The 55458-nt window shown below is 70.2% G+C and carries 55 protein-coding genes (2 of these 55 cut by a window edge); 28 read left to right on the top strand and 27 right to left on the bottom strand.

Features of this window, described 5'->3' with window-relative positions; all coding sequences use genetic code 11:
- Window positions 1–97: the 5' end (the start) of a hypothetical protein gene (locus ACFQ0P_RS04765; protein WP_204980882.1), read on the bottom strand. Its footprint begins 254 nt before the window's first position; the window shows 97 of its 351 coding nt (coding positions 1–97); it begins with the start codon at window positions 95–97; its stop codon lies off the left edge, out of view.
- Between the two features lie 128 nt (window positions 98–225).
- A complete protein-coding gene (locus tag ACFQ0P_RS04760; RefSeq protein WP_204980880.1) occupies window positions 226–534 on the bottom strand; it encodes a hypothetical protein in 309 nt (102 codons plus the stop codon).
- 173 nt (window positions 535–707) lie between these two features.
- On the opposite strand from ACFQ0P_RS04760, the gene ACFQ0P_RS04755 reads away from it, so the two are divergent.
- From ACFQ0P_RS04755 to mmsB, 3 genes are all read left to right on the top strand, one after another.
- Window positions 708–1040: a YciI family protein gene (locus tag ACFQ0P_RS04755; RefSeq protein ID WP_204980878.1), complete on the top strand. Its 333-nt coding sequence runs from the start codon at window positions 708–710 to the stop codon at window positions 1038–1040.
- Between the two features lie 152 nt (window positions 1041–1192).
- Window positions 1193–2356 (top strand): acyl-CoA dehydrogenase family protein, encoded by a 1164-nt coding sequence (locus ACFQ0P_RS04750; RefSeq protein WP_204980876.1) that lies wholly within the window; start codon window positions 1193–1195, stop codon window positions 2354–2356.
- A gap of 1 nt (window position 2357) precedes the next feature.
- Window positions 2358–3260, top strand: a complete 903-nt coding sequence (gene mmsB, locus ACFQ0P_RS04745) for a 3-hydroxyisobutyrate dehydrogenase (protein WP_204980874.1) — start codon at window positions 2358–2360, stop codon at window positions 3258–3260.
- Between the two features lie 21 nt (window positions 3261–3281).
- On the opposite strand, the gene ACFQ0P_RS04740 is transcribed toward mmsB, so the two are convergent.
- The 6 genes from ACFQ0P_RS04740 to ACFQ0P_RS04715 form a co-directional block, all read right to left on the bottom strand.
- On the bottom strand, window positions 3282–4154 hold the full coding sequence (locus tag ACFQ0P_RS04740) for a hypothetical protein (RefSeq protein ID WP_204980872.1): 873 nt from the start codon (window positions 4152–4154) through the stop codon (window positions 3282–3284).
- Between the two features lie 20 nt (window positions 4155–4174).
- Window positions 4175–4717 carry a hypothetical protein gene (locus tag ACFQ0P_RS04735; RefSeq protein ID WP_204980870.1) on the bottom strand — a complete coding sequence of 181 codons (543 nt, stop codon included), beginning with the start codon at window positions 4715–4717 and terminating at the stop codon, window positions 4175–4177.
- Window positions 4714–5313 carry a hypothetical protein gene (locus ACFQ0P_RS04730; protein ID WP_204980868.1) on the bottom strand — a complete coding sequence of 200 codons (600 nt, stop codon included), beginning with the start codon at window positions 5311–5313 and terminating at the stop codon, window positions 4714–4716. Before ACFQ0P_RS04730 ends, ACFQ0P_RS04735 begins: the two co-directional genes overlap by 4 nt.
- A gap of 10 nt (window positions 5314–5323) precedes the next feature.
- On the bottom strand, window positions 5324–6688 hold the full coding sequence (locus ACFQ0P_RS04725; protein ID WP_204980866.1) for a hypothetical protein: 1365 nt from the start codon (window positions 6686–6688) through the stop codon (window positions 5324–5326).
- A 12-nt stretch (window positions 6689–6700) separates the two neighbouring features.
- On the bottom strand, window positions 6701–7027 hold the full coding sequence (locus ACFQ0P_RS04720; RefSeq protein ID WP_204980864.1) for a hypothetical protein: 327 nt from the start codon (window positions 7025–7027) through the stop codon (window positions 6701–6703).
- Window positions 7028–7088: 61 nt separating this feature from the next.
- Window positions 7089–7376: a WXG100 family type VII secretion target gene (locus ACFQ0P_RS04715; protein ID WP_204980862.1), complete on the bottom strand. Its 288-nt coding sequence runs from the start codon at window positions 7374–7376 to the stop codon at window positions 7089–7091.
- 176 nt (window positions 7377–7552) lie between these two features.
- Between ACFQ0P_RS04715 and ACFQ0P_RS04710 the strand changes: the two genes are divergently transcribed.
- Window positions 7553–8329, top strand: a complete 777-nt coding sequence (locus ACFQ0P_RS04710; RefSeq protein WP_204980861.1) for an enoyl-CoA hydratase — start codon at window positions 7553–7555, stop codon at window positions 8327–8329.
- A gap of 17 nt (window positions 8330–8346) precedes the next feature.
- On the opposite strand, the gene ACFQ0P_RS04705 is transcribed toward ACFQ0P_RS04710, so the two are convergent.
- The gene (locus tag ACFQ0P_RS04705) at window positions 8347–8883 is read right to left on the bottom strand and encodes a MarR family winged helix-turn-helix transcriptional regulator (protein ID WP_204980859.1); all 537 of its coding nucleotides are present in this window, start codon (window positions 8881–8883) and stop codon (window positions 8347–8349) included.
- A gap of 181 nt (window positions 8884–9064) precedes the next feature.
- Between ACFQ0P_RS04705 and ACFQ0P_RS04700 the strand changes: the two genes are divergently transcribed.
- From ACFQ0P_RS04700 to ACFQ0P_RS04690, 3 genes are read left to right on the top strand one after another with little or no spacing between them, the layout of a single operon-like run.
- A complete protein-coding gene (locus ACFQ0P_RS04700) occupies window positions 9065–9841 on the top strand; it encodes an electron transfer flavoprotein subunit beta/FixA family protein (RefSeq protein ID WP_204980857.1) in 777 nt (258 codons plus the stop codon).
- Between the two features lie 9 nt (window positions 9842–9850).
- Window positions 9851–10819 carry an electron transfer flavoprotein subunit alpha/FixB family protein gene (locus ACFQ0P_RS04695; protein ID WP_204980855.1) on the top strand — a complete coding sequence of 323 codons (969 nt, stop codon included), beginning with the start codon at window positions 9851–9853 and terminating at the stop codon, window positions 10817–10819.
- 7 nt (window positions 10820–10826) lie between these two features.
- Window positions 10827–12644: a cytochrome b/b6 domain-containing protein gene (locus ACFQ0P_RS04690; RefSeq protein WP_378771497.1), complete on the top strand. Its 1818-nt coding sequence runs from the start codon at window positions 10827–10829 to the stop codon at window positions 12642–12644.
- Between the two features lie 137 nt (window positions 12645–12781).
- Here the strand turns inward: ACFQ0P_RS04690 and ACFQ0P_RS04685 are convergent, their stop codons facing one another.
- Window positions 12782–13573 (bottom strand): coenzyme F420-0:L-glutamate ligase, encoded by a 792-nt coding sequence (locus ACFQ0P_RS04685; protein ID WP_204981534.1) that lies wholly within the window; start codon window positions 13571–13573, stop codon window positions 12782–12784.
- Window positions 13570–14076, bottom strand: a complete 507-nt coding sequence (locus ACFQ0P_RS04680; RefSeq protein WP_204980853.1) for a GNAT family N-acetyltransferase — start codon at window positions 14074–14076, stop codon at window positions 13570–13572. Before ACFQ0P_RS04680 ends, ACFQ0P_RS04685 begins: the two co-directional genes overlap by 4 nt.
- A 389-nt stretch (window positions 14077–14465) precedes the next feature.
- On the opposite strand from ACFQ0P_RS04680, the gene ACFQ0P_RS04675 reads away from it, so the two are divergent.
- Window positions 14466–17831, top strand: a complete 3366-nt coding sequence (locus tag ACFQ0P_RS04675) for a DUF7927 domain-containing protein (RefSeq protein ID WP_204980851.1) — start codon at window positions 14466–14468, stop codon at window positions 17829–17831.
- Between the two features lie 135 nt (window positions 17832–17966).
- A complete protein-coding gene (locus ACFQ0P_RS04670; RefSeq protein WP_204980850.1) occupies window positions 17967–18527 on the top strand; it encodes an acyl-CoA thioesterase in 561 nt (186 codons plus the stop codon).
- 4 nt (window positions 18528–18531) lie between these two features.
- Here ACFQ0P_RS04670 and ACFQ0P_RS04665 read toward each other — a convergent pair whose 3' ends face one another.
- Window positions 18532–18849, bottom strand: a complete 318-nt coding sequence (locus ACFQ0P_RS04665) for a DUF7882 family protein (RefSeq protein ID WP_204980849.1) — start codon at window positions 18847–18849, stop codon at window positions 18532–18534.
- Between the two features lie 124 nt (window positions 18850–18973).
- Here ACFQ0P_RS04665 and ACFQ0P_RS04660 point away from each other — a divergent pair, with 124 nt between their 5' ends.
- Complete coding sequence (locus ACFQ0P_RS04660) at window positions 18974–19744, top strand: EAL domain-containing protein (protein ID WP_204980848.1); 771 nt, start codon at window positions 18974–18976, stop codon at window positions 19742–19744.
- Between the two features lie 4 nt (window positions 19745–19748).
- On the opposite strand, the gene ACFQ0P_RS04655 is transcribed toward ACFQ0P_RS04660, so the two are convergent.
- Window positions 19749–20000 carry a hypothetical protein gene (locus ACFQ0P_RS04655; protein WP_204980847.1) on the bottom strand — a complete coding sequence of 84 codons (252 nt, stop codon included), beginning with the start codon at window positions 19998–20000 and terminating at the stop codon, window positions 19749–19751.
- Between the two features lie 50 nt (window positions 20001–20050).
- Here ACFQ0P_RS04655 and ACFQ0P_RS04650 point away from each other — a divergent pair, with 50 nt between their 5' ends.
- Window positions 20051–20356: a DUF7882 family protein gene (locus ACFQ0P_RS04650; RefSeq protein WP_204980846.1), complete on the top strand. Its 306-nt coding sequence runs from the start codon at window positions 20051–20053 to the stop codon at window positions 20354–20356.
- A gap of 124 nt (window positions 20357–20480) precedes the next feature.
- Here the strand turns inward: ACFQ0P_RS04650 and ACFQ0P_RS04645 are convergent, their stop codons facing one another.
- On the bottom strand, window positions 20481–22433 hold the full coding sequence (locus ACFQ0P_RS04645) for a bifunctional diguanylate cyclase/phosphodiesterase (protein WP_204980845.1): 1953 nt from the start codon (window positions 22431–22433) through the stop codon (window positions 20481–20483).
- A 189-nt stretch (window positions 22434–22622) separates the two neighbouring features.
- On the opposite strand from ACFQ0P_RS04645, the gene ACFQ0P_RS04640 reads away from it, so the two are divergent.
- The 7 genes from ACFQ0P_RS04640 to rocD all read left to right on the top strand — a co-directional run bounded on the left by ACFQ0P_RS04640 (window position 22623) and on the right by rocD (window position 31130).
- Window positions 22623–26372: a proline dehydrogenase family protein gene (locus ACFQ0P_RS04640; RefSeq protein WP_378771492.1), complete on the top strand. Its 3750-nt coding sequence runs from the start codon at window positions 22623–22625 to the stop codon at window positions 26370–26372.
- A 57-nt stretch (window positions 26373–26429) separates the two neighbouring features.
- Complete coding sequence (locus ACFQ0P_RS04635; protein WP_204980837.1) at window positions 26430–26834, top strand: DUF4259 domain-containing protein; 405 nt, start codon at window positions 26430–26432, stop codon at window positions 26832–26834.
- Between the two features lie 254 nt (window positions 26835–27088).
- Entirely contained in the window at window positions 27089–27523 is a 435-nt protein-coding gene (locus tag ACFQ0P_RS04630) for a hypothetical protein (protein WP_204980835.1), read from the top strand.
- Entirely contained in the window at window positions 27523–27738 is a 216-nt protein-coding gene (locus ACFQ0P_RS04625) for a helix-turn-helix transcriptional regulator (RefSeq protein WP_204980833.1), read from the top strand. The genes ACFQ0P_RS04630 and ACFQ0P_RS04625 overlap by 1 nt, the downstream gene beginning before the upstream one ends.
- A 1-nt stretch (window position 27739) precedes the next feature.
- The gene (locus ACFQ0P_RS04620; RefSeq protein ID WP_204980831.1) at window positions 27740–28783 is read left to right on the top strand and encodes an NAD(P)-dependent alcohol dehydrogenase; all 1044 of its coding nucleotides are present in this window, start codon (window positions 27740–27742) and stop codon (window positions 28781–28783) included.
- Between the two features lie 221 nt (window positions 28784–29004).
- Complete coding sequence (gene ddaH, locus ACFQ0P_RS04615; protein ID WP_204980829.1) at window positions 29005–29910, top strand: dimethylargininase; 906 nt, start codon at window positions 29005–29007, stop codon at window positions 29908–29910.
- On the top strand, window positions 29907–31130 hold the full coding sequence (gene rocD / locus ACFQ0P_RS04610) for an ornithine--oxo-acid transaminase (protein WP_204980827.1): 1224 nt from the start codon (window positions 29907–29909) through the stop codon (window positions 31128–31130). Before ddaH ends, rocD begins: the two co-directional genes overlap by 4 nt.
- Before the next feature lie 7 nt (window positions 31131–31137).
- Here rocD and ACFQ0P_RS04605 read toward each other — a convergent pair whose 3' ends face one another.
- Window positions 31138–32730 (bottom strand): FG-GAP repeat domain-containing protein, encoded by a 1593-nt coding sequence (locus tag ACFQ0P_RS04605; RefSeq protein ID WP_204980825.1) that lies wholly within the window; start codon window positions 32728–32730, stop codon window positions 31138–31140.
- A gap of 170 nt (window positions 32731–32900) precedes the next feature.
- Window positions 32901–34595 carry a molybdopterin-dependent oxidoreductase gene (locus ACFQ0P_RS04600; RefSeq protein ID WP_204980823.1) on the bottom strand — a complete coding sequence of 565 codons (1695 nt, stop codon included), beginning with the start codon at window positions 34593–34595 and terminating at the stop codon, window positions 32901–32903.
- A 187-nt stretch (window positions 34596–34782) separates the two neighbouring features.
- Here ACFQ0P_RS04600 and ACFQ0P_RS04595 point away from each other — a divergent pair, with 187 nt between their 5' ends.
- From ACFQ0P_RS04595 to ACFQ0P_RS04585, 3 genes are all read left to right on the top strand, one after another.
- Complete coding sequence (locus ACFQ0P_RS04595) at window positions 34783–36519, top strand: circularly permuted type 2 ATP-grasp protein (RefSeq protein ID WP_204980821.1); 1737 nt, start codon at window positions 34783–34785, stop codon at window positions 36517–36519.
- Window positions 36520–36583: 64 nt separating this feature from the next.
- Complete coding sequence (locus ACFQ0P_RS04590) at window positions 36584–37516, top strand: alpha-E domain-containing protein (RefSeq protein WP_204980819.1); 933 nt, start codon at window positions 36584–36586, stop codon at window positions 37514–37516.
- Window positions 37513–38358: a transglutaminase family protein gene (locus tag ACFQ0P_RS04585; RefSeq protein WP_204980818.1), complete on the top strand. Its 846-nt coding sequence runs from the start codon at window positions 37513–37515 to the stop codon at window positions 38356–38358. Before ACFQ0P_RS04590 ends, ACFQ0P_RS04585 begins: the two co-directional genes overlap by 4 nt.
- Window positions 38359–38521: 163 nt before the next feature.
- Here the strand turns inward: ACFQ0P_RS04585 and ACFQ0P_RS04580 are convergent, their stop codons facing one another.
- On the bottom strand, window positions 38522–38698 hold the full coding sequence (locus ACFQ0P_RS04580; RefSeq protein ID WP_204980817.1) for a hypothetical protein: 177 nt from the start codon (window positions 38696–38698) through the stop codon (window positions 38522–38524).
- 72 nt (window positions 38699–38770) lie between these two features.
- Complete coding sequence (locus ACFQ0P_RS04575; RefSeq protein ID WP_204980816.1) at window positions 38771–40375, bottom strand: MFS transporter; 1605 nt, start codon at window positions 40373–40375, stop codon at window positions 38771–38773.
- 52 nt (window positions 40376–40427) lie between these two features.
- Between ACFQ0P_RS04575 and ACFQ0P_RS04570 the strand changes: the two genes are divergently transcribed.
- Window positions 40428–41672, top strand: a complete 1245-nt coding sequence (locus tag ACFQ0P_RS04570) for a D-arabinono-1,4-lactone oxidase (RefSeq protein ID WP_204980815.1) — start codon at window positions 40428–40430, stop codon at window positions 41670–41672.
- 37 nt (window positions 41673–41709) lie between these two features.
- Here the strand turns inward: ACFQ0P_RS04570 and ACFQ0P_RS04565 are convergent, their stop codons facing one another.
- Both ACFQ0P_RS04565 and ACFQ0P_RS04560 read right to left on the bottom strand, forming a co-directional pair.
- The gene (locus tag ACFQ0P_RS04565) at window positions 41710–43068 is read right to left on the bottom strand and encodes an MFS transporter (protein ID WP_378771486.1); all 1359 of its coding nucleotides are present in this window, start codon (window positions 43066–43068) and stop codon (window positions 41710–41712) included.
- A complete protein-coding gene (locus tag ACFQ0P_RS04560) occupies window positions 43065–43529 on the bottom strand; it encodes a MarR family winged helix-turn-helix transcriptional regulator (RefSeq protein WP_378771483.1) in 465 nt (154 codons plus the stop codon). The genes ACFQ0P_RS04565 and ACFQ0P_RS04560 overlap by 4 nt, the downstream gene beginning before the upstream one ends.
- A 78-nt stretch (window positions 43530–43607) precedes the next feature.
- Here ACFQ0P_RS04560 and ACFQ0P_RS04555 point away from each other — a divergent pair, with 78 nt between their 5' ends.
- Window positions 43608–44459: an alpha/beta hydrolase gene (locus ACFQ0P_RS04555; RefSeq protein ID WP_204980812.1), complete on the top strand. Its 852-nt coding sequence runs from the start codon at window positions 43608–43610 to the stop codon at window positions 44457–44459.
- 32 nt (window positions 44460–44491) lie between these two features.
- Here ACFQ0P_RS04555 and ACFQ0P_RS04550 read toward each other — a convergent pair whose 3' ends face one another.
- From ACFQ0P_RS04550 to ACFQ0P_RS04525, 6 genes are all read right to left on the bottom strand, one after another.
- Entirely contained in the window at window positions 44492–45421 is a 930-nt protein-coding gene (locus ACFQ0P_RS04550) for an alpha/beta hydrolase (protein WP_204980810.1), read from the bottom strand.
- Between the two features lie 31 nt (window positions 45422–45452).
- The gene (locus ACFQ0P_RS04545) at window positions 45453–45974 is read right to left on the bottom strand and encodes a VOC family protein (protein WP_204980808.1); all 522 of its coding nucleotides are present in this window, start codon (window positions 45972–45974) and stop codon (window positions 45453–45455) included.
- Window positions 45971–47185, bottom strand: a complete 1215-nt coding sequence (locus ACFQ0P_RS04540; RefSeq protein ID WP_204980806.1) for an alpha/beta fold hydrolase — start codon at window positions 47183–47185, stop codon at window positions 45971–45973. The genes ACFQ0P_RS04545 and ACFQ0P_RS04540 overlap by 4 nt, the downstream gene beginning before the upstream one ends.
- A gap of 72 nt (window positions 47186–47257) precedes the next feature.
- Entirely contained in the window at window positions 47258–48274 is a 1017-nt protein-coding gene (locus ACFQ0P_RS04535) for an ABC transporter permease (protein WP_204980804.1), read from the bottom strand.
- Window positions 48275–48290: 16 nt separating this feature from the next.
- Window positions 48291–49835: a sugar ABC transporter ATP-binding protein gene (locus tag ACFQ0P_RS04530; protein ID WP_204980802.1), complete on the bottom strand. Its 1545-nt coding sequence runs from the start codon at window positions 49833–49835 to the stop codon at window positions 48291–48293.
- Between the two features lie 9 nt (window positions 49836–49844).
- Window positions 49845–50684: a sugar ABC transporter substrate-binding protein gene (locus ACFQ0P_RS04525; protein ID WP_204980800.1), complete on the bottom strand. Its 840-nt coding sequence runs from the start codon at window positions 50682–50684 to the stop codon at window positions 49845–49847.
- 372 nt (window positions 50685–51056) lie between these two features.
- Between ACFQ0P_RS04525 and ACFQ0P_RS04520 the strand changes: the two genes are divergently transcribed.
- On the top strand, window positions 51057–51887 hold the full coding sequence (locus ACFQ0P_RS04520) for an alpha/beta fold hydrolase (RefSeq protein ID WP_204980798.1): 831 nt from the start codon (window positions 51057–51059) through the stop codon (window positions 51885–51887).
- Window positions 51888–51993: 106 nt separating this feature from the next.
- Window positions 51994–52692, top strand: coding sequence for a GntR family transcriptional regulator (locus tag ACFQ0P_RS04515; RefSeq protein ID WP_204980796.1), 699 nt, complete (start codon window positions 51994–51996; stop codon window positions 52690–52692).
- A gap of 9 nt (window positions 52693–52701) precedes the next feature.
- Here ACFQ0P_RS04515 and ACFQ0P_RS04510 read toward each other — a convergent pair whose 3' ends face one another.
- Window positions 52702–53280, bottom strand: a complete 579-nt coding sequence (locus ACFQ0P_RS04510) for a small multidrug efflux protein (RefSeq protein ID WP_204980795.1) — start codon at window positions 53278–53280, stop codon at window positions 52702–52704.
- Between the two features lie 225 nt (window positions 53281–53505).
- On the opposite strand from ACFQ0P_RS04510, the gene ACFQ0P_RS04505 reads away from it, so the two are divergent.
- The 3 genes from ACFQ0P_RS04505 to ACFQ0P_RS04495 form a co-directional block, all read left to right on the top strand.
- Window positions 53506–54240: a MerR family transcriptional regulator gene (locus tag ACFQ0P_RS04505; protein WP_204980794.1), complete on the top strand. Its 735-nt coding sequence runs from the start codon at window positions 53506–53508 to the stop codon at window positions 54238–54240.
- Entirely contained in the window at window positions 54237–54923 is a 687-nt protein-coding gene (locus ACFQ0P_RS04500) for a GOLPH3/VPS74 family protein (RefSeq protein ID WP_204980793.1), read from the top strand. The genes ACFQ0P_RS04505 and ACFQ0P_RS04500 overlap by 4 nt, the downstream gene beginning before the upstream one ends.
- 152 nt (window positions 54924–55075) lie before the next feature.
- On the top strand, window positions 55076–55458 hold the start of the coding sequence (locus tag ACFQ0P_RS04495; protein ID WP_204980792.1) for a glycoside hydrolase family 6 protein. The gene runs 1237 nt beyond the window's last position; only the first 383 of its 1620 coding nucleotides appear in the window; the start codon lies at window positions 55076–55078; its stop codon lies off the right edge, out of view.

Raw genomic sequence — 55458 nt, 5'->3', positions numbered from 1 at the left:
CCTGCGGCATGACCTTGAGAGCGCCCGATACCGGGTATCCGAGAGTGCGGAACTCGTCGAGCCACACCTCGAGGGTCTCGCGACTGCGGAACGGCATCGGGCACCCCTTTCCGGCGCGGCGTGCGTCGTTGAGGTAAACCTATTCCGTCCTGGACCCCCAGGGCCACGCCTGGCGCGGAGTCGCGCGCCGCCTGTCCGGGATCCGTCAGACCTGTCCGCGGACCGTCAGATCCACTCGTCGATGTACTCGCCTGCGACCGACGGGCGAAGGCGCCGTGTCCGGGTCTTGAGCTCTGTCACGGCGGCCTCGTCGATCAGCTCGTCACCGGCCCCGTCGACGGGCTTCGCGACGAGCTGGCTCGCCGGCCCCACGAGGAAGACGGCTTCCTGGTCGGTCCCGTCGGCGTCGCGGACCGGGATCACGATGCTCTCCGCCGCACCCGCTCGCGCCAGCGCCTGGCTGTAGTCGACGAGCGCCAGGGCGACGTCGTTCCCGGTGAGGAACTCGTTCCCCGCGTAGACGATCACCATCACCCTCTATGACTACACGCCTGGCGTTCTCTTGCCCTACCCGTTGTCGATGCCCCGCCGGGCTGGTACCGTCCGCCTCCTCCGAATCCGATTCTCAAGATCGTCGATTCCGGCCTCGGGTGTGCGACGCGTTCGATGAGGGCGGCGTCCGGTCGCCCCTGCGAGAGGATCACACCATGAAGTACATGATGTTCGTCGTCAGCGACGCCGCCCCCGACCAGCCGTCGGACGAGTCCGACATCGACCTGTGGGTCGACCCGCTCGACGCCGCGGGCAAGCGGGTCATCGGCGAAGTCCTCGCACCCCCCGCCGAATCGACCGTCGTGCGCGTGCGCGGCGGGAAGGTGATGACCACCCGTGGTCCGTTCGCCGAGACGAGCGAGGTCATCCTCGGATTCGACATCCTCGAGGTCGAAGACCTCAATGAGGCGGTCGAGATCGCAGCGCGGCATCCGATGGCCCGCAACGGTCAGATCGAGCTGCGCGCGTTCGCGCCCTGGAACCCGTGACCGGCCGCGGCTGACGGGTCGGGGGTGGGGAATCCCTGGAATCCCTCGCGATTACATGGACGTCCATGTAAAATCACCATCGTGCTGAAGAAGGCACGGTGATTTTCATCAGGATGCCCCACAAGGGCGACCTGGTGAGCGAAGGAGCAACGATGTCCATGACGATCACCACCCCCGACCCCCGCCTGTCAGACGACGAGAGGGACGCGATCCTCGAGGCCGTGCGGGACTTCGCGCAGTCCGAGCTCGCGCCGCACGCGCTGGAGTGGGACGAGGCCAAGACCTTCCCCGCCGACACCCTCCGCCGCGCCGGTGAGCTGGGGCTGGGCGGCATCTACGTCCGCGAGGACGTGGGAGGCACCGGGCTCAGCCGCTCGGACGCGGCGGCCATCTTCGAGGCCCTCGCCGCGGGCGACACCGCCGTCGCGGCGTACGTCACCATCCACAACATGGTCGCGTGGATGATCGACACCTACGGCTCCGACGCCCAGCGCGGTGAGTGGCTTCCCCTGCTGACCTCGATGCAGGGCTTCGGAAGCTACTGCCTCACCGAGCCGGGAGCGGGGTCGGATGCCGCGGCCATCACCACCTCCGCCATCCGCGACGGCGACGAGTTCGTGCTGACCGGCGTCAAGCAGTTCATCTCCGGGGCGGGTGCGGCATCCGTCTACATCGTCATGGCGCGTACGGGGGAGCCGGGCGCCCGCGGCATCACGGCCTTCCTCGTCCCCGCCGACACTGCGGGGCTGTCGTTCGGAGCCAACGAGAAGAAGATGGGGTGGAACGCGCAGCCCACGCGCCAGGTGATCGTCGACGAGGTGCGCGTGCCCGCCGCTTCGATCCTGGGGGCCGAGGGCCAGGGCTTCAAGATCGCGATGTCGGCCCTCGACGGTGGACGCATCAACATCGCCGCGTGCTCCCTCGGCGGGGCGCAGTGGGCGCTCGATCGCGCGGTCCGCTACGTGCACGAGCGCTTCACCTTCGGCGAGCCGCTGGCGGAGAAGCAGTCGGTCGTGTTCACGCTGGCCGACATGGCCACCGAGCTGCGCGCCGCGCGGGCCCTGGTGCGGGATGCCGCGGCCGCCCTCGACGCGAAGGCGCCCGATGCCTCGATGCAGTGCGCGATGGCCAAGCGCTTCGCGACCGACGCGTGCTTCCGTGTCGCCAACGAGGCCCTCCAGCTCCACGGCGGCTACGGCTACCTCCACGAGTACGGCATCGAGAAGGTGGTGCGCGATCTGCGGGTCCACCAGATCCTCGAGGGAACGAACGAGATCATGCGCGTCATCATCGGCCGCCAGCTGCTGGGTGCCTGACATGCGCATCGCCTTCCTCGGCCTCGGCCACATGGGCCTCCCGATGGCGCGTAACCTCGCCGCCGCCGGGCACGACGTCGTGGGTTACGACGTGTTCGCCGGAGCGAGGGATGCCGCGGCCGCCGCGGGTCTGCGCGTCGCCGGGTCCGGGCCCGACGCCGTCCGGTCGGCGTCGGCCGAGATCGTGATCACGATGTTCCAGTCCGGTGCGCAGGTGCACGGCGCCTACCGTGGGATCGACGGCGCCGACGGGCTGCTGGAGGCCGCTGCACCCGGCACGCTCTTCGTCGACTGCTCGACGATCGCGGTCGACGAGGCCCGCGCGGCGCACGAGCTCGCGGTCGCGGCAGGACACCGGGCGCTCGACGCGCCGGTGTCGGGTGGCGTGGTCGGCGCCGAGAACGCGACGCTCGCGTTCATGGTCGGCGGGACCGACGAGGACTTCGAGCTCGCACGGCCGATCCTCGAGGCGATGGGGCGCCGCGTGGTGCACTGCGGGGCAGCCGGACTCGGTCAGGCCGCGAAGGTGTGCAACAACATGATCCTCGCGGTGTCGCAGATCGCCGTGGCGGAGGCGTTCGTGCTCGGCGAGCGGCTCGGCCTGTCCCACCAGGCCCTCTTCGACGTCGCCTCGAACGCGTCGGGCCAGTGCTGGGCGCTGACCACCAACTGCCCGGTGCCCGGTCCCGTGCCGACGAGCCCCGCGAACCGGGACTTCCAGCCCGGCTTCGCCGGCGCGCTCATGAACAAGGATCTCGGGCTGGCGGAGCAGGCGGTCGCCTCCACCGGCGTCGAGGCCCGCATGGGCATGCTCGCGCGGGACATCTACCGCCGGTACGCCGAGGGCGACGGTGCGGGCAGGGACTTCTCCGGCATCATCGAGACGATCCGCGACGCGGGCTGACGCGGTCGCGCTGCGACGTCGTCACGTCTCGACGTCGTAGCGGGCGGCGATCCAGTCGTCCGGCGAGAGGCGCTTGAGGGTCTTCGCCGGGAGGATCCGTCGCGCGGCGACCTCGGCGACGGCTGCGGCGTAGGCTTCGGCGATCTCCTCCCGCGCGGCCTCGGGCGCCGTCTGGAGCGCCGCGGCGGTCTCGTCGCGGGCATCCTCCGATGCGCTGATCGCCTCGTTGCGCTGCCGGCCGCGATCGGTGGCTCGCGGACGGCGGATGAATTTTCCGCCGGCAGCACTCGCCCGGGACAGACGGTGAGCGCCGATCGCCAGCGCGACGGTGACAAGGACTGCGAGGGCCGACACGGCTGCCGCGGCGATCGCGGCGGGGAAGACGTCGTCGGTCACGAGGCGCACGATCATGGCGATGAGGCACAGGGCGGCGAAGATCGCGCTCGTCACCACCGCCGTCTCACGTGTCACGGCGCGCGAATCCTCGTACTCCGCGAGCAGCGCGGGCCGTTCACGACGGACGAAGACGAGGCCGACGGCGAAGAGCACGAAAGCGACCGCATAGCTCACGAGAACCGTCGGCGCTACGACGGGGAGGCTGTTCATCTCCGTCCCGCCGGTGAGCCGCCCGATGCCAAGAGCGGAGCCCATCGCCCACGCGACCGCGAGCGATCCCAGGACGTCGGGCCACGGAGTCACCAGGCGAGTTCTCCGAGGGGTCTCCTCCGAACCCGATTCCCACCCCTGGACGCGGACGGCGAACCGGCGATCCGCCGACGCCAAGTCTTCTCGCGTGGCGGGGTCCAGCGCGGAGACGAGCGGCTCCTGCAGGTCACGGGCGACAGCGCGGGGCGCCGCGTCGGCGGTGAGTGCGAGCGATCGGGCGGCGGTCACGGCGCGGCCTCGCAGATCCGTCACTCGTCCTCCAGCCGGACGGACGTGACCAGCCGATCGGCGTGGGGCTGCATGACCGTGGCGTAGGCGATCGTGTCCGCGAACGCCGTGGCGACCAGCAGCGAGTCACCGCGCCGGAAGGCGTAGTCGAATCGACCCGCCTGCGCGTCCGGCTTCGAGGATGCGGTGACCACAGCAGAGCGGCGGCCCGAACCCCAGTAGGGGTCCTCGATCGTCTCGACGTTGGGCAGCAGCACCGCCGCGGGGTCGTCCCGCACGGCGTCGTCGAGGTCGGTCGCGGCATCCTCCAGCACCTGCACCCCGACGAACCCGATCGCCGGGGCGAGCGACACCGGGCAGAAGACGAGCAGCTGCCCCGTGAGCTCGGTGCGCATCTCGAGCGCCGTCAGCCCCACGCGCCGCAGGGCGTCCTCGAGTCCGGGCGTCAGGTCGCCGAGCTCCCGTCGATAGTGCTCGACGACGGCGCCGGGCCAGCCGTCGTCCGTCTCGTCGGGCACGGGCAGCCATGCGCCGTCGTCGTAGTCGAGGTGGTAGTGGATCATGCGGCGTGGGGTTCCCAGGTGAAGGTGCTGATCAGCAGGTCGCTGAGGTGGACGAGGCCGTCGACAACGGGTCGCACGTCGATGTCCACGCCCGTCGGCACCGGGATCGTCGTGGTGAACTGCAGCGCCTTGCGCCTTCCGGAGCCCGGAATCGGGATGAGGTAGTCGACGACGTGCGCGGCCGCGCCCTCCACCTCCCTGCGCGGTGAGACCGGGGCCTCCCAGCGCACGATCGAGCGATCGTCCGTGAGGAACTCCGCCCCGCGGTCGCGTCGCAGCTGCGCCACCTGCCGGTCGAGCGTGCCTCCGAATTGTCCCTCGACGACCGATGCGACGATCGACATCGGCAGGGGGGAGTCCGTGGCGGAGGAGGTCTGGAGGTACAGCGCGAACGCCTTCGCCTGCTGCATCTTGCGGTACGCCACTTCGAGCATCGTGCGCATCTCGGCGTCGAGCTCGGGACGGTGCTGGGCACGGAAGACGTCCGACGTCCGGCGGATCAGCTGATCGACGCCCGCTCGATCGGCGGGGATCTCCTCCCAGCCCTCGGGGAGGAGCAGTCGGTACGCGGGGACGGGTCTGGTCGGTTCGGCCATCTCGATCAGGCTAGCGCGAGAGCTGCTCGCGCCACGTGTCGATCTCGGCCGGGAGCTCGAACTGCGGCTCCACGGCCGAGCCGACCTGCTGCGCGGTGTCGCGACCGAAGCCGAGGCCCTTCACGACGAAGTCGCCCCAGTTCGCGACGCGCTGGGGGAGGTCGATGACCTCGGTGCCGCGCGAAACGATGTCCGAGGCATCCGACACGGCGTTGACGACCGACTGATGGTGCGACGAGTACGCGGCGAACTCGTCGGCGATGTTCACGGTCCACGCGCCGCCGCCGCGGTTGATGTTCGCCCACAGGGTTCCGCGGCCGATGTCGCCCAGGCGCAGTCCCGAGAACGTGTCGGCGATACGCGACGCGAGTCCCGCGCGCGCGACGTTGCCGAGGCCGTGTCCGGTACCCATCGTCTCGACCGCGACGCGGATGCCGCGGAGGCGCCGGATGTCGCCGATGGCGTCGCCGATCTCGAAGACGGGGCCGGCGAGGAACTTCAGCGCCTGCAGGCGCGAGCCGGCCTTGAAGAGCGAGCCGAGGCGGCCGAACGGGAGGACGCCGACGATGGCCCACGCGAGGTCGCCCTTGGTGGCGCGGCCCGCGTCGTACAGGATCAGGGTGCCCAGGAGCACGACGACGGCGAGCGCGACCGCGATGAGCGCGAGGATGGGGCCGCCGATGACGAGCGCGGCGATGGTCACCACGAGGCCGATGACCGTGACGACGTCGACGATGATCTGCACGATGTCGGCGATGTTGTCGGTCCACGAGTCGCTGACGTTGCCTTCGGTCGCGTCCTCGATCGCCCCGAGCGCGGCGTCGTAGGCCTCGTCCCACACGTTCCACTGCGAGTCGAAGTCCTCGAGCAGGCCGTCGAGGTAGACCTGGGCGTTCCCGGCCGCGATGCCCGCTTCGCGGGCCTGCCAGCGGTCGGCGTCGTGGGTGCCCTTGGCCGTGGTGTCGGTGGGGTCGTAATCGGCGGAGTCCTCCGCGGTCTCCTGCGCGTCCTCGGCCGCGGCGATCTTCGCGTCGAGCTGGCGCTTGGCCTCCTCGATCTCGAGGACCAGGGGGCGGAGCTTGCTCTGCACGCCGTCGAGCGCGTGGCCGTAGGTGGTCATCGCCGTTCCAGTCGGCTTGTAGCGCTCGCCGGCCAGCGCGAGTTCCTCGTGGGCGTCGCCCACCTCCTCGCGGATCTTCTCGATCGAGCGGCCCTTCTGCTCCTCGGCACCGTCGGCGATGGCGCTGAGCACGCCGGCCGCGCCGATCATCTGCCGCCCGAGCCGCGAGATCTCGCGCCCGCGATCGATGATGCCCTGCGCATCGCCCTCGATGACGTGGACCCGGTGCTGGTTCTTCGTGTAGATCGTGGTCATCGTCGTCTCCTGCTAGCGCACGGGGAGGTTGTCGGCGTCGGACTCGCGCAGCGCGAGATCGCGGGAGAGCTCGAGGTCGAACTCCTCCCAGCCCGCGCACGTCGACTCGACGGCTGCCTGGATATTGCTCAGCTTCTCGAGAAGCTGCTTGCGGCGGTCGTTCCAGCCGCCCTCGAACTCGTGCGTGCGCTTGTACAGGCTGTTGCGCCCGTCCGGTCGTCCGATGAGCTCCTGCAGGTCGTCCGTGCGCTCTTCGGCGTCCTCGAACTCGACGATGATCTGCTTGAGAGACCCGTTGAGCCGGTTCAGGTGGTCGACCTTGATGTAGACGTCAGGCATGTCCGCTCCAGGGAGGACGGCGACGGGAAGGGGAGCTCATCCCCTTCCCGTCGCGCGGTGATCAGTTGCCGGCGAGTGCCTGGTCGGTGTCCTTGATCGCCTGCTGCATCTTGCGCAGCGACTCGCCCATGTCGGAGATGCCCTCGATGGCCTTCTCGAGACCCGTCGTCAGCTCGGTGTAGCCCTCGCCGAACTTGCCCGACGCGTGCTGCGTCTTGAAGTCGTCGCCCAGCAGGCGGTCCACGTCGCTCTTGAGACGGCGCAGGATGTCGCCGATCTCCTCACGACCGGTGTCGAGCTTTCCCGACATCGCTTCCATCTCGCCGTATGAGGCCTTGAAATCCGCCATGATCAATCCCTTCGGAGAATCCGTGGTCCGCGGTGCGGGCCGTCGCCAGGCTAACCGCACATGTGCGCTGCGGCCCATGGGGAGGATTCCCCATGCTCGAGGCTCTACACTCCGCTCGCGCCCCGCGGCCTACGATCGAAGGTGCTGCGACGACGCGACCCGGGCTGGAGGCCACGATGACCGAGTACGAGACGATCCTCGTCGAGACGCGCGGACGCGTGGGCTGGATCACGCTCAACCGTCCCGAGGCGCTCAACGCCCTGAACACCCAGACCATGACGGATGTCGTGGCCGCGGCATCCCTCTTCGACGCCGACGACGCGATCGGAGCGATCGTGCTCACGGGCTCGGAGCGCGCCTTCGCCGCCGGCGCCGACATCAAGGAGATGGAGTCCAAGTCCGGCCTCGAGATGTTCATGGGCGACCACTTCGGCGACTGGGCGCGGTTCGCGGCGGTCCGCACGCCGGTGATCGCGGCGGTCTCGGGCTACGCGCTCGGCGGGGGGTGCGAGCTGGCGATGATGTGCGACATCATCCTCGCCGCCGACAGCGCGAAGTTCGGGCAGCCCGAGATCAACCTCGGGGTGATCCCGGGGATGGGCGGCTCGCAGCGCCTCATCCGCGCGGTGGGCTACTACAAGGCGGCTGAGCTGATCCTGTCGGGTCGCATGATGGATGCCGCCGAAGCCGAGCGGTCCGGACTCGTGTCGCGCGTCGTGCCCGCCGCCGAGCTCCTCGACGAGGCGGCGAAGCTCGCCGACGGCATCGCGGCGAAGTCCCTGCCCGCGCTGTACGCCGCCAAGGCCACGCTGGACGCGGCGATGGAGGTGCCGCTGGCCGAGGGCCTGCGCCTCGAGCGGCACGTGTTCGCGAGCCTCTTCGACACCGCCGACCAGAAGGAGGGGATGGCGGCGTTCCGCGAGAAGCGTCCGCCGGCCTTCCAGGGCCGCTGACCCCCGCGCCGCTGCGGCTAGAGCGGGTCGGGCTGCGGACGGGGGTCGGTGAAGTCCCCGGAGTCCTTGCGGAAGCGGGCGATGATCCGCACGAGCTCGGCGGTGTCGGCGCCTGACAGCCCGACGTCCTCGAACACCTCGGAGTTGAGCGCCGCCGTGGCGTCCTCGACGAGGTTGACGCCCGCCGACGTGATGACGAGCATCGCCGCCCGTCCGTCGACGGGGTGCGGCTCCCGCGAGACGAGACCGTCGCGCGCCAGTCGGTCGACGGTGTTCGTCACGCTGGTGGGATGCACCTGCAGCCGTGCGATCGCGCTGGCCATCGGCATCCGTCCCGATCGGGTGAAGGCGAGGAGCCTCAGCAGCTCGTAGCGCGCGAACGACAGCCCGAAGGGCTTGAGCGTCGCGTCGATGCGCGCGAACATCAGCTGCTGCGCGCGGATGATGGAGGTCACGGCGGTCATGCCGGCGGCCGCGGACTCCCAGCCGTGCGCGACCCACTGCCGCTTCGCTTCGGCGATCGGATCGACCGGCAGTCGTCGGCTGGCAGACACGGGCACCTCCTTCCCCCACCGTATCGCCTGGACGCCCGCGGGACCCCCGGAACGGCGCGGGTTTGGAGGGGTCAATGTATACACAGACCGGGCCTCCGGGCGGGTCTTGTGGGGTGCCTCCTCCCGATTGGGTACATAGACGGGCGCGCCATAGACTCGTGCGCAGCGTGAGGAGATGGCAATGAAGATCGTCGTCCTGGTCAAGGAAGTCCCGGATACCTACGGGGATCGCAAGCTCAGCCTCGAGACGGGCCTGGCCGATCGCGCGGCGAGCGAGTCGGTGCTGGACGAGATCGGCGAGCGGGCGCTCGAGGTGGCGCTGTCGTACGCCGACAAGAACGCCGGAACCGAGGTCGTCGTGCTCTCGATGGCGCCGGAGTCGGCCGCGGCCACGGTGCGCAAGGGGCTCGCGATGGGCGCGGCATCCGCGGTGCAGGTGGTCGACGAGCAGCTGCTCGGCGCCGACATGGGGCTGACCGCCGAAGTGCTCGCCGCCGCGCTCACCCGCGTCGGCTTCGATCTCGTGATCGGCGGCAACCAGTCCACCGACGGATCGGGGGGCATGGTCCCCGCGATGGTCGCCGAGCTCCTCGACGTTCCCGGTGCCATGTCGCTGAACTCGGTCGAGATCGAAGAGGGCAAGGTGTCGGGCACCCGCGGGTCGGACGGGGCGACGATGCAGGTGACGGCGGACCTCCCCGCGGTCATCACGATCACCGAGGCGCTGCCCGATGCCCGGTTCCCCAACTTCAAGGGCATCATGGCGGCCAAGAAGAAGCCGTTCGAGACGCTGTCGCTGGAGGATCTCGGCATCGAGGCTCACAGCGCCGAGGCCTCGCGGTCGATCGTCATCGCGCTCAGCGAGAAGCCGCCGCGCGAGGCGGGCATCAAGATCGTCGACGAGGGCGACGCGGGCGAGAAGCTCGCCGAGTTCCTCGTCCAGAACCGGCTGGCGTAAGGGGCTGTGGTGGTGGATTTCGCGGATGATTCGATCCTGGTCCTGCTGGACGTGACCCCGTCGGGCGCGCTCGCCAGGTCCGCCGCGGGGCTCCTGGGAGCCGCCGCCCAGGTCGGAACACCGGTGGCGCTGATCGTGGGCGACGCTGCGCTGGCGACGGATGCCGCGGCCCTCGGCGCCTCGGCGGTGCTGGTCGCCGCCCCCGGCGAGGGACTGGTCGTTCCCGTCGTCGACGCGCTCGTCGCCGCCGCGGACCTCGTGCGCCCCGACGCCGTGCTGGCGTCGCACTCGATCGAGGGACGCGAGGCCGCAGGGCGGTTCGCGGCTCGCACGCGGTCGGCGATCGCGGTGGATGCGGTCGGCGTCTCGCGCGACGCCGAGGGGGTCGTGGCGCACCACTCCGTGTACGGCGGCGCGTACAACGTCGATTCCGCCGTGACGTGGGGCGCCCCGGTGATCACGATCCGTCAGGGCGCGATCGACGCGCGCGCCGAGGCCGTCGTCTCGCCGGAGGTCGAGACGCTGTCGGTGACGTCGTCCGGACGCAAGGCGGCGACCGTCGTCTCGGTCGAGGAGGTCGCGGTGACCTCGTCGCGTCCCGAGCTGCGCGGAGCGGCCAAGGTCGTCTCCGGCGGTCGCGGACTCGGCTCGGGCGAGAAGTTCGCGCTGGTGGACCAGCTCGCCGACGTACTCGGGGCAGCGGTCGGAGCATCCCGTGCCGCCGTCGATGCCGGATACGTCCCGCAGTCGTACCAGGTCGGGCAGACGGGCGTCTCGGTCGCGCCGCAGCTCTACGTGGCGCTCGGGATCTCGGGTGCGATCCAGCACAAGGCCGGCATGCAGACCGCGAAGACGATCGTCGCGATCAACAAGGACGCGGATGCCCCGATCTTCGAGATCGCCGACTACGGTGTCGTCGGCGACCTGTTCACCGTGGTGCCGCAGCTGATCGCCGCGCTCGAGGCGAAGAAGGCGTAGTCCCGCGGTGGCGACGTTCGGAGGGACCATCCGTCGCGGGCTGCCGCGACGTCCGGGTGGCGAGCCCTGGCCTCCGGCCGGCGAGGCGCCGGCTGGTGTCGGGGCCGCCGCGGAGGGTGCCGCCGCGGCCGTCACCCAGGGCGTTGCCGACCGGTCGGAGGGCGCGGTCGCCGAGGTCGACTCCTCGCGCGGCAGTTCCCGACAGTCGCTGCAGGACGATGTGCAGCGGATGCCGCAAACTGCAGCGGTCGTGCCTGCCCCCGCCTCCGCGGCCTCCGCCGGTGACGCCCGGCGGCACATGCGCCGCGGGCTGCCCCGCGTGCCCGGTGGCGAGCCCTGGCCCCCGGCATCCGTCGTACCCGACGCCGAACCCCCCGAGACAGCGGCGCCCGCCGCCGAACCCGCCCCGCGCACGGGCGCGGGGGCGGCTGCCCTCGCCGCGGGGATCGCCGCGACCGCGCCGTCGCCGTCGCCGCGCGTGCAGACTCCCCGGCCCGCGCCGGAACACGCTCCTGTTCTCGATGCCGCCGCGCCCGCCGTGCCCGACGCCGCCGCTCCCACCGACGCCGACGCGCCCGCCGCGTCCGACGCTCGTGCGATGCGCCGCGGCCTGCCCCGCGTGGCCGGCGGCGAGCCCTGGCCGCCGCCCGGTCTGTTCGCCGCGAGCGCCGCGGCCCCGGCATCCGCCCCCGCCGCGTCAGCCGCCCCCGCGCCCGCCCCCGAGACAGACACTTTCGTGCGAGACAGTGCGTCTGAACTCTCCGTCTCGCACGAAAGTGGCACTCTCGAAACACGCACGGAGTCGGCGCGCACGGACTACTCCACCCCGTTGCCGTTCACTCGCACGGTGTGGGAGGGCGCCGCGGCGCGCACCCGCCCTGAGCCGAAGGCCGAGCCGCAGCGGATCGGACCCTTCACGCGTCTGCAGTGGGCCGGGATCGTGATCGTCGGCGGCGGCGGCCTGCTGTACGCCGGGCTCATGGTGGTCTTCGCGGTGCAGTGGCTGCTGTCCACGACGTGGGGGACCGACTTCCTGGCCGCGTACCCGGGCGAGTACCACCTGCCCGAGGGAGCCCCCGTCGGCTTCCCGGCGTGGCTGGGGTGGCAGCACTTCTTCAACGTGTTCCTGATGGTGCTGATCATCCGGTCGGGGTTGCAGGTGCGCACCGAGAAGCGCCCGAGCGTCTTCTGGTCGCCGCGCTGGAACGGCAAGCGCAAGATCAGCCTGAACCTGTGGTTCCACCAGTCCCTGGACATCCTCTGGATCGTCAACGGCGTGATCTTCGTGGTGCTGCTGTTCGTGACCGGGCAGTGGATGCGGATCATCCCCACCTCGTGGGAGGTGTTCCCCAACGCGGTCTCGGCTGCCCTGCAGTACGTGTCGCTCGACTGGCCGACCGAGAACGGCTGGGTCAACTACAACGCACTGCAGCAGCTGGCCTACTTCACCACCGTCTTCGTCGCGGCGCCGCTCGCGATCATCACCGGCGTGCGGATGTCGGGGATCTGGCCGAAGAACGCTACGGCCCTCAACAAGGCGTATCCGGTGGAGTGGGCGCGGGCCGTGCACTTCCCGGTGATGCTCTACTTCGTGCTGTTCATCTTCGTGCACGTCGTGCTCGTGTTCGCGACCGGCGCCCTGCGCAACCTCAACCACATGTACGCCGCGCAGGGCTCGACCGACCCCGACGCGTACGCGATGAACTGGACGGGCTTCTGGATCTTCGCGCTCTCGATGCTCGTCATCGTCGCCGCCTGGATCGCCGCCCGTCCCCTCGTCCTCGCCCCCATCGCCCGCCTGTTCGGCAAGGTCAGCGGACGCTGACCGTCCCACACCCGGTTGTTGAGTAGGCGCGCAGCGCCGTATCGAAACACGGCAAGGTCAGCGGACGCTGACCCTCCGCACCCGGCTGTTGAGTTGGCGCGCAGCGCCGTATCGAAACAAGGCGCGGCAACGACGAACTAGGTGCGGGGAGTGGATGCCGCGCCCGCGGCGTATCCCTCGGCGTAGGCCTCGTCGGCCCCGAGCCGGAACATGTCGCGCTCGAGCGGGCGCACGATCGAGCGGGCTCCGGGGAGGTCCAGCGGACCGACGAGATCGGCTCGCCCGCGGACGACGGCGACCGGCCGGCGCGACGCCTTGCCCTTCACGAGGTCGGCGGCGGCCGCCAGTTCGTCGGCGACGCACGGCATGGTGACGACGAGCGGGCGGCCTTCGGCATCCGTTCCCCCGCGCAGGTCCTCGAACACCCGCACACCCGCCGCGCCGATCGCGTGGTCGGTCTGACCCTCGCGCCAGGCGCGGCCGAGGGTGTCGGACACGAGCACACCGACCTCGACGCCCAGCCGTTCGCGCAGGGCGGCGGCGATCGCTCGAGCCGAGGCATCCGGGTCCTCCGGCAGGAGCAGGATCGTCCCCTCGGGGGTGTTCGAGGCGTCGACTCCCGCCGCCGCCGACACCATACCGAGGCGGTTCTGCACGATGCGCGTGACGCCGCCGTTCGGAGTCGGGCGGGTCGCGACGATCCGCACCGTCTCGGCCGTGATCGCGTCCTCGCGGTCGTCGGCGGTGACGAAGCGGTCCTCGGCCTTGGACACGATCTTCGACGTGACCACGAGGATGTCTCCGTCGGCCAATGCTCCGGCCGCGGCTTCGGTGATCACGGCCGCGAGATCCGTGCCGGCCGAGATCTCGGGGATGCCGTCGAGGGCCCAGACCTGGAGCACGGAATCAGCGGCGTTGCGAGGCGTCAGCGGACGAACCGCACCTCGGTGAGCGTCTCGCCCAGGAACGGCTCGGTGTGCGTCGCGCCGTCGAGGGCGAAGCCGTTGCGCGTGTAGAAGCGGTGCGCGCGCGGGTTGTCGTCGGCGACCCACAGGTAGACGGGCTCGTCGGCGGCCACGACAGCGTCGAACAGCTTCTGGCCGATGCCGGTGCCGTGGTACGCGTCGAGGAGGTAGATGAAGTAGAGCTCGCGGAAGCGCGGGGCGTCCTTGTCGCGCGCCGGGCCCGACCCGGCGAAGCCGACGATCTCGCCGCCGACGAGGGCCGCGAACATCTTGAACTCCGGCCCCTGGACGGCCCAGTGCGTCCACAGCTCGGCGAGACGCTTGGGCGAGACCGCCTCGAGCGCGGCCTTGCTGATGAGGTGGTCGTAGGTCTCGTGCCAGCAGGTGGCGTGCACACGGCCGAGGGCCTCGGCGTCGACGTCTCGCACCGGACGGACGACGATGTCGGTCTGGATGTCAGCTCCCATGGGCCAGACTCTACGCCGGGCCGCGCGCCACGCGAAATCGGACGGCGTCCATCGCGCTCGCGGGCTTTCCGCGGGCGAGGGCACGTCGTGCGGCGAGGGTTCGATGTCGTTCTCCGACAGAGCCTCTCACGACGCGGTCTCCGGATGCGGCACCCAAAAGAGGGGATTTCTGAGCGCACCGAGCTGTTTCGGCCCCCGCAACTGGGGGAGCCCGCCTCCGGACTGGGCGCCGCACGAGGCACACTCGAGACGCCCAGGGGCCGCGGCGAGTCGCCGGCCCCTTGTGGCATGTACGGCGGCGCGACCCTCCGGGCTCCGCCCCGCATCGGTCCGCCCCGTATCGGTGGATCACAGACACGGCCCGCGGCCGTGCGCACAAGGGGGACAGGGTGAAGAAGACGCAGAGAGCTCGACGCGGATTCCGGAGCGTGATCGCCGTGGCGGCGATCGTCCTGGCGTCTCTCGGGGTTCAGCCCGCGGCCGCGGATGAGAACTCGATCACCACGCTCTCGCTCACGCAGATCACCGCGGCCTCGCAGCCGTCCGGGAGCCCGTTCCAGTACCGCCTCTCCTACAGCTGCAGCAACCTCGACAACGTCGTCTGCGGCGAGGACCCGGTCATCACCGTGCCGTTGGGCGACGCCGCCGCGATGGCGGTGGATGTCGCCGACAGCGCGGCCGTCGTTTCGTGGGAAGTCGTCGGCGACGACCTGCGCATCGTCCTCGACGACCTCGCCGAAGGATCCGCCGGCACCATCGACTTCACCGTCACGCCGCCCAACCGCACCACGCCGAACGGCACGTCCTGGACGCTGGATGCCGAGCTGGCCTTCGGCGACGGCGTCACCCCCGGTGCGTCGGCTCCCGGGTCGGTCGCCTCGACCGCGACGGCGGCCGCGAGCCTCGTCGTGCTGAAGGACGCGTCGCAGCGATTCCAGGTGCCCGGCGGTGAGATCAGCTACGACATCCGCTGGACGTGCCCCCAGTCCGGCGACGCGCGTGGCGTCGAAGACCTTCGTGCGCTGACGATCGTCGACACGCTCCCCGCGGGGCTCACGTTCGTCTCGAGCTCGCCCGCGGCGACTGCGGTCAACGGTCAGACCATCACGATCGACGTCGATCCGGATGACCTCGGATCCGCGTGCCGCACGGGCGCGACGTCGTCGTCGGTGACGATCGTCGCGACCGTGGATGACGACGTGACCGACGGCACGGTGCTCACCAACACGGTGACGGCCACGGGGACTCCCCTGAGCGGATCGCCGACCGTCGAGTCGACCGACGACGCCCGCATCACCGTGGTCGACCAGCTCGGCGCCGGCGAGCCCTCGAAGTCGGGCTACGGACCCGTCACCCACGAGGTCGGCGACCCGGACTCCTGGTACGAAGACCGCGGCGGCTACCTCTCCGGCACGTTCCCCGGCGCCTGGCTCGACACCGGCGCCGCCGCCGTCCGCGACGGCCAGGCGCTCACCGCGTCCGAGCTCGTGTACGGCGTCGTGGAGGCCATGTACGGGTTGAGCGTCGCCATGCCCGGCCCGGGGTTCGAGCACGCGGTCGTCGATCCGATGCCCTGCACCGATTCCTCCGCGGGACCCGTCTACACCAGCAACGAACCCGGCGACCTGTGCCAGAACATGGCCTTCCACCCCACCATGGTGACCGTGCGCGGCTCCTCCTCGGCGACCACCGGCGGCGTCGATCCCGACTACCTTCCCCGGGGGCGCCTGGCGGACGGCACCGTCATCGACCTCGAACCGGGGCCGATCGTCGCCTCGGAGGTGTCGGACGGGCTGCTCGCCTTCCGCACGTACTACGTGCCCGAGGAGGCCGTGGAGAGTGTGGCGGAGCTGGTGTTCCCGCGGTCGGCGTCGATGACGAACCAGTCGACGACCTACACGGTCGGCGGGTACATCGATGACACTCACGCAGCGGGCGACGTGATCCGCAATGACTTCACGCTCGACACGTTCGTGCCGGACGAGGAGGAACCCACGGCGACGAGCGTCAGCGAGTACGGCTCGGTGTATGTGCTCGACAGCCCCCAGGTGGGGGTGCAGAAATGGGCGGACAGCGCGGGCGACGACAGCAGCTTCGCGATCGAGGCGAGCTTCGTCGCGCCCGACGTCTCTCAGCTCGCCGGGCCCCTGACGATCACGGATCGACTGCCGGCCGGCCTGCAGATCTCGGGACCGATCACGAGTGACGGCGCATACGAGTGGACGACCGCGACGACCGTCGACTTCGACTGGGACGTCACTCAGGCGCTCGACCCGGCGACCGGCGAGACGGTCGTCACGATCGAGGTCCCGTACGAGCAGTTCGCGGAGGTGCGCACCGGCGGCAACTGGAGTATGGGCTTCGTCATCCCGGTGATCCCCGAGTTCCCGGGTGAGTACCCGAACGTCGCGCAGGTCACGATGAACGACGGGGCCGTCGACGACACGCTCTGTCGGCGGGGAACACCCGTCGAGGGAACGTCCGGCGTGGGCTTCGCGTGCCAGGATGACGCGACACTCGTCATCGACCCCGAGCCCGGCTCGGATGCCGTCCAGGTGTTCAAGACGGTGCGCGGCAGCGAGGACGACGCATTCCTCCGCAACCCGGCGATCGGCGCCGTGTCGGCCGACGGTGGCCCGGTGGCCTACCGGCTGAACTGGACGAACAAGAGCAGCGCAGAGGTCGGCGACGTCGTGCTCTACGACCTCCTGCCGAGTGTCGGCGACACCGGGACTCTCGCCGAGACCGCGGGTCACCAGCGAGGCTCGACCTTCACTCCCGCGCTGGTCGGCATCGCGGCGCTGCCCGGTGGCGTGTCCGTCGAGTACTCCGCCGCGACGAACCCGTGTCGCGATGAGGTGTACCCCGACGCGACCAACACCACGTGCGTCGACGACTGGGCGCCGACCGCCCCGGCCGACCTGTCGACCGTGACCGCGCTGCGGTTCGTCTCGACCGAGACCTACGGTTTCGACGAGGGCTTCGTGATCGAGCTGACCATGACGGCCCCCGAGATCGCGACGCCGCAGGACATCGCCTGGAACACCTTCGCCGCCGCGCAGACGAACCTCGACACCGCCGAGGCGATCCGTCCGGTCGAGTCGGCGCGCGTGGGGCTGGCGCGCCCCGACTTCGGCGCGGGCGAGCCGCAGTGGTCGCTGCGCAAGGAGGCTCTCGTGGACGGGGCGGTGATCCCCGACGGCACCGCAGTGAACCCCGGCGACACCGTGACGTACCGCGTGATCGCTACCAACGAGGGCACGGCCGCGATCGAGGACGTCGTGCTAAGGGATGACCTCAGCCGCGTGCTCGATGACGCAGCCTTTGTGGTCGGGTCTGCGGAGCTGTCGGTGACGGGCAGTGCCCCTGTCGTCGTGGGCGACCCCGTCGGCGACACGCTGCGCACCGAACCGTTCGCACTGCCGGTCGGCGCCGAGGCCGTGCTCACCTACCAGGTGCGCGTAGACGACGACGCGTGGGACCGAACCCTCACCAACGTCGTGACGGGCGAAGGGGGCACGGAGGAGAATCCGACGCCGCCGCTCCCCTGCGACGACGACTGCACCACGGAGCAGGTCACGCCGCCGCAGCCGTCTGAGACGCCGGCGCCCACACCGGCTCCGGCGGACGACGAACCCGAGCTGGCGGTGACCGGCGGCACCGTGGCCTGGACGGCGATCGGAGCTGCCGTGGTCCTGCTCGTGGTCGGAGGACTGCTGCTTCGCCGCCGGCGCGAGCGCGACACGACGGCGTGACGCGCTCAGTCGCGCGTCGGCGCGGTGCCCACCCCGGTCTCGCAGCACCCCGTCGGTTCGAAATGGCCATGCCGCACTGTCGGAACCCCACAACCGAATCCCCGAGCGTGCGCACGATCGCTACGATCGTCCCCCGTGAACGTGATCTGGCGGACCCTGCTCGTGATGCTGTCGGCGCGACGGCGCGTGCGCCGGGAAGGACGCCTCGGCCCCACCGGCATCAGCCGCATCCGCCTCACGACCCTGCCGACCGACATCGACCTGCTGATGCACATGAACAACGGCCGGTACCTGTCGCTGTTCGATCTCGGACGCTGGGACCTGCTCGTGCGGACCGGGCTGTGGGACGTCATGAAGGAGCGCGGGTGGTACGCCGTCGTGTCGAGCGAGACGGTGACCTTCCGCAAGTCGCTCGAGCTGTGGCAACGGTTCGACATCGAGTCGCGCATGGTCGGCCACGACGACAAGGCGGTCTATCTCGAGCACCGTGCGGTGGTCGGCGGCGAGGTGTACGCGCGCGTCATCGTACGTGCGCGGATGATGAAGCGCAGCGGCGGCACGCTCGCGCACGACGAGCTGTTCGCGGCGGTCGGCTACCCCGACGGCATCCCGGAGGTCGAGTCGTGGGTGCACGACTGGGCCGCGGCATCCGCTCTGCCTCCGACCCGGGCCGAAGCGCCCAGCGTGTGGAACTGACCGATCAGCGCGGCGGGCCGGCCGCCTCTTCGGGCTCGGGCACCATCGTGAGGCCCCCGGGGGAGTTCGCGGACTTGGTGAGGGCGTCGATCCACGCCGGGTTCAGGCGCGGCTGACGGCCGCCGAAGTACTCGAACACGAGCGGCTGGTGCGGGCTCAGCCACACCGAGGTGCGTCCCATGCCGTTGCGCGTCGGGTCGGTCCAGGTGAACGGGAAGTGCTCGCCACGCCGGAGTTTCGCCCAGATGACGACCTGGAGGTGCGCGAGGATGCGGTCATCGATCGACACGGTGACGCGCGAGTCGTAGGTGAGCGTGCCCATCCGTCCAGAGTATCCGTCGCGGCCGGTTGAATCGCACGAATCGGTGTCGGGGGGCGAAGTGTACGCTTTTCGGACTGGTTTGTCTGGTGTTGCGCCGAATCCGTCTCGCGGCCAGGCTGACCAGGTGACGATTTCGGCATCGCTGGTGGACGACCTCCGGGAGGCAGTGGCTTCCGGGGGGCTGTCGATCGCCTATCAGCCCCAGTTCGCCCTCACGCGTGACGGGGTCTCGGCCGTCCCGGTCGCCGTCGAGGGCCTCTGCCGCTGGACGCACGGCGCCGACGGCGAGGTTCCCCCTTCGCTCTTCATTCCCCTCGCAGAGGACGCGCACATCGTCGAGGAGCTCGACGTCCACGTCCTCGCGCTGGGTGCCGCCCAGGTCGCGGAGTGGCAGCGGAGCGGCCACCGTGTGGGCCTGTCGACGAACGCGTCCCCCTCGCACATCACGTTCGGCTACGCCGACGCCGCCCTCGCACGTCTCGGTGCGCTCGACATCGATCCGGCCAGCGTCACCGTCGAGATCACGGAGTCGCCGTCGCCGCAGCTGCTGCCGGTGATGGACGGCCCGCTCCAGCGCCTCCGCTCGGAGGGCGTCGCCATCTCGATCGACGACTTCGGCTCACGCGACACCACGATCGAGATGATCGAGGCGCTTCCCATCGACGAGGTCAAGATCGACAGGTCGCTGACGCAGCGGGCGGATGCGGCGGCCGACGACTTCGTCGAGGATGTCGTGGCGCGGGCCACCCGCCACGGCTGGCGCGTCGTCGCCGAAGGCGTCGAGACCGACGCCGACCTCGCGCGCTCCGTGGCTCGGGGTTGCCACCGCGCTCAGGGGTACCTGCTCGGAATGCCGATGGCGGCTGCCGAGCTGGAGCGCCTGCTCGACGCGTGACGGACTAGAGGAAGTCGTCCTCGGCCTCGGGTGCCGTCTCTTCGGCGGCGGACTCGCCGACGTCGATCTGGGACCACGTGACGGGCATCCCGGGGGAGAAGAGGATGTCGATGCCCGGGCCGCCGCGCAGCGGCGGGATGTTGACGTAGCCGCCGCCCGCTTTGATCGCCTCGAGGATCGAGTTCTTCAGCTCGGTGACGGGCTCGGGGAGGAAGTAGTCCCGACCGTCGACGGTCAGCCGGTTCACGATAGCCATGCGCCCCACCCTAGCGGGGCTGGGCCGACGGTGCCCCGTAGGATCGATGCATGGGCACCCTCCACTACGGCGCGCCGTCCGTCGGCTTCCCCCTCGACGACCGCGTTCTCGCGCACCTCGAGCTCGTCATCACCGCGAAGCTGCGGCGGCAGGAGAGCCTCTCGTTCGCGGTGGTCGACGAAGCCACGGATCGCCGTCAGTCGGTGTGGATCTCGCCCGTCACCGCGCTGCGGTTCGAGTACGACGCGCCCATGCCCGAGATCAACCGCCTGTGGCTGCAGGAGCTCGTCGACACGGCGAACTCGCCCGGCGGATTGCGGGTGGTACCGGAGCCGGAGCTCCCCGCCGGGCGCTGAGATCGGTGCCGGAACGGCCCACGCTGTGCACGGGCCGGGTTGCCAGCATCAGTCTGAATCGTGAACGCGTCGCCGGAGTGAGGTGACGGGCTGATGAGGCGATCGCAGGTGGACGAGCGCGCTCTCAGGCCGAGACGCGCCCGCCGCCCGCGCGCTTGGAGCGGTACATCGCGGAATCCGCGGCGGCCAGCATGTCGGCCGCCGTCATTGCCGGACGAGCGGCGACGACGCCGGCGCTCGCGGAAATCCTGAGCAGCCCGCCCTCGACAGCGATCGGCTCGCCCACCGCCGCGATCGCGCGGGATGCGACGTGGTGCGCATCGGTCTCTCCGGCCCCGACGCAGACGATGACGAACTCGTCGCCGCCGAGGCGGACCACCATGTCCGACGCCCGCGCAACTCCTGAGAGGCGCTTGCCGACGGCCGCGAGCACGGCGTCGCCGACGTCGTGGCCGCGAGTGTCGTTCACGGTCTTGAACTCGTCGAGGTCGAGGAAGATCACGGCGAGAGACGGGTGCGGGCCCGCCAGGAGCGCGTCGAGGCGATCGTCGAGGAAGCGGCGGTTGCGCAGCCCCGTGAGGGAGTCGCGCAGCGCGAGTTCGGCGAGCTCGGCCTGTTCGCGCGCCACCAGGGCCGCCCGGATCTCTTCACCCAATGCGAGTGCGTCCTGTGCGTGGACGCCCCACGGAAGGCTGCGCCCGGTGACGCTCTCGCGCCAGGCCGAGAAGGACCGGCGCGGCGAGAGCGTGTGGTCGCGGTTCGCGGGGCCCTGATCGCCGAGCCACTCGATGTCGCGGGTCACCTCGCCCCGCACGAAGACGAGCCGGTCGCCGTCGGGTCCGAGCGGAACGATGAGGATCCCCGCGACACCCGGCACCTCCACCGCCAGCTCGGGACGCTCGATCGGAAGCGCCTCCCACGTGAGCCGTCCGACGTCGAGCTCGTCCACGACGCTCAGCAGCACAGCCGGCGGCGGAACGACGCCGAGCGTGTGCACGCTGTCACCGTGCTGCAGCACGACGCCGTCGGCCGGAACCACGTCGAGCACCGTGCGGGTGCCCGAGAGCAGGGCGGACGCGACATCCGTCCGCCCATAAAGCGGTGCGACGATCGCGACGCGACGCTCACGGGCGTCGAGCTGCCGACGCAGCTGCTGGATCTGCAGCGCCGCGGTCAGCTGTGTCCCGACCTGACTGGCGAGCACTTCGAGAGAGCGCCGGAGCAGCACCGGCAGCCGCCGAGGGGACCGATGCGCGCACGTGAACATGCCGATCATGCGGTCGTCGACGACGATCGCGAACGACACCGTCGAGACCTGCCCCATGTTCCTCATGAACTGCAGGTGATGCGGGGAGACGCCGCGCAGCTCGGTCTCGGCGAGGTCGAGCGGCTGGTCCTCGGGAAGCAGGGCGCGCAGCGGCAACCCGGGATCGTCGGTGTGGGCGATCACGCGCGACCGCTTGCGCAGGTAGAGCGCGCGCGCCTGCGAGGGGATGTCGGATGCCGGGAAGTGCAGGCCGAAGTACGACTCCATGTCGGGCTCGCGCTCGTCCGCGACGATCTGCCCGTGCCCGTCGTCGTGGAACTCGTAGCACATGACGCGGTCGAAGCCCGTGATCTGCTTGATCGCGGCGGCCGCCTGGGTGCGCAGCTCGTGCGGGTCGGTGATCGATGAGATGTTCTGGATGGCCGAGACCACCCCGGTCCGCACGTACTCGAGCTGGTGGGCCACCGGCTCCAGTTCGACGACGAGCGGCACCGTGCCGCGGTGGACGATGACGTCGTAGTCCACGCCCTCGAACTCGGCGCGGATCGGGTCGATCGCCTCGGCGTGGGCGACGGCCCACACGAGGGTCTCACTGCCGGACTCCGCGAGCGTACGTCCCAGCCAGTGCTCGACGTTCTCGCTCGCCACGACCACGACCCCGGTCTGCTCGTCGACGGCGAAGAGCGTGCCGTGCGACTGGATCCTCCCGATCGTGCGGAGGGGCTCCGCGGAGCACTCCTGGAGGCGCAGCGCTTCCGCGGCATTGCGGGAGCGCTCCTCCTCGTGGGAGAGAGCAGGGATGTCGGTCAACGCGCCTCCTCGGGCGTGTGACTCGCTCCGGTCGGGGTTCTCCGGGCTACGAGAGTGATCAATCCTATGCGGCGTGTCGCACAGCACCACCGGGATTTCGTAAGGTGGACAGCCGGCGCGCTTCCTGGCTCCGCGACGCGCTCGCCCACGCGCGCGTGCGACGCGCCCGCCGGAGTTTAGGCTGTTCGCATGGTGACCGACCCTTACCGGGGGGACACCGACCTCACGGCATCCGGCGACGACCTCGCCTCGCGTGCCGTGGTGCTCGCGCAGCGGTGGATCACCGAGAGCGCACAGGTCGACGTGGACCCCGCAGCCGAGCGACTCGCCGGCGTTCTGAAGGACCCCAACGGCCTGCCGTTCACGATCGGCTTCGTCGACGGCGTCATGCGCCCCGAGAGCCTGCGGGCCGCGGCATCCAATCTGGGCCGCGTGGCCCCGCTGGTGCCGGAGTTCCTGCCGTGGTACCTGCGCGGGGCCGTGCGTCTGGGCGGCACCGTCGCCCCCGTGCTGCCCGCTCCCGTGGTGCCGATCGCGCGCAGGGTGCTGCGCGAGATGGTGGGTCACCTCGTCGTCGACGCCCGGCCCGACAAGCTCGGTCCCGCGATCGCGGCGATCCGCGAGTCCGGTGCGCGGCTCAATCTCAACCTGCTGGGCGAGGCCGTGCTCGGCGAGCAGGAGGCGCTGCGCCGGCTCGAAGGTATCGACGAACTGGTGCGCCGCCCCGACGTCGACTACGTGTCGGTGAAGGTGTCCGCCATCGCGAGCCACATCTCGATGTGGGCGTTCGACGAGGTCGTCGATGCGGTGGTCGAGCGCCTCATGCCGCTCTACCTGACCGCGGCATCCGATCGCACGTTCATCAACCTCGACATGGAGGAGTACCGCGACCTCGACCTCACGATCGCGGTGTTCACGCGCCTCCTGGACGATCCGCGGCTGCGCGATCTCGAAGCCGGCATCGTGCTCCAGGCGTACCTGCCCGACGCACTCCCCGCTCTGGAGGAGCTCACCGCGTGGGCGCGCGAGCGGGTGGACGCCGGCGGCGCGCGCATCAAGGTGCGCCTCGTCAAGGGCGCCAACCTCGCGATGGAGCGGGTCGACGCCGTGATGCACGGCTGGTCGACGGCCACCTACAGCACGAAGGTCGACACCGACGCGAACTACCTCCGGTGCCTGCGGGCAGCGCTGCGCCCCGAGAACACCGCGGCCGTGCGGATCGGCGTCGCCGGTCACAACCTGTTCGACATCGCGTATGCGTGGCTGCTCGCGGGCGAGACCGGCGTGCGCGCGGATCTCGAGTTCGAGATGCTCCTGGGCATGGCGCAGGGGCAGGTGCAGGCCGTCGCGCGCGAGGTCGGGCACGTCCTGCTCTACGTCCCCGTCGTGCGCCCCGACGAGTTCGACGTGGCGATCAGCTACCTCGTGCGGAGGCTCGAGGAGAACGCGTCGAGCGACAACTTCCTCTCGGCGGCCTTCGAGCTCGCGGACGATCCGGCGATGTTCGCCCGCGAGCGCGACCGGTTCCTCGCCTCTCTCGATCGCGCGGCGGATCCGTCGCTGTCCCTCGGCCCGAACCGCACTCAGGACCGCGGTGCGTCCACGGACGAGCATCCGGCTACCCGGACTCCCGCGGCGGGGTCCGCGCCGGGCGCCGACGACACGGGTCTCACGCGCGCCGTGATCGGCATCGCGCGGTCGGCCACCGGCGATCCGGCCGAGACCAGTCCCCTCGCGCCGTCGGCGGAGCAGCAGCTCTTCGCCGGCGAGGCCTTCGTGGAGACCGCGGTCTACGCGCCGCGCCAGTCCGCGGGCGAGGCGGTCGGTGCGCCCGGATTCCGCAACGCCCCCGACACCGACCCCGCGCTCCCGGCGAACCGGGTGTGGGCGCGCAGCATCCTCGCGCAGATCGACGCCTCGCGCGCCGGCGACGACACGATCGCGGCCGCCCGCATCGACGACGCCGAAGCCCTCCAGACCGTCGTGAACGCGGTGACGGATGCCGCGGCCCGGTGGGGCGCGACCCCCGCGGCCGAGCGGGGCGCGGTGCTCGCCGCCGCCGCTCGTGCGCTCGAAGCCCGCCGCGGCGAGCTCATCGAGGTGGCCGCGTCGGAGACGGGCAAGGTGTTCGCCGAGGCCGACGTCGAGGTGAGCGAGGCCGTCGACTTCGCGAACTACTACGCCGCGACCGCGCGCGAGCTCGACCGCGTGAGCGGTGCGGTGTTCGAGCCCGCGCGGCTCACCGTGGTCACGCCGCCGTGGAACTTCCCCGTCGCGATCCCGGCCGGCGGAGTCCTCGCTGCACTCGCCGCAGGCTCGGGCGTCGTCTTCAAGCCCGCCCCGCAGGCCCGGCGCTGCGCCGCCGTGGTCGCCGAGGCGCTGTGGGAGGCCGGGGTGCCGCGCGACGTCCTCGCCCTCGTCGACATCGACGAGGGCGGTCTCGGCCAGGCGCTCATCTCGCACCCGGCCGTCGACCGGGTGATCCTGACCGGGTCTTTCGAGACGGCGGCGCTGTTCCGGTCCTGGCGGCCCGAGCTGCCGCTGCTGGCCGAGACCAGCGGCAAGAACGCGATGATCATCATGCCGTCGGCGGACCTCGACCTCGCGGCATCCGATCTCATCAAGAGCGCTTTCGGCCACGCCGGCCAGAAGTGCTCCGCCGCCTCGCTCGCGATCCTCGTCGGACCCGTGGGGCACTCCAGGCGGTTCGCGCGTCAGCTCGTCGACGCGGCGACCTCCCTGCGGATCGGCCCGCCGACCGATCCGCTGTCCGAGGTCGGCCCGGTCGTCGAGAAGCCGCAGGGCAAGCTCGAGTGGGCACTCACCACGCTGGACGACGACGAGCGGTGGCTCGTCGAGCCGAAGCCGCTCGACGCCGCGCCCGAGTACGACGGACGCCTGTGGTCTCCCGGCATCCGCACCGGCGTGCGCCCGGGCTCGCGGTTCCACCGGGAGGAGTTCTTCGGCCCGGTCCTCGGGATCATGCACGCCTCCTCGCTCGCGCAGGCGGTCGAGCTGCAGAACGCCGTCGCGTACGGACTCACGGCGGGGCTGTACACGCAGAACCCCGACGATCTCTCGCTGTGGCTCGACCGCGTCGAGGCGGGGAACCTCTACGTCAACCGCGGGATCACCGGCGCGATCGTGCAGCGTCAGCCGTTCGGCGGGTGGAAGCGGTCCTCCGTCGGCGCCGGCGCCAAGGCCGGAGGGCCGAACTACCTGATCGGGCTCGGCTCGTGGCGGGCGACGGGAGGGGCCCCGCAGTCGGCGACGCTGCACCTGCGCGGACTCGACTCGCGCATCACGACCGTGATCGAGGCGGCCCAGCCGTCGCTGGACTACGAGGCGTTCGAATGGCTGCGCCGCGGCGCGCTGTCCGACGCGATCGTGTGGGACCGCGAGTTCGGTCAGGTCAAGGACGTGTCCGGGCTCGGCGTGGAGCGCAACCTCTTCCGCTACCGGCCGGTGCCGGGGGTGGCCTTGCGCGCGACAGGCGACGCCACGTGGCAGGCCGTGCTGCGCGTCGTCATCGCGGGCATCCGCTCGGGTGCGCCGCTGACCCTCAGCGCTCCGGTGGGGCTGCCGGCCGACGTCCGGCGCGCACTGGGCGGACTCGGCGTCGACGTCTTCGTCGAGACCGACGACGAGTGGCTCGAGCGTATGGCCGCGCGGGGCGACGGTCTCGGCGCTGGTGCGGGGGACGAGGCATCCGGCCCTCGCCCGTCGCGCGTGCGGCTCATCGGGTCGCGCGCCGCGGTGGTCGATGCGCATCGGGCGCTGGCGGCGGCGACCGGCGGAGACCCCGATCTCGCCGTCTACGACAACGAGGTGACGACCGCGGGGCGGCTCGAGATGCTGCCCTTCCTGCGCGAGCAGTCCGTGACGATCACGGCGCACCGCTTCGGCAACCCCGACCGCTGGTCGGAGGCCGTGATCTAGGAGATTCCTCGCCGATCGCTAGATCGCAGTGCCCGTTTGGTCCTCTACTCTCTCCTCATGGGTACCTGGAGTGGCGAGCCGTTCGGCAATGATGCAGCGGCAGATTTCGCATGGGAGCTCGATGAGCAGAAGCGGTGGAACGTGGTGAGAGGCGCTCTCCGCGAAGCGCTGAGAAGCACGGAACCGCTCGACGCCGACACGGCCGCTATCGCGATCGCGGCGGCGGAAGTGGTGGCGCACGGGCTGGGCCGCCCCACGCAGTCCGATGCGTACACAGAGAGTGTGGAAGGGTTCGTCAGCCGCGCTCGCAAGCCTTCCGGCCGCCTCGTGAGAGACGCGGAGCGCGCCGTTGCTGTTGCTTCCTCCTCCGATGGTGAGCTCGCCGAACTCTGGGCAGAAGGTGACGCGCAGGAGTGGCACGACGCCAACGCGCGCCTTGTCTCCGCGCTCACGACTGGTTAGCCACCGCTTCGGCAACCCCGACCGCTGGTCGGAGGCCGTGATCTAGCCGCAGGTGCGGCGGGCTCACCGTCTGCCCAGGTCAGGAGATCAGCCGGATTCAGGACGCCTCCGCGGGATTCATCCTGACCAACGCAGATCCCCTGACTCCGGACGCCCGGACCGGGTCGCGGATGGTCATGTAAAGAATTATTGACAGGAATGTCGCGACCGGCCTACTCTCGGAGTGTCAAAGATTCTAGACATCGGAGGTCGTCGTGGTCTACGAGGAACGCAACATCTGGTCGAGCCTCATCGTCAGCGTGATCGGCATGGCCGTGTACACGGTGCTCGTGCTGCAGCGGGCTGCGGGCGCACCCGTCGAGGACGTCGACTGGGTTCCGCTCATGCTCTGGACGATCGGACTCAGCATCGCCGCGGCGATCGTCGTCAGCATCGTGTGGGGGATCTTCGCCGGCATGCGCGACCCCGACGGTGTGGGCACGTCCGATCAGCGCGACCGCGACATCAGCCACATGGGCGCTCGCGTCGGGCAGGCGTTCCTCGTCATCGCCGGGCTCGGCGTGATCATCGAGTGCGCGTTCGAGCTGGACTGGTTCTGGATCGCCAACACCATGTTCTACGGTTTCGCCGTCTCGTCGATCGTCGGCGGCATCGCGAGCGTCATCGCCTACCGTCGAGGGCTCGTCTGATGGTCAAGCCCACACGCGTCACCAACTCGATCCGCGCCCTGCGCGAAGCTTCGGGGCTCACCCAGGCCGAGCTCGCGAAGCAGGTCGGAGTCACCCGCCAGACCCTTATCGCCATCGAACAGGGCAAGTACTCGCCAACGCTCGAGCTCGCCTTCCAGATCTCGCGCGTCTTCGGCGTGGGGCTCGACGACGTCTTCCAGTACCCGGAGGCCTGACATGTCCCTTCCCGAGAACCGTCCGACGGATGCCGCGGCATCCCTTCCGGCGACGATGACCGCATGGCCGCAGGACCGCTACGGCGGGCCCGACGCGGTGCGGCAGGCCCGGGTCGACGTGCCGTCGCCCGGCACGGGCGAAGTGCTGCTGCGGGTGAGGGCGACCGCGCTCAACAGCGGCGACATCCACGTGATGCGCGGCGAGCCCCGCGCCGTGCGGCTGGCGTTCGGTCTGCGCCGGCCGCGGACCGCCGTGCGCGGCATCGACGTCGCCGGGCAGGTCGTCGCCGTCGGAGCCGGGGTCACGCGCTTCCGCGTCGGGGACGAGGTCGTGGGCGAGATCCCCGGCGGCGGCCTCGCGGAGTACGCCGTCGCCCCGGTGGGCCGCCTCGCGCTCCGCCCGACCGAGGTCGGTCCCGTCGCCGCCGCGGCGCTGCCCGTGTCGGGCGGCACGGCGTGGCTCGCCCTCGACAAGGCCGGAATCGTGCCGGGCTCGGCGGCCGGACGGCGGGTGCTCGTGGTCGGAGCGTCCGGCGGCGTCGGGAGCTTCGCGGTCCAGCTGGCGGCGCACCGGGGAGCCGAGGTCTGGGCGCTCGCCGGACGCCGCAACCTCGACATCGTCGAGCGGCTGGGCGCTGCCCGGGTGTTCGACTACCGCGAGGTGCAGCCGGGCTCGGCGGAGCTTCCGGACGGCACCTTCGACGCCGTGATCGACATCGCCGGGGAGCCCCCGCTCGCCCTCGCGCAGCGCCTGCTCCGGGACGGCGGAACCATGGTTCTCGTCGGCGGCGAGGGCGGCAGCATCCTCGGTCCCCTGCGCCGGATCGCGGCCGGCGCCCTGCGCTCGATCGGCTCGAAGCGGCGCATCATCGGGCTCGCGGCCGTCACGAGCGCAGAGCTCACGGCGGGGCTGGTCGCCCTCGCCGCGGCGGGCGACCTCGACCCCCTCGTCAAGCGCACGTGGCCCCTGGCCGAGGCGGGCGAAGCCCTCGCCCACGTCGACGCGGGTCACACCGTCGGCAAGGTCGTCGTCACGGTCCCCTGACGGCGCGGCCGCCCCGGCCGGCGCGGGTGGCTTGCCGAGAGGGCACTAGCGACGGGTTTTCCCCGCCCGGGGCCGTCGCAAGCGCCCTCTCGGCAAGCTCTCGTGTCGGGGTGGGGCGGGGTTGGGGGGTGAGACAATGGGCGTGGCGTGCCCGTGTCGCCGGCTTCCGCAGCTCCGCCGGGCCTCTGGACAGCGTCCGCCGCCTCTTCGCAAGGAGCAAGATGTCCACGCAGCACACCGCGCCGACCGCGCCCACCGCGCAGGCGACCGCCGCGGCCACCCGCATCCAGCAGCACCGCAGCTACCTGATGTGCCGCCCGGAGCACTTCGTCGTCAGCTATACGATCAACCCCTGGATGGAGCCGGCCAAGCCGACCGACACCGCCAAGGCCCTCGCGCAGTGGCAGGTGCTCCACGACACCTATGTGGCGCTCGGGCACGACGTGCACCTGATCGACCCGATCCCGGGCCTGCCCGACATGGTTTACACGGCCAACGGCGGGTTCGTGATCGACGGGCTCGCCTACGGGGCGAAGTTCCGGTTCGCCGAGCGGGCGCCCGAAGGACCGGCGTTCATGGAGTGGTTCCGCGACAACGGCTTCGAGGTGGCCGAGCCCGTCGAGGTCAACGAGGGCGAGGGCGACTTCCTGCTGGTCGGCGACACGATCCTCGCCGGTACCGGCTTCCGCTCGACCGGAGACAGCCACCGCGAGCTCGGCGAAGTCTTCGGCAAAGAGGTGGTGAGCCTCACGCTCACCGACCCGCGGTTCTACCACCTCGACACGGCGATCTCGGTGCTCGATCCCGTCGAAGGCCCGGGCGGCGTCGAGCGCGCCAACATCGCCTACCTCCCCGCGGCGTTCGACGCCCGCAGCCGCGGCATCCTCGCGGAGCGCTTCCCCGACGCCATCCTCGTCGCGGACTCCGACGGCGCCGTCTTCGGACTGAACTCCGCCAGCGACGGCCTCAACGTCCTCATCTCGCCGCGCGCGACGGGATTCGAGGCCCAGCTGCGCGAGCGCGGCTACCACCCCGTCCTCGTCGACCTGTCCGAGCTCCTGCTCGGCGGCGGCGGGATCAAGTGCTGCACCCTCGAGCTGCGGCGCGGACAGGAGGAGAACCGATGACCGCCACCTCCGGCGTCGACACCGCGATGATCCGCGTCATCGCCGACGAGCACGAGCACGTCGCCCACAACTACCACCCGCTGCCGGTCGTGATCTCGCGCGGCGAGGGGGCGTGGGTGACGGATGTCGAGGGCAAACGCTACCTCGACCTGCTCTCGGCCTACTCGGCGCTGAACTTCGGGCACGGGCATCCGGCCCTCCTGGCGGCCGCGCAGGAGCAGCTGACCCGCCTCACCCTCACGAGCCGCGCGTACCACAACGACCGCCTCGGCCCCTTCGCGGCGGCGCTCGCAGACCTGTGCGGCAAGGACATGGTGCTGCCGATGAACACGGGCGCCGAGGCCGTCGAGACCGGCATCAAGGTCGCGCGCGCGTGGGGCTATCGCGTGAAGGGCATTGCTCCGGATGCCGCGACCGTCGTCGTCGCGACCGGCAACTTCCACGGCCGCACCACCACGATCGTCGGCTTCAGCGACGACCCGCAGGCCCGCGACGGGTTCGGGCCGTTCGCCCCGGGGTTCGTCCACGTGCCCTTCGGCGACGCCGCGGCGATCGAAGCGGCCATCGACGCGAACACCGCGGCGGTGCTCATCGAGCCCATCCAGGGGGAGGCGGGCGTGATCCTGCCGCCCGAGGGCTACCTGCGCGCCGTGCGCGAGATCTGCACGAAGAACGACGTGCTGTTCATCGCCGACGAGATCCAGTCCGGCCTCGGCCGGGTCGGCGAGACGTTCGCGTGCGACCGCGAAGGGGTCGTGCCCGACGTCTATCTGCTCGGCAAGGCGCTGGGCGGCGGCATCCTTCCCCTGTCGGCGGTCGTGGCCGACGAGGCGGTGCTCGGCGTGATCCGCCCGGGGGAGCACGGGTCGACGTTCGGCGGCAACCCGCTCGCGTGCGCGGTCGGCCTGCGCGTGGTCGAGATGCTGCGGACGGGCGAGTTCCAGACGCGCGCCAAGGCACTGGGCGAGCACCTCGAGGCGCGGCTGGCGGCGCTCGTCGGCAACGGCGTGACCGCCGTGCGCGTCGCGGGTCTGTGGGCGGGCGTCGACATCGACCCCGCCGTCGGCACCGGACGCGACGTCGCCGAGCGGCTCATCGCGCGCGGTGTGCTCGTGAAGGACACGCACGGTCAGACGATCCGCATCGCGCCGCCGCTCGTCGTGCGGGCGACCGAGCTCGACTGGGCGGTCGAGCAGCTGCGCGTCGTGCTCGCGGGCTGACGGGATCTCACCACCCCGTTGCGATCAGCTTCCTCGGAGCGAATCCACCCGAGCCGAGTCCCGAGTAGAGGTAGAGGTTCCCCGTCCGATCGTCTCGGCCGACGATGTCGGTGGTGCGGTAGTCATCGACGCCATCGATGTCTGCGCCGGCGGCCAGGGTGAAGTCGCTCCATCCCCTTCCGACCTGCCTGCGCTTCTCGAAGGAGCCGTCGCCGCGCCCCGCGTACAGCCACAACGTCCCGACCGAGTCCACCGACAGGATGTCCTCCTTGCCGTCGCGCGTGAGGTCGCCCGCGGCGTACAGGTCGTAGCCCTTCCACCCGCGCCCGACCCGGGGATACGGAGAGAGGAAGCCTCCTTTGCCATCTCCGCGGTAGAGCTTGAGGTACCCCCCGGAATCGATCGCGAGGAGATCGGCGTGACGGTCGCCCGTGAGGTCTCCGGCGGGGATCACGCGGTAGTTCTGCCATCCACGCCCGATCTGGACGGGCGGGCGCAGAAAACCTTGTCCATCACCTTCGTACATCCACATCGTGCCGTCCGGTCTCACGGTCAGCAGGTCGTTGCGCGGCACGTACTGCGGGTTGTCGGCGGACCAGAACAGCTCGAAGCGGCCCCAGTTGCCGGGACCGTAGATGCGCTCTCCTTCGAGCCCCGAACGGAGCGCGATCCCGGCCTCGAGCACTCCGCCCTTGACCTGGAACGCAGACAGCGTCCCGCCGCTCACCTGAAGGATCTCGCCCGACGGACCATACGAATCGCCGCTGCCAGGGGTGAGCCGTGGAGCGAGGATGAACTGATCGGCGGGCAGCCTCGGCACGGGGATCACCACATCGGGGATGACGACCGTTCCCGTCCCACGCGGGAAGATGCGCGCTCGATCCCACGGAACGAGGCCCGTCGAGCTGTCCTCGCCGACGAAGCCGTAGCGCGCGGTGTCGTCCGAGCGGATGGCGACCGCGTGACCGAGCACCTCGTCGCCCACCGACTCCAGCCCGCGGACGACCAAACGCCCATCACCGTCTGTTTGCCCTTCCACACGCGGGCGCGACCAATCGCTGAAGAACGGAGGAGCAATGCCGTAGTCCGTGAGGGTGACGACGATGACGGACTGGTTCGACACCGGCGTGCCGTCTGCTCGGCGGACCACACCACTGATCGCCCCGCGATTCTCGACGGGCAGGACGATGTTCGCCAGACCGTCGGATGTGGGTGTGAAGACCTTCGCGCGCTCGCGCAGCCCCGTCTCGGGGTCGGCCGGATCGCCGGTGAGGAAGCCGTCCGCCGACTGCTGCCCTGCATAGTCGTGCCAGACCCGGATCACGTAGGGTCGGCCGGCTTCCAGACCGGGAATCGTGAACGTCGCGTCGCGGGTCACGCGGGCCGACACCCCCTCGAGGCTTCCTTCCGGCACGGCATCGACCCACCGGATGTTGACGGAGGCGCCTTCCGGAAGGGCGAGTGTGCCCGAGATCGAGACGGTCTCGGCGGCGACCGCCGGGAGGGCGGCGAGCCCTGACGACGATGCGATCAACGTGAGCGGCACGAGGGCGGCGAGGAAGCGACGAAGGCGCGAGCGCGCTGCTCGGGGGTGGGGCAACGAAGCTCCGATGCTCGCAGGGATTCGACGGTCACACATTAGTCGCTCGCGCTCATCGCATCCGCCGCCTCACCCACACGCCGGGAGGCGTCGAGAATCCGCTCGCCGGACAGGTCAGCCAACCGGCTGGCGGGGGAACGGCTCACGCCGCACCGCACCTTGCGGTCGCGCTACTCGAAGACGCTGATGAAGCGCTCGTGCCAGCCGGTGGCGCCGTCGGGCGCGGGGTGGGCGCGGTCCGAGGTCTGCACCTCGCCGGTGGCGCTGATCGCGCGGCACCGGATGAGGTGGTCGCCCACCGTCGCCGTCCACGGCAGGCTCCACTGCACCCACGTGTCGGACGAGATCGCGGTGGCGAGCGTCGCCGGCTGCCACGACCCTTCGTCGATCTGCACCTCCACGCCGGACACGCCGACGTGCTGCTGCCACGCGACTCCCGCGATCACGGTGTCGCCGGCCTTGAGCCCCTGCGCCTTGCGCGGCACGTCGATGCGGGACTGGAGCTTGATCGGCCCGCGCTCGGACCACCCTCGGTCGGTCCAGTAGGCGCGGGCCCGGTCGAACCGCGTGACCTCGAGCTCCTTGACCCACTTGGTCGCCGACACGTAGCCGTAGAGACCCGGCACCACCAGGCGCGCCGGGAAGCCGTGCTCGGGTGGCAGCGGCTGGCCGTTCATGCCGATCGCGAGCAGGGCGTTGCGATCGTCCGTGAGCGCCTCCAGCGGAGTGGATGCCGTGAAGCCGTCGATCGATCGCGACAGCACCATGTCGGCGTCGGCCGTCGGACGAGCGCGGGCGAGCAGCTCGCGGACCGGAAAGCCCAGCCACAGCGCGTTCCCGATGAGCGTGCCGCCCACCTCGTTCGAGACGCAGGCGAGCGTGGTGTGGTGCTCCTCGAGGGGGAGTTCGAGCAGGTCATCCCACGTCAGCATCACCTCCTCCTCGACCATGCCCTTGATATGGAGGTTCCACTCCTCGGGGGTGAGCGACGGCACGATGAGCGCGGTGTCGATCCGGTAGAACTGGTCGGTCGGTGTCACGACGCGCGCGAGCCCCGGGATGTCGAGCTCGGCCGACGCCGGGACGGGTGCTGCCGTGACGGCAGGCTTCGGGAGCACGACGGCCTTGATCGCCGTCAGGGCGCTGCTGCTCGCGCGCATCGCGTTCCCTGCCGCCGTAGCGACGACTCCCGCCACGACCGCGGCCCCCGACCAGAGCAGGAACCCGCGTCGGCTGGGCTCGAGGGACCCCGCTGCGCGGGATGCCCCTTCGGGCGAGACATTCCCCCGCGCGCCCTTCGGGCGTGCTCCCGCCAAACCCGATCTCGATACACGCCGGGGCGAGCGCTCCGGCGCACTCGATCCGGCGGATGCCAGCTCGCCCGAAGGGGCATCCCGCTCCGCTCGTTCCGGGACGCGCCGCAGCATCCGCGCCAGCCACCACAGCGCGAGCGCGCCGCCGAGGCCCGCGACGGCCGAGGGGAGCCAGGCCAGCGGTCCGGCGTCCTCGCGCGTGACGGCCGCGACGACCCCGACGGCGCCGAAGGCCGCGACGACGACGCGTCCCCACGGCGGGCGGCGCAGCTCGAGCCACCCGGCGAGCGCGGCGAGGACGAGTACGACCAGGCCGATGCCGACGATGAGCGCGATCTTGTCGTTCGTGCCGAAGAGAGCGATCGCGGCATCCTTCGCCCACGGCGGAGCCGAGTCAATGAGGGCCGCGCCGACCACGGCGAACGGGCTCGAGGTCGGCGCGACGATCGCGCCGACGAGTTCGCCGAGCCCGGCGCCGAGCGCGACGGCGCCCACCCCGGCGGCCCACCCGTAGGGCGCCGGAGTGCCGCGGTCTGGGCGAGACGACGTCACTCTCACAGCGTACGTCGCGGGGTGACCCCCGTGGCGGGGACGAAAAAGTGAGGAGAAACGCCGCGGGACCCGCCCTGTGCCGGCCTCGGCGCGGCGTGTCTCCTCGTTTCTTGCGCGTCGACCGCAGCACACGCCCCACCCCCGGGGCGAAACACTCCGGCAACACGGCCCCGACTAGTCTTCTGGCATGGGAGATCTCTTCGACGGCTACGGCTCCACCCTGGCGCCGCGCAAGACGGCCTCCGGGGTTCCCGCGTACGACGAGATGTTCGGCAGCCCCGCGCATCCCGGCGACCTCGCCGAGTCGCGGGACGCCTATCGCGAGCTCTACAACGCCCTCGCCCAGATGACGCAGGAGGAGCTGCGCGGCCGCACCGACTCGCTCGCGAGCTCGTACCTCGCGCAGGGCGTGACGTTCGACTTCGCCGGCGAGGAGCGCCCGTTCCCGCTGGATGCGGTGCCCCGGGTGATCACGTACGACGAGTGGTCCCGCATCGAGGCGGGCGTGAAGCAGCGGGTGCTGGCGCTCGAGGCGTTCCTGAACGATGCGTACGGACGCCAGCACTGCGTGCGCGACGAGGTGCTGCCGGCAGGGCTGATCGCGTCGTCGCAGTACTTCTACCGGCAGGCGGCCGGCATCCATTCGGCCAACGGCGTGCGGATCCAGGTGTCGGGCATCGACCTCATCCGCGACGAGCACGGCGAGATGCGGGTGCTCGAAGACAACGTGCGCGTGCCGTCCGGCGTCTCCTACGTCATCTCGAACCGCCGGGTCATGGCGCAGACGCTCCCCGAGCTGTTCGTGTCGATGCGCGTGCGGCCGGTCGGCGACTACCCGAACAAGCTGCTCGCCGCCCTCCGTGCCTCCGCTCCGGCGGGTATCGAGGACCCGAACGTCGTGGTGCTCACGCCGGGCGTCTACAACTCCGCCTACTTCGAGCACACGCTGCTGGCGCGCCTCATGGGCGTCGAGCTCGTGGAGGGCCGCGACCTCCTGTGCGTCGGCGGCAAGGTGTTCATGCGGACGACCCGCGGGCCCAAGCGCGTCGACGTGATCTATCGCCGGGTCGACGATGACTTCCTCGATCCCCTGCAGTTCCGCGCCGACTCGATGCTCGGCGCTCCGGGCCTCATGCTCGCGGCACGGCTGGGCAACGTCACCATCGCCAACGCCGTCGGCAACGGCGTCGCGGACGACAAGCTGCTCTACACCTACGTTCCCGACCTCATCCGCTACTACCTCGCCGAGGAGCCCATCCTCAAGAACGTCGACACGTGGCGGCTCGAGGATCCGAACGCGCTCGAGGAGGTACTCGACCGGCTCGACGAACTCGTCGTGAAGCCGGTGGACGGCTCCGGCGGCAAGGGACTGGTCGTCGGACCGGATGCCTCGCCTGCCGAGCTCGAGAAGCTCCGCAAGCAGCTTCTCGCCGATCCGCGGGGCTGGATCGCCCAGCCGGTCGTGATGCTCTCGACCATTCCGACGCTGGTCGAGGACGGGATGCGCCCACGTCACGCCGACCTGAGGCCGTTCGCGGTCAACGACGGCGAAGACGTGTGGGTGCTGCCCGGCGGACTCACGCGCGTGGCGCTGCCCGAGGGGCAGCTCGTGGTGAACTCCAGCCAGGGCGGCGGGTCGAAGGACACGTGGGTGATCGGCGGGTCCGCCCCCTCGCACGTCGAGTACGGCCAGGGCGTCGGCGTCCCGGGACTGGTCGCCGACCAGGCGGCGACGATCACCGCAGCGATCCCGATCATCTACGACGGGCAGCCCGCGCCCGCGCACTCGCCGCGCGATCCTGCGCGCGGCGACCGCGAGCAGCGGGAGCAGCAGCAGCAGGAGCACGCGCCCTCCGTGCCCCGTTCGCAGGCCGAGCAGCAGCAACAGGCGCGGGAAGAAACCGGGAAGGACGGCTCATGCTGAGCCGCATCGCCGTGTTTCGATACGCGCCCTGTGGGCGCTACTCAACAACCGGGAAGGACGGCTCATGCTGAGCCGCATCGCTGAGTCGCTGTTCTGGATCGGGCGCTACATCGAGCGCAGCGACGGAACCGCCCGGATCCTCGACGTCCACCTGCAGCTGCTCCTCGAGGATCCGTGGATCGACGAGGACACCGCCTGCCGGTCGCTGCTGAGCGTCATGGGATCGGCGCCGCCGGAGGGTGTGCAGCACGTCCGTCGAGAGGACGTCCTCGCACGGCTCGCCGTCGACCGAATGAACCCGTCGAGCATCGCCTACGCGCTCACCGCCTCGCGCGAGAACGCGCGTCGTGCCCGCGAGATCGTGTCGACCGAGCTGTGGGAGACGCTCAACACCACGAACACCCGGATGCCGCGGCGCCTCCAGGCCGACAGGGTGCACGAGTTCTTCCAGTGGGTGCGCGAGCGCGCGGCGCTCGCGGTCGGCATCGTCGACTCGTCGACGAGCCGGGACGAGGCGTGGCAGTTCTTCACCCTCGGTCGCAGCATCGAACGCACCGACATGACGGCACGGCTCCTGGCGACGAGGTCGTTGACCGAGGCATCCGGCCCGTCCTGGACCACGATCCTGCGGTCGTGCGGCGCGTACGAGGCGTACCTGCGCACCTACCGCGGCATGCCGAGTGCACGCAACGCGGCGGAGTTCCTGCTGCTGGACCGGCTGTTCCCGCGGTCGATCATCTACTCGATCCAGCGCGCCGAGGAGTGCATGAGCGCCATCGATCCCCGCGCCGACCGCGTCGGCCACTCCAACACCGTGCTGCGGGCGCTCGGCCAGATCCGCAACGACCTCGAGTACCGGCCGGTCGGCGAGATCCTCGGCGAGCTGCCCCAGCACATGGACCGCGTGCAGAAGGTGACGCGCGAGGCATCCGAGGCCATCCGCAACCGCTTCTTCCCGACGCAGGCGGAGCCGAGCTGGATCGGAGAGATCTCGTGAAGCGCTTGAGGATCGAGCACCAGACCGGCTTCAGCTACCAGGGCGACGTGTCGGCCTCGTACAACGAGGCGCGGATGCTGCCGGGCTCGACAGACAGCCAGTTCGTGCTGAACTCCTCCCTCGACATCGAGCCCTCGACGTCGGTCAACCAGTACGTCGACTACTTCGGCACGCGCGTGGCGGCCTTCGATGTGCTGTCGCCGCACGCGGCGCTCACGATCACGGCGAAGTCGCTCGTCGAGGTGCGTCCGCGCCCGCTCGAGCACGTCGACGTCACATGGCACGGGCTCTCCCGCGAGGCATCCCGCTCCATCGAGACCGTGGAGCAGATGACGCAGACGGGCCGGACCCGGCCTCACCCCGAGGTCGCCGAGCTGGCGCGCTCGATCGCCGCGCAGCACGACCACCCGGGGCGCGCCGCACACGCGATCGCGACCGGCATCGGCGACGCCGTCGAGTACATGCACGGCATCACCGGCGTGCACTCGACGGCACGCGACGCGTGGGAGGCCCGCAAGGGCGTCTGCCAGGACATCGCGCACATCACCCTCGGCGCGCTGCGCGAGGTCGGCATCCCCGCCCGCTACGTGTCGGGATACCTCCACCCGCGACCGTCCGCCGAGGTGGGCGTCGCTGTGACGGGGGAGTCGCACGCGTGGGTGGAGTGGTTCGCGGGCGAGTGGCAGGGCTTCGACCCCACAAACAACATCGAGATCGGCGACCGCCACGTGCTCGTCGGCCGAGGACGGGACTACGGCGACGTGCCGCCGCTGCGCGGTGTGTACGCGGGGCCGTTCAAGTCCCACCTGCACGTGAAGGTGACGATCACGAGAGAGGCGTGAGCCTCTCACGTGAACGGCGGATCGGTTCCTGAGTAGCCGCGCAGCGGAGTATCGAAGGACGATCACACGCGAAGCGTGAGAACGTGGTTCACCCTGAGTAGCCGCGCAGCGGCGTATCGAAGGGATCACACGCGAAGCGTGAGCCCGCCCGCTCTGGTCGTGCTCAGGCGGGTGCGGCGTCCGGGTCGAGGGCCTTGAGGGTGTCCTCCTCGGCCGGGTTGTCGGCCTCGAGCTGGTCCTCGGTGCTCTCGTCGCCACCGAGCGGATCGTTCTGCTCGAGCGGCTGGTCCTCGGCGGAGCGTTCTTCGGCGGAGCGGTCTTCACGGCGTTCGTCGGTCATGCGCCCACGCTAGGCGCGACGCCCGCGCGCGCACAGGGGTTGACGAACGGACAGACCGGTGGATGCCGCGGCTCAGACCTGCTCGGACGCCTCCGCGGGATCCGGCTCGGGAGCGCGCGTGCCGGCGCCGAGTGAGAACGTGGCGAAGAGTCCGAGGATCAGGAAGCCGGCGGCGGCGAAGCTCGCGTACTTCGTCCCGTCGGAGAACGCGGCCTTCGCGTCGTCGGCGAGATCGGCGGTCTGTGGAGATTCGGCGAGGCCCGCGATCGCGCCGCCGGCGCTGTCGACGACGGCCGACACCACCTGGTCGCGCTGATCCGCAGGCACCCCGCGCTCATCGAGGCGCGACGAGAGATCCGCCGCGGTCGTCGTGAAGAGGATGGTCCCCAGCACGGCGATGCCGAGGGCCGCGCCCAGCTGCCGCGCCGTCGACTGGGTGCCCGACGCCTGCCCGCTCTCGGCCGTCGGCACGTCGACGAGGACGACGCCGGTGAGCTGGGCGGTGGCGAGCCCGACGCCGAAGCCGTAGACGAACAGCGCCGGCACGAGCGGCACCCACGAGGCATCCGGTGCGATCACGAAGCCGACGGCGGCGACGCCGACGATCTCGGCGACGATGCCGACGCGCACGATCGCGACCGGCGCGACGCGCCCGCTGAGGGCGCCCGCGATGCCGCTCGCCGCGAACGAGCCGATCGCGAGGGCCAGGAGGATGAGCCCCGTCTGCACCGCCTCGAAGCCGAGGACGAACTGCAGCCAGAGCGGCAGCGCGAGGATCAGGCCGAACTCGCCGAGCGAGACCACCATGGCGGCGATGTTCCCGTTGCGGAACGATGGGATGCGGAACAGTCCGAAGGCGATGACGGTCGACCGCCCCGTCCGCCGTCGGTGTATGCCCCACGCGATGAAGCCCGCGATGCCCGCCGCGGCGATGACGAAGGCGATGGCGACCGGCGAGATCTGCCAGGGCCACGTCCAGCCCCCGATCTCGAGGGGTCTGTCGGTGACGATCCAGCCATAGGTCCGACCCTCGATGAGCCCGAACACGAGCGAGCCGACCGCGACCACCGAGAGCACGGCGCCGATGACGTCCACCGGCTCGGCCGCGCCCCGGGACTCGTCCACGGTCAGCAGCACGCCGATGACGATCGCGATGCCGAGCGGCACGTTGACGAGGAACGCCCAGTGCCACGAGAACGCGGTGGTCAGCCAGCCTCCGAGGAGCGGTCCCACGGCCGCCATCCCGCCGATCGTCGACCCCCACACGGCGAAGGCGATCGCCCGCTCGCGCCCCCGGAACGTCGCGTTGAGCAGCGACAGAGTCGTGGGGAGCATCATGGCGCCGCCGACACCCTGCACGAGGCGTGCGGCGATCAGGATCTCGCCGGTCGGAGCGAGCGCCGCCCCGACCGATGCGACGGTGAAGACGACCACGCCGGTGAGCAGCATCCGCCGACGTCCCCACCGGTCGGCGAGGCTGCCGAACACGAGCAGCAGTGCGGCGAAGACGAGGGTGTACGCCTCCTGCACCCACTGCACCTGGCTGGACGTGATCCCGAGGTCCTCGACCATGGCGGGGATCGCGACGTTGACGATGGTGGAGTCGACGATGATGAGCGCCACCGCGACGCTGATGAAGACCAGACCCGCCCACCGGCGGCGCGCATTGCTCGGCATATCGCTAGCTTAGCTAGCGACCTTGGGGCAAGCGAGCCCTTAGGCTCGGCGCATGAGCCGCAACTGGGCGGGCACCCACTCCTACGGCGCTCCGACGATCGAACCGGCATGGAGCGAGTCCGACGTGCTCCGGATCATCGCCGCGGACTCCGGTCCCGTCCACGCCCTCGGCACCCGCCACTCCTTCACCGACCTCCCCGACACGGCCGGCACGCTCATCGACCTTGCCGGCCTCGACGGCGGGTTCGCGCTGCGGGACGGCGAGGTGCGTGTCACGGCCGGCACCCGCTACGGCGTCCTGGCGGAGTGGCTCGAGGAGCGCGAGCTCGCGCTCCACAACCTCGGTTCGCTGCCCCAAATCTCGGTCGGCGGAGCGACCGCGACCGGCACCCACGGCTCCGGCGACGCCAACGGCGCGCTCACCACGGCGGTGCGCGGCATCCGGTTCGCCGATGCGGACGGGCGGGTCCACGAGGTGCGCCGCGGTGACCCCGACTTCGACGCGCTCGCGGTCGGCCTCGGCGCCTACGGGGTCGTCCTCTCGCTCGATCTCGAGACCCGGCCCACGTTCCGGGTGCGGCAGGACGTGTACGCGGGGGTGTCGTGGGATGCCGCGCTCGGCGCGCTCGACGACGTGACCGGCGCCGGCTACAGCGTCTCGGTCTTCACCCGCTGGGAAGGCGAGTCGATCGGCTGGGTGTGGGTCAAGACGCGCGTCGACTCCGACGACGACCCCGTGCCGCAGAGCCTCCTCGACGGAACGCTGGACGTCGACGCCGAGCCGCTCGGCGACCTCGCCGACGTCACCGAGCTGCGTGGTGTGCCGGGGCCGTGGATGCTGCGGCTACCGCACTTCCGCCTGGACGGCACGCCGTCCTTCGGCGACGAGATCCAGAGCGAGTACTTCGTCGCGCGCAAGGATGCGCCCGCCGCGCTGCAGGCGATGCGCGACCTCGCCGGCGACATCCGGCCCCTTCTCTTCGTGAGCGAGCTGCGCACGGTCGCGGCGGACCGCCTGTGGCTGAGCCCCGCCTACGACCGCGACGTGCTCGCGATCCACTTCACGTGGCGCAACGATCCCGTCGGGGTGGGAGGGGTGCTTCCGCGGATCGAGCGGGCGCTCGCGCCGTTCGCCGCGCGACCGCACTGGGGCAAGCGGCACGGGCTCGAGCGCGCGGAGATCGAGCGTGTGCACCCCCGGCTGGCGGAGGCGCGCGCCGTGTTCGAGCGGTGGGATCCGCGCGGGCGCTTCGCCAACGCGCATCTCGTCCGCGTCGGGGCGCGCGAGCCGCGCTGAACGGTCCGGCGAGCCCTGCGAGGGGTCGCCGGAGTGGTCAGCTCGCGCGGCGCGTGGGAGCCGTGTCGTCGGGAACCCGCATGGGCGTGGCCGAGGCGGCCTCGTCGCTGAACCGCTCCGGTTCGACGACCGACATCGGCCGGGTCTCGTCGATCGTGAGGAGGAATCGCTTCTCCTCGCTGCGGTGCAGGCGCCCCGACACGATGAGCCACGTCGCGCCGATCGCGAAGGCCGCGAAGCCCGCGACCGCGCCGAGGAGGATCGCGACGCGCGGGCCGAACTCGGCGGCGACCCATCCGACGATGGGCGCGCCCACGGGGGTGCCGCCCATGAGGATCGCCACATAGAGCGCGAGCACGCGGCCGCGCAGTGCGGGGTCGGTGGTGGTCTGGACGAACCCGTTCGCGGTCGTGAGCATCGTCACGACGGCGAAGCCGGTGAACATGAGCGTCGCGGCATATGCCCAGTACGTCGGCATGACGGCGGATGCCGTGGCCGCCACCGCGAACAACAGGGTGCCTCCGATCACCACCCGGATGCGCGCTCGGTCTCGGCGGGCGGCCAGAAGAGCGCCTGCGAGCGAGCCGACCGCGAGGATCGAGCTGAGCAGACCGTAGCCGTCGGCCTCCTGGCCGAACTCGAGCGCCATCGTCGAGGCGAAGATGGGGAAGTTCATGCCGAACGCGCCGACGAGGAACACCATGCTGAACGTGACGATGAGGTCGGGTCGGCGCGCGACGTAGCGGAATCCGTCCGCGAGACGCGACGCGCCGGGCGCCTTTACGCGGGGCACGAGCTCGTCGATGCGAATGAGCATCAGCGCGACGATCATTCCGAGGAACGTGATGCCGTTGACGAGGAACACCCAGCCTGTGCCGACGGCGACGATGAGCAGTCCCGCGACCGCCGGCCCGATCATGCGCGCGCCGTTGAACGACGCGGCGTTGAGGGCGACGGCGTTCGACGCGATCTCGCGCGCCACCAGGTCGGACACGAACGCTTGCCGCGCGGGGTTGTCGAACGCCGCGATGACGCCCAGCGCGAGCGCGAAGGCGTACATGATCGGGAGTGTCATGACGCCGAGCAGCAGCAGCACGCCGATCGCGACGCCGAGGACGAGGAGGAGGCTCTGAGTGAGGATGAGCAGCCGGCGGCGGTCGAAACGGTCGGCCACCCATCCGGTGACGCCGACGAGCAGCAAGGGCGGGGCGAACTGCAGCGCCATGGTCACGCCCATCGCTGCGGCGTCGTTGTCGGTGAGCTCGGTGAGCACGACCCAGCTCAGCGCGGTCGCCTGCATCCAGGCGCCGATGTTCGACACCAGGGCGCCGATGAACCACACGCGGTAGTTGAAGATCGAGAAGGACCGGAACATGGGTGATCGCGTCCGGCTCATCGGGCGACCATCCGCTCCATGATCGCGGCGGCCCGCGCGAGGGTGTCGCGCTCGTCGTCGGTGAGCTCGGCGAGGGCCGCCTCGACCCACGCGTCTCTGCGCGCTGCCGTCTCGTCGACGACGGCACGACCCTCGTCGGTGAGCGAGATGACGACCTTGCGGCCGTCGTTCTCGTCGGCGGAGCGCTCGACGTAGCCCGAGTCCTGAAGGCAGTTGACCGTGCGGTTCATCGAGGGTGCGGAGACCCGCTCCCGATCGGCCAGTTCGCCGAGGGTGTGCGGGCCGTGCATCCACAGGGCGGCGAGCACCGCGAACTGGCCGTCGCTCATCGAGTCGATGGCACGCTGCGTGCGCATACGGCGCGCGAGGCGGAAGGTCGCGATGCGCAGTTGGGATGCCGCGGCGGTGTGGTCGTCGGGGAGCTCGGTGGCGGGCGGGATCGGTGTCGTGTCAGTGCTCATTCGAATCCTTAGCATAGCTCATTAGCTTTGCTAAAGGAATCGGTGGTGGGGAGGGATGCCTCGCCTAGACTTCTCGGCATGCCCGAGTTCATCGATGCGCACGGCATCGCGATCGTCTACGACGTCCATCCCGCGAAGACCGCGCCCCGGGCCGTCATCCAGTTGCTGCACGGCGTCGGTGAGCACGCCGGCCGGTACGCCACCCTCATCGAGGCGCTCACGGCAGACGGGTACACCGTCTACGCCGACGACCGCCGCGGCCACGGCCGAACGGGGATGGGTCACCACGGCGGCGACGCGACCAAGCTCGGCCGCCTCGGGCCGGGGGGCTACCGCGCGGCGCTCGCCGCGTGCCGCCAGTTCACCGATCTCATCCGCGCCGAGAATCCGGGCCTCCCGTTGATCATCCTGGGCCACTCGTGGGGCTCCTTCATCGCCCAGCGACTCGTGAACGACGACCCGCACGCGTACGACGCCGTGGTGCTCAGCGGCTCGTCGCTGCTGTGGCCGGGCTCGCTCAACGCGGGCGATCTCAACAAGCCGTGGAATGGTCCCGGCGCCATGGGCACGGAATGGCTCGCGTCCGACCTCAGCGTGGGCCGCGCGTTCCTCGATGACCCGCTCACCACCGACGAGCCGCTGCTGAAGCTGTTCGGCCCCGTCGACACCCTGCGCCTGCTGGGCAAGCCGCGCAAGGACCTCGGGGTCGACATCCCGGTCCTGCTCATGGTCGGTCGCGACGACACGGTCGGCGGGCCGCGCAGCGTGCACCGGCTCGCGGACGCGTACCGCACGCGGTCGAAGCTCACGGACGTGACGACCCTCGTGTACCCCGACGTCCGGCACGAGATCTTCAACGACGTCTCCCAGGCCGAGGTGCGCGCGGATGTGCTCGCGTGGCTCGACCGCCGGTTCCCGTCGCGCGGCTGACCGTCGGGTTCAGAGCCAACCGCCCGTCGCCGCTATCCGTCGCCGAGGGCTGCCGCGGCGAAGGATGCCGCCCGCTCAATCCCCAGCCTCCCCTCTTCGAGCACCGCGGCGAAGAGGTGCCAGACGTGGAACATATCCGGCCACACATCGAGCGACACGCGCACGCGATGCTCGGCGAGCCGCGTGACCAGGTCGAGTGCGCCGCTGAGCATGACCTCGGCCTCGCCGATCTGGACGAGGATCGGTGGGAGTCCTCGCAGATCCGCGTTGACCGGCGATGCATCGGGCTCTGTGACGCGCGCGTCACCGAGGAACGCCCGAGCCTGCAGGTCGAGCGCATCGCGGCTGCACAGCGGATCGACCCCCTGCCGCGTACGCATGGATGCCCCCGAATGAGAGAGGTCCACCCAGGGAGAGAGGACGATTCCAGCCGCGGGGAGCGGCAGCCCGCGCGCCCTCGCCCGGGTCATGACCGACAGCGTGAGCGCGCCCCCGGCCGAATCGCCTGCGAACACCACGGACTCAGGTGGGACGCCCACTTCGAGCACGCCCTGATAGAAATCGACGCAGTCCAGTATCGGTGTCGGAAATGGATGCTCAGGCGCGAGCCGGTAGTCGGGGATCAGGACGACGGCGTCGAGGGCGAGGGCGAAGCGGGCCCCTAACGCGACATACCCTTCGGCCGACCCGAAGAGGTACGCGCCGCCGTGAAAGTAGATGAGGGTACGGGTGCGGCTGCCTCGGGCGGGCGTAACCCGGTGAGCCGGGATGCCGGAGACCGTGATCGGCTCGACTACGACGCCCTCCGGGATCGGGTGCTGTCGCAGCATCCGCGTGTAGTTCTCCCTGAGCTCTCGCATGAGACCCGGATCGGCATCCTCGGCAAGGGCGGTCAGCAGCCCTCCGAGGCTGTCGCGCCACGCCTGCAGTCCGCGCTGGGTGGGTTCGTTGTAGATCGGCATCGACATCTCCTCGTGCACGCCCGCGCGCACGTCAGATCGACTCGGGCGTACGGCGTCGGCGGGGCGGCTGGATCAGCTCGACGATGGTGCCGTCGTCCGGTCCCAGCTCGTAGTAGGCGAAGCCGCCGTCGCCGTCGAGGCCGTAGCCCGCGCCCCACTGCACCGGCTCCTTCCCGACGCGCCGGAGGGAATCCATCGCCGCGTCGATGTCGGCCACGAAGCGCCCGACATGGTGGGGACCATAGCCTCGTCGCTGGACCCACTCGTGATAGATGCTGGGGCCCCTCACCGGCTGTATGAGCTCGATCTGCGGTCCCGCCCCGGCGAGCGCGAGCCGCATCACGAACTTGCCGGGACCTCCTCGGAAACCCAGACGCGGGAGAGTGGCGGCGGAGTACTCGTAGACGATCCACTCCTGCTCCCCGAGCAGCGAGTTCCACTCCCGGATCCCGTCCGCGAGGTCGGGGACGAGATAGGCGACCTGATCGACGCTCGCGTGCAGCGACTGCTCCGACAGCCCGTCGGCGAGGCGGCGATCCTGCTCCGCTGTCATCGATAGCCCACAGAGTGGAGGAACTCCCGGACGGTCTCGTTGTACTCGAACGGGTTCTCGATCATGGGGTAATGGCCTGTTCCCGCGAGCACCGCGATGGTGCTTCCCGCGATGCGAGACTGGGTCGCCTCGACCTGCTCCTGCGAAACCAGCCAGTCCGCGTCGCCGCGGAGGAGCAGGACGGGATCCGTGATCCTGTGCATCTCCGCCCTCTCGTCGAAGTGCCCGTAGCCGATCAAGTCGGCGACCATGACCTCGGCGGGATTGCGCTGGATCTGCCACACCACCTCGCGCCGACGATCGTCGGGCGTGCGGTCGCCGGTGAGCGACTGCGACCAGGCGTCGACGATCTGATGCCCGTCGGTGCGCATCATGTCGAGGAAGAAGTCGGAGACGGTGGGCGTGTAGTCCGCCCCTTCGCTCGACACGATCGCCGAGTACGCGCCCGGTCGTCTCGCCGCGAGCTCCAGCACCTGGTTTCCCGCGAACGAGCATCCGATGATCGCCGGCCGACTCAGCCCGAGTGCCGCCATGAACTCCTCGTTGAACTCCGCATGCTGCGAGATGTCGGTGAACGGGCCGCCCGGGGGGAGGAGGGACTTGGCGTGTCCCGGCGCATCGATCGAGATCACCCGGTACTCGTCCGAGAGCCCGTCGAGCACGTGCCGGTACATCATCGTGTCCTGCGAGGCCGCGTGCAGGCACACGATCGGGAGCCCCTCGCCGGCCTCCTCGTAGTAGGTGCGCACGCCCGCGACTGTGAGGTAGCGGCCGACAGTCTCCTTTCCCGACGCGCGCGGCTCAGGCGACGGCTCCGGCGCGACGGGCAGCGTCCGAGCCGTCCGCTTCATGGCCTCGAGCGTCAGCCACATCGTCTTCGCGTTGCGCATCGCCGTGACCACATCGCCACCGATCGCGAGCGTACCCAGACCGGGCGACGTCGCCTTGAACCAGTCGGACGTTCCGCCCACGATCTCGTCCCACTGTTCGCGAGGGGCTTCGAGGACGATGTCTGCACCTCGTGCGGGGAGGCCGGTGAAGGCGGCCAGGGCCTTTCCGTGACGGATTTCGAGCGCCGCGGCCTCATCTCCCACGGTGAACTGGATGCGCGCATCGAACCATCGCGCGGCCGCTCGCCAACGTTCGTCGCGGTTGAGTTCGGTCACGAACTCGTCCCACCACTCGGACGTGAAGGCTGGGGTGGTCGTCATGCTGTTTCTCCTTTGAACATGCGGTCGGTCTTTCGATGGGGCCGGTGGTTGGATCGGATCTCGCGTCACGAGTCAGCGCTTCACTTGACCGAGGATGCGGCGGCTCGTCGTGCTGAGCGCCACAGCCCCGGCGAGGATCACCCCTTGCACGATGTACTGGGCGAAAGAGGGCGCTCCGAGGATCGCGAAGCCATTCGTCGCCACAGTGACGATCAGTACGCCCACGAAGGTGCCGACGATGTGGAACTCGCCGTCGCGCAGGACCGACGCGCCCAGGAAGCAGGCGGCGAAGGCGCCGAGGAGGTATCCGTCCCCGGCGGTCACCTGCGCGCTCCCGATGCGGGCCGAGAGGACGATTCCGGCGATGCCGGCAGCGACAGCTCCGATCACGAACGCGATGATCGTGACTCGTGCGACGTTGACCCCGGCCAGCCGGGCGGCGACGGGATTCGCGCCCACGGCCTGGGCGTGATGCCCGAAGACCGTGCGATTGAGCACGACCCACAGTATCGCCAGGAACGCGAGCTCGATGATGATCGGCATCGGAATCCCCAGGAGGTCGCCCCGCGCGATGCCCGTGTACGGGCCTCCGGTGAGGTTGATCGGGGCGCCGTTGGAGTACCAGAAGTTGATGCCCAAAACGATCGTGGACGTCGCGAGGGTCGCCACGATCGGATTCACCCCGAGCCCGGAGACGAGAAGGCCGTTGGAGAGACCGACGACGGCGGCGCCGACGAGAGCCAGGGCGATGGCGAGCGGCATCGGCGCCCCCGACCGCTCCATCAGGCCGACGGCGAGGATGCCCGTGAGGCCGAGGACGTTGCCGAAGCTGAGGTCGAACTGGCCCGCGACGAGTACCAGGGTCAGTCCGCCGGCGACGATCGCGAGCAGGGCGCTCTGGTTGAGCACGTTTACGAGGTTTCGCTCCGTCAGGAAGGCATCCGGACTCGCGATGCCGAATGCCACGATCATCGCTGCCAGCACCAGCAGTGTTCCGTATCGGGCAAAGAACGACAGCACCCGATGTCTGCCCTCGACGATCGGTGCCTGCTCGGCAGGTGGGTCCGATCGTGTGGTTGTGGTCGTCACTTCCGTTCCTTTCGCGTCACGCATAGCAAAGGCCCAACATGTCGGCGACGGTGATCTCGTCGCCCGTGAGATCGCCGACGACACGGCCACGTGACATCACCGCGACCCGATCGCATTCGAGGAGTTCTTCGAACTCGGAGGAGATGACGATGACCGACATCCCCTGCTCGGCGATCGCACGGATCCGTCGGTAGATGTCTGCGCGCGCGCCGATGTCGACTCCCCGGGACGGCTCGTCGAGCACGAGCACGCGCGGATTCGTCGCGAGCCAGCGCCCGATGATGACCTTCTGCTGATTCCCGCCGCTGAGGGCTGAGATGGGCTGACGGGCTCCGCCCGCGCGCATCACGACCCCGAGCTCCTCGCACCGCGCGAGAGCATCGCGATCGGCTTTACGCTGTGACACGAGCGGATTCAGCTTCGAGGTTCGGGCTCCCCACGCGGCAGCGTGCAGGTTGCTCGTGATCGGGAGTTGCAGGAAGAGTGCCTCGGATCGCCGCTCTTCGGGAACGTACGCGACTCCCGCACGCTTCGCGTCAGAGACCCCGCGCGGGGCGTAGGCCGCGCCGTATAGGCTCATCGTCCCCGCGTCCGGCTCGTCCGCGCCGAAGATGACCCGCGCGAGTTCGGTGCGACCCGCTCCCACGAGACCGGCGATGCCCAGCAGCTCACCCTCGTGCAGGCGCAGAGTCGCACCGTTGACGCTCCGACCGCGGTGGATCCCGGCTACCTCGAGGGCCACTCTTCCATCGACGGCTGCTCTGGTCCCCGCCGGAAGTCGCGGCGCGAGCGCGTGGCCGACGATGCCGTGGACGAGGCGCTCCCGGGTGATCTCCTCGTTGCGGAGGCTGGCTGTCACGGATCCGTCGCGGAACACCGTCACCTGATCGCAGATCGACATCACCTCGTCGAGCCGGTGGCTGATGAAGACCACCGCGACGCCCTGGGCGGCGAGGTCGGCGCAGACCTTGAGAAGGCGCAGGGATTCCTCGGCGTCGAGTGAGCCTGTGGGCTCGTCCATCACGATCAGTTCGCTGTCGTTCATCAGTGCGCGCGCGATCGTGACGAGCCACTGCTCGTGGACGGTCAGGGACCCCACCAACCGATCTAGCGGGAAGGTGATCCCGACTCGCTCGGCGACAGCGGTGACCCGGCCGGGAACTCGACGGAAGTTGCCGATGATCTTGCGGCCGCCGCCGTTGTTGCCGAGCAGGATGTTCTGAGCAGCCGTGAAGCTGCGCACAAGATTGAGCTCCTGGTGGATGAAGGCGAACCCGAGTCGCGATGCCGCCGCTGGGCTGTGCAAGCTCACCGGCTCGCCGTGGGCCCAGATCTCACCATCGTCGGGCGATTCCAGTCCGGCGAGGATGCGCACGAGCGTGGACTTTCCCGCACCGTTTGCGCCCACGAGACCGTGGATCTCGCCGGACCGGAAGGCGACGTGGATCCCCTTGAGAGCGCGGATCGCGCCGTACGTCTTGACCAGGCCCACGACCTCGACGACCGGCGCCGAGCGCTCGGCATAAGCCGGCGCGATCGGAGTCCTCTCCAGGTTCGTCATCGATGATCCTCAGTAGAGCGTCGGGTCGCCGGCGAGGAACTCCTCGACGTTGTCGGATGTGACGAGCACGACCTCGGTGCCGACGGTCTGGGGCACCTCCACAGAGTCGGGATCGTCGAGGTACGCGATGAGGAGCTTCACGAGATCCTCCCCCTGCGCGGGCGAGTTGTACCAGGTGGTAGCCGTGAGCTCACCGCTCTCGACGAGCGCCACCGCTGCCGCTGTCCCATTGATGCCGTACGTCCGGATGTCGGTGCGGCCGAGGTCGCGCAGCGCTGCCACGGCACCGGTTGCGGGATCATCGAAGCAGGCCCACACGGCGAGAGACTCTCCGCCCGCCGGATGAGCGGCCGCCCAGGCAGCCGTCGCCGCCTGTGCGGACTCCACCTGGCCCGGGATCGTGATCTGCTGCTTCGTCTGAACGATGTCGGTGTCGGCCAGAAGCTCGTCGAGTCCCGCCTCCCGACCCTGACACGGCAGCCCGGGCCGGTACCCGAGCGTGAGGACCTCTCCCTCGGCGTCCATGTCCTCGACCATGCGGGCGCTCGACTCGTCGAGCCAGACGTCGCCGGCGAACTGAACGCCGTCGCCGGTGCCGCCGCCCCAGTTGGCGACCGGGACGCCGGCGTCGATCGCGGAGGCGACTCCGTCGGCGAGAGCTGTGGTCGGGAAGACGCTGACAAGGAGCGCGTCCGCGCCCTTGGTTACGAGGTTCGTCATCGCCGCATTCATCTCGTCGACGCTCCCTTGCGCGTCGACGGTCTGTACATCCCAGCCCTGCTGACGCGCGTATTCAGCGCCGCCCTCGAGCGCGGCGTTCGAGAACACATCGCTGGCGCTGAATTGCACGACACCGAGGACGGGAGCGTCTTCGGCCCCTCCTCCTGAGGCCGTCGCGCCCGAGCACGCCGTAACCCCCACCAACACCGCAGCTCCCGTCGCAAATGTCGCGAGCTTCCGTCGTCCGCTCATCATGCCTACCTCCTCGTAGTGCTTTCACGTGATGCCGTCGCCCGCTGCGGGCCCCGCTCGGGTGCGGGTCGGCTGCGGCCATCATGGACCATTGAACGCCGTGCGTCAACAGCGGTGGATCCACGGGATGGTCAATAGCTCGTCAAATCGGGATATTCGGGGCATGCATTGCTAGCGGTGGATCCACCGAGGAGGTAATGTGAGATTCGGCGGCATAAGGCCGTCGCGACACCGCAAAGGAGCGTTTCCATGGCCGAGAGCCTCATGACGGTCAACGGCATCAAGCTGTACGTAGCGGACACAGGTGAGAAGGACCTGCCGGTCGTGCTCTGCCTTCACTCCCTTTTCCTCGACTCGCGCATGTTCGACGGCCTCCTCGAGTACGCCGAAGGCAAGTACCGCGTCGTTCGTCCCGACTTTCGAGGTCAGGGCCGCTCGGATCACGGTTCCGGCGAGATGATCACGATGGACCAGGACACCGACGACATGTTCGCGTTGATCGACCAGCTCGAACTGACTGACGTCAACCTGCTCGCTCAGTCGATGGGAGGCGACGTAGCCGTCCGCCTCGCAGCCCGCCGACCCGACGGCTTCCGCTCGCTCGTGATGGCCGGCTCCTCCGCGCGCAACGAACCAGACGGGCAGCGGGAGCAGTTCCTCGAGTGGATCGGGAAGGCCGGCGAGCAGGGGTTCATCAACGACAGTCTGGAAGAGACGATGGAGGTCATGTTCGGGCCGACAAGCCGCAATACCACAGACCCGAGACGTAAGGCGGCCGTAGAGCTGTGGCGAGAGCGGATCAATGTGACGCCGCGCAGTCTCTACCCGGCGATGAAGGGCGTGATCCTGCGGGAGAACGCCGTGCCGCTCCTGCCCCTGATCACCTGCCCCGCGCTCATCTTCTCGGGGGTCGAAGACACGGCCCGCCCTCCGGCCTGGGCAGAGGAGGTGGCGAACGGTATCCGCGACTCGCGCCTGGTGGTGCTCGAGGGAGTCGGTCACAGCCCCACCCTTGAGGTTCCCGAGGTTGTCTACCCGATGATCATCGACTTCTACGACACCCACAACACCGAGCGCTAGCGGCCGGTCGAGGGCTGGATTGCATGGATCCGTCCAGCCCTCGGCGGCACGGGGCACTTCGGCACCCTGCGGCGACTACTGTGGACTGACCGAAGAAGGGAGTTGCGTGAGCACGGATGCGAGCGAGGGCCTTCCGGCGTCCGCGCCATCCCACGTTGCGAGCCGGCGAGTCGCCGATCAGCTCAAAACGGCCATTCTCGAGGGGGAGTTCCTGCCGGGCTCGCGCATCTTCCAGGAGGAACTCGCCGCTCGGTTCGGCGCGAGCCGACTGCCGGTTCGTGAGGCCCTGCGCACGCTGCAGTCCGAAGGACTGGTCACCCTCCGGACCAATCACGGCGCGTGGGTGACGCGTCTGAGCATGGAGGAGTGCCTCGAGATCTATCGGATCCGCGAGCGCGTCGAGCCCATGCTGATAGCGGACAGCATGCAGCGACTGACCCCCGATGACCTGGCGGTGATCCTCGAACTGGCGCAGGCGCTGGACCAGACGAGCGACATCGGCGAGTACTTCCGGTACGACCGCCAGTTCCATCTGGAGAGTTACCGCGCCTCACGGCTCGGCTATCTTCACTCCATCGTCGAGCGCTTGTGGAACGTCACCCAGTACTACCGCAGCGCTTACACGCGGTTGGTGGACCAGAACGGATCGCGGTGGATCCTCGACTCGGAGCATCGTCTGCTCGCCGACGCCATCGAGCGCAACAACGTCGATGATGCCGTCCAGTTGATCGAGACGCACATCCGGCGGACGCGCGTGACGCTCGCCGATCACCCTGAGATCTTCGAGATCGACGCAACCGTCTGACCGTCGGGTTCAGACCCAGCCGAGCAGGTTCACCAGCCCGAGCGCTGCGGCGGCGACGAGCCCGGTCCACAGCACGATCGCGACCGCCTGCCACAGGATGACCCAGCCCTTCGAGACGCCCGAGGCGACGAAGAACGCGGCGGTCAGCTGCGTCGGCAGGGCGAGCGGTGCGAGGATGCTGGCGCCCGGCACGCCGAACCTCACGAGCCACTGGCCGAGGCGCCGGCGTCCTTTGGCTCGACGCGTCGGCTTGGCGTCGGCGACGCCTGCCTCGCCTGTCGCGACGGGCTCGTCGGCTTCGGCGACCAGCGTCGCGGTGCCGCTGTCGCGGGCGCCGGCCGCGCGGCGCGAAACCACGGACTCGCGCACGCGCGAGCTCAGCAGGACGACGATCACGACGCTGAGCAGGTTGCCCGCGGCGCCGGCGATCGCCGCCACGACGGGATTGATCCCGACGAGGATGCCGAGGGCGGCCGAGCCTTCTCCCTCGACGTACGGGATCATCCCGAGCGCGGCGACGACCAGAGGCTGCACGAGATCGGGCAGCTGACCGACGAAGTCCTGCAGGCCTTCATAGGGGTTGGACATGGGTTCCTCCTTGATCGAGGTGAGCAGATGGGGCGTCGAGTGAACGGAGCCATCCAGCAGTGAAGACCCTGTGGTCGGAACAGGGTCAAGCGCACTCAGCGACCTCACAGCGACGGCAGTGCGGCGGGGAATCCCGGAAGCATCCGCAGTGTTCGCTCAGGGACCGCCGCTTGACCGTGTGGTGGGCACATGGTCTTGACTAGGTCGTGGCGAACGGAGGAAGGCATGCCCTGGAGCACACGCGAGGTCGCCGAACTCGCCGGCACCACCGTGAACACCGTCCGGCACTACCACGCGGTCGGGCTGCTGGCCGAGCCCGAACGCTCGTCGAACGGGTACAAGCTCTACGAGGTCGCCCATCTCGTGCGGTTGCTGCAGATCCGCCGGCTGCGCGACCTGGGGGTTCCGCTCACGCAGATCGAGAGCCTGGGCGCCGGAGCAGCCTCGCCCGAGGCCGCGCTGAGGGCGATCGACGCCGACCTCGCGGCGAGCATCACACGCCTGCAGCGCGTGCGGGTCGAGATCGCCGCGATCCTCCGTGGCGCGTCGGCGAGCATGCCCGCGGGATTCGAGGAGGTCTCCTCGGCGCTGTCCGAGGCGGAGCAGTCGATGATGCTCATCTGGGCCCAGCTCTACGACGACGAGGCGATGGCCGACCTGCGTTCGATGCTCGCCGCCGAGCCGTCGGAAGCGGATGCCGAGTTCCAGAGCCTGCCCGCGGACGCGGGCGAATCCGACATCCAGCGCATCGCCGAACGCTTTGCCCCGACCTTCGAGGACCTCTTCACCCGCTACCCGTGGCTTCTCGACCCGCGGGGCCATCTGACCCATAGCCCGCAGCGCACGCAGGACACCGTCGTCGCAACCATCACCGCGCTGTACAACCCCGCGCAGCGCGAGGCCATCGCGCGCGCGAGCGTGCTCGCCGCCGAACGACTTCACCGGAAGGATGACGCATGAACGCCGACCCCGAACGCCGATCCGCGGAGCCGCTGCTCGTCGAAGACGTGCTGCTGACGCTCTTTCAGCCGAGCTCGCACACCATCGCGGGAGAGAACACCCTGTTCTACGTCCTCGGCGCGGCCGTGCTCGCCGACCTGTCGCGCGAGGGACGGCTGTCCGTCACCGAGGGGCGCCTCTCCGCCACTCTGGAGGCGGCCGGAGATCCGCCGACGGATCCGCTCCTCGAACCCGCATGGTCGTACATGGCGACCAAGCCGCGCGACGTGCAAACCGTGCTGGCCGCCGTCGGACCAGAGCTGCGGGGCCGGGTGATCGAGCGCCTGGTCGAACGGGGGCACCTGCGCGAGGAGGAGCACCGCGCCCTCGGCATCTTCGCCACCACGCGCCTCGCGCTCGCGAGCGACCGCCGAGAACAGCTGATGGACGGCGTGAAAGCCGTGCTCCTGGACGGGAAGGAGCCCGACGACCGCACCGCGACGATCATCGCGCTCATCTCGGCCAGCGGCACGCTCCCGCAGTTCGACGGCGAGATCCCGTGGGGGTCCGCCGTGCAGTCGAGAGCCGCGCAGATCGAGCACGGGGAGTGGGGGGCGGTGGCCGCGGCATCCGCTGTCACCCGCACGATGATGGCCGTCCTCGCGAACGCGGTGATCGCGGCAACCGTGCTCCCGCGGGGCTGAGACGAGGCGCCGATGCTGCGCTGACGGTTGACGAGGGCGGATGCCTCGGCCATGCTGAGGCCAGCATGCACCGTGGGAGCGCTCCCACGCTCGCATGGTGCAGCTCCCCGGACGACGACGTCCGGCGGTCGACGAAGACCAGGAGAACCCCCATGATCCAGGACTCCCCCCATCCCGGGCGCCCGGCGCCGTCCCGCCGCAGGGCGCTCGCGCTCGCCGCGGCAGCGACGCTGGCCGCCGGTCTGGCCGTGCCCCTCGCGGCGACACCGGCCGCTGCCGACGATCCCGGCCTCCCGGGATCCGAGCTGTCCCTCAACCCGTGGAGTACCACCCTCGAGGCCGCTCAGTCGCTCGGCGGACAGGCGCGCGCTGATGCCCAGCTGCTCGGCTCCGTGCCCTCGGCGGACTGGTTCACCAGCGGTACGCCCGCCGAGGTGCAGGCCGCGGTCGACGACGTGGTCTCGGCGGCCGCGGCGAAGGGCCAGATGCCCGTGCTCGTCGCCTACAACCTGCCCTTCCGCGACTGCGCGCAGTA

Source organism: Microbacterium insulae (assembly GCF_042677065.1).
GTDB classification, from domain to species: Bacteria; Actinomycetota; Actinomycetes; order Actinomycetales; family Microbacteriaceae; genus Microbacterium; species Microbacterium insulae.
The sequence above is the reverse complement of the archived record's forward strand: the minus strand, read 5'-3'. Positions and strand labels throughout refer to the sequence as shown.

Bases quoted from the DNA above. Each gene is read 5' to 3' on its own strand.
- ACFQ0P_RS04755 (WP_204980878.1), top strand. From the start codon at position 708: ATGAAGTACATGATGTTCGTCGTCAGCGACGCCGCCCCCGACCAGCCG.
- ACFQ0P_RS04750 (WP_204980876.1), top strand. From the start codon at position 1,193: ATGTCCATGACGATCACCACCCCCGACCCCCGCCTGTCAGACGACGAG.
- mmsB (WP_204980874.1), top strand. From the start codon at position 2,358: ATGCGCATCGCCTTCCTCGGCCTCGGCCACATGGGCCTCCCGATGGCG.
- ACFQ0P_RS04735 (WP_204980870.1), bottom strand. From the start codon at position 4,717: ATGATCCACTACCACCTCGACTACGACGACGGCGCATGGCTGCCCGTG.
- ACFQ0P_RS04730 (WP_204980868.1), bottom strand. From the start codon at position 5,313: ATGGCCGAACCGACCAGACCCGTCCCCGCGTACCGACTGCTCCTCCCC.
- ACFQ0P_RS04725 (WP_204980866.1), bottom strand. From the start codon at position 6,688: ATGACCACGATCTACACGAAGAACCAGCACCGGGTCCACGTCATCGAG.
- ACFQ0P_RS04720 (WP_204980864.1), bottom strand. From the start codon at position 7,027: ATGCCTGACGTCTACATCAAGGTCGACCACCTGAACCGGCTCAACGGG.
- ACFQ0P_RS04715 (WP_204980862.1), bottom strand. From the start codon at position 7,376: ATGGCGGATTTCAAGGCCTCATACGGCGAGATGGAAGCGATGTCGGGA.
- ACFQ0P_RS04710 (WP_204980861.1), top strand. From the start codon at position 7,553: ATGACCGAGTACGAGACGATCCTCGTCGAGACGCGCGGACGCGTGGGC.
- ACFQ0P_RS04700 (WP_204980857.1), top strand. From the start codon at position 9,065: ATGAAGATCGTCGTCCTGGTCAAGGAAGTCCCGGATACCTACGGGGAT.
- ACFQ0P_RS04680 (WP_204980853.1), bottom strand. From the start codon at position 14,076: ATGGGAGCTGACATCCAGACCGACATCGTCGTCCGTCCGGTGCGAGAC.
- ACFQ0P_RS04665 (WP_204980849.1), bottom strand. From the start codon at position 18,849: ATGGGCACGCTCACCTACGACTCGCGCGTCACCGTGTCGATCGATGAC.
- ACFQ0P_RS04655 (WP_204980847.1), bottom strand. From the start codon at position 20,000: ATGGCTATCGTGAACCGGCTGACCGTCGACGGTCGGGACTACTTCCTC.
- ACFQ0P_RS04650 (WP_204980846.1), top strand. From the start codon at position 20,051: ATGGGCACCCTCCACTACGGCGCGCCGTCCGTCGGCTTCCCCCTCGAC.
- ACFQ0P_RS04640 (WP_378771492.1), top strand. From the start codon at position 22,623: ATGGTGACCGACCCTTACCGGGGGGACACCGACCTCACGGCATCCGGC.
- ACFQ0P_RS04635 (WP_204980837.1), top strand. From the start codon at position 26,430: ATGGGTACCTGGAGTGGCGAGCCGTTCGGCAATGATGCAGCGGCAGAT.
- ACFQ0P_RS04625 (WP_204980833.1), top strand. From the start codon at position 27,523: ATGGTCAAGCCCACACGCGTCACCAACTCGATCCGCGCCCTGCGCGAA.
- ACFQ0P_RS04620 (WP_204980831.1), top strand. From the start codon at position 27,740: ATGTCCCTTCCCGAGAACCGTCCGACGGATGCCGCGGCATCCCTTCCG.
- ddaH (WP_204980829.1), top strand. From the start codon at position 29,005: ATGTCCACGCAGCACACCGCGCCGACCGCGCCCACCGCGCAGGCGACC.
- rocD (WP_204980827.1), top strand. From the start codon at position 29,907: ATGACCGCCACCTCCGGCGTCGACACCGCGATGATCCGCGTCATCGCC.
- ACFQ0P_RS04595 (WP_204980821.1), top strand. From the start codon at position 34,783: ATGGGAGATCTCTTCGACGGCTACGGCTCCACCCTGGCGCCGCGCAAG.
- ACFQ0P_RS04590 (WP_204980819.1), top strand. From the start codon at position 36,584: ATGCTGAGCCGCATCGCTGAGTCGCTGTTCTGGATCGGGCGCTACATC.
- ACFQ0P_RS04580 (WP_204980817.1), bottom strand. From the start codon at position 38,698: ATGACCGACGAACGCCGTGAAGACCGCTCCGCCGAAGAACGCTCCGCC.
- ACFQ0P_RS04575 (WP_204980816.1), bottom strand. From the start codon at position 40,375: ATGCCGAGCAATGCGCGCCGCCGGTGGGCGGGTCTGGTCTTCATCAGC.
- ACFQ0P_RS04570 (WP_204980815.1), top strand. From the start codon at position 40,428: ATGAGCCGCAACTGGGCGGGCACCCACTCCTACGGCGCTCCGACGATC.
- ACFQ0P_RS04565 (WP_378771486.1), bottom strand. From the start codon at position 43,068: ATGAGCCGGACGCGATCACCCATGTTCCGGTCCTTCTCGATCTTCAAC.
- ACFQ0P_RS04560 (WP_378771483.1), bottom strand. From the start codon at position 43,529: ATGAGCACTGACACGACACCGATCCCGCCCGCCACCGAGCTCCCCGAC.
- ACFQ0P_RS04555 (WP_204980812.1), top strand. From the start codon at position 43,608: ATGCCCGAGTTCATCGATGCGCACGGCATCGCGATCGTCTACGACGTC.
- ACFQ0P_RS04550 (WP_204980810.1), bottom strand. From the start codon at position 45,421: ATGCCGATCTACAACGAACCCACCCAGCGCGGACTGCAGGCGTGGCGC.
- ACFQ0P_RS04545 (WP_204980808.1), bottom strand. From the start codon at position 45,974: ATGACAGCGGAGCAGGATCGCCGCCTCGCCGACGGGCTGTCGGAGCAG.
- ACFQ0P_RS04540 (WP_204980806.1), bottom strand. From the start codon at position 47,185: ATGACGACCACCCCAGCCTTCACGTCCGAGTGGTGGGACGAGTTCGTG.
- ACFQ0P_RS04530 (WP_204980802.1), bottom strand. From the start codon at position 49,835: ATGACGAACCTGGAGAGGACTCCGATCGCGCCGGCTTATGCCGAGCGC.
- ACFQ0P_RS04520 (WP_204980798.1), top strand. From the start codon at position 51,057: ATGGCCGAGAGCCTCATGACGGTCAACGGCATCAAGCTGTACGTAGCG.
- ACFQ0P_RS04510 (WP_204980795.1), bottom strand. From the start codon at position 53,280: ATGTCCAACCCCTATGAAGGCCTGCAGGACTTCGTCGGTCAGCTGCCC.
- ACFQ0P_RS04505 (WP_204980794.1), top strand. From the start codon at position 53,506: ATGCCCTGGAGCACACGCGAGGTCGCCGAACTCGCCGGCACCACCGTG.
- ACFQ0P_RS04500 (WP_204980793.1), top strand. From the start codon at position 54,237: ATGAACGCCGACCCCGAACGCCGATCCGCGGAGCCGCTGCTCGTCGAA.